The organism is Cryobacterium roopkundense (assembly GCF_014200405.1).
Classification (GTDB): Bacteria; Actinomycetota; Actinomycetes; order Actinomycetales; family Microbacteriaceae; genus Cryobacterium; species Cryobacterium roopkundense.
Genome location: NZ_JACHBQ010000001.1, coordinates 968,967 through 1,026,637 on the forward strand (window position 1 = coordinate 968,967; position 57,671 = coordinate 1,026,637).

A 57,671-nucleotide genomic window follows, 5' to 3' on the forward strand; every position below is an offset into this window, starting at 1 on the left:
CACCGACGGAGTACGTGATACGCCGCCCGGCTTTGTGGGCAATCGCCCAGTCGGCCCCGTGGACTCCCAGCTACGCGAGTGTGCCCGTGAGGACGGCGTTCGAGGCATCCGTTTCTTCGGAACTGTCGGTGCTGTCGGTGCAGTTGGTTGCCGGGGATCCCGCCGCCCGGATGAGCGGTCCGGAGCTTGTGGTGCGCCTCGAACTTGTCGTCGGGCTCACCCAGGTCGAGCTCGATGCCACGCTCGCTCGGCTGGCCTCTCGCTGGGCGGAGAATGATCTGATCGCGACGGGCGTGGATTCCCTGCGTGTACAGCTCGTCGCGTCCGCGTGACGGTGGGCGGAGCCAGAATAGAATCATGACGGTGCTGGATCGGTTTTCGCCCGCGACCCGGGCGTGGTTCGAAGAGGCTTTCGCGGCGCCCACCGCGGCGCAGCTGGGTGCCTGGCAGGCCATCTCCGGTGGGTCGCACGCGCTCGTGGTGGCGCCCACAGGCTCCGGTAAAACGCTCGCCGCCTTTCTGTGGGCCATCGACCGACTCGCGGCGCGCGGAACCACGCCGGCAGCATCGTCGACCGCGGCTCCGTCCACTCGAGTGCTGTACATCTCGCCGTTGAAGGCGCTCGGCGTCGACGTTGAGCGCAACCTCCGCGCCCCGCTGGTGGGAATCACACGGGCGGCTGAACGACTCGGGCTACCCGCCCCGCAGGTGACGGTGGGCGTTCGATCGGGCGACACCCCGGCATCGGAGCGCCGGAGCCTCGTGAAATCGCCGCCCGATATCCTCATCACCACCCCAGAGTCCCTGTTCCTGCTGCTCACCTCCGCGGCGCGGGAGTCCCTGCGCGGAGTCCACACCGTGATCATCGACGAGGTACACGCCGTGGCGGCGAGCAAGCGAGGCGCACACCTCGCCGTGTCACTCGAACGGCTTGACGCTCTGCTGGCTAAGCCGGCCCAGCGCATCGGCCTCTCCGCCACGGTGCGCCCGCACACCGAGGTGGCTCGATTCCTCGGCGGAAGCGCCCCCGTGCAGATCGTAGCGCCCACGTCGCCGAAGAGGTTCGACCTGCGCGTCGTCGTGCCGGTCGACGACATGAGCCAGTTGGGGCCGGTGGCCCCGCGCGAAGGATCGACTTCGGCAGCCGCGCCGCAGACCGGGTCGATCTGGCCGCATGTCGAGGAGGCCATCGTCGACGAGGTGCTCGCGCATTCCTCGTCGATAGTGTTCGCCAACTCCCGGCGCCTGACCGAGCGCCTCACCGCACGGTTCAACGAGATCTACACGGAGCGGCTGGCCGAAGCGGATGCCGCGGCGGGCGTCGCCGACGCGCCCGCGGCATCCGCTGCCCGCACGCGGCCACCCGCCGAACTGCTCGGGGCGAGCGGCCAGACCGTCGGCGCCGAGGCCGTGCTCGCGCGTGCGCATCACGGCTCGGTGAGCAAGGAGCAGCGGGCCCTCATCGAAGACGACCTGAAGTCCGGACGGCTGCGCTGCGTCGTGGCCACCTCCACCCTCGAGCTCGGCATCGACATGGGAGCCGTCGACCTCGTGGTGCAAGTGGAGTCGCCCCCGTCCGTCGCCAGCGCGCTGCAGCGCGTGGGGCGGGCCGGGCACCAGGTGGGGGAGGTGTCCCGAGGGGTGATCTACCCTAAGCACAGGGCCGACCTGATCCACGCCGCCGTCACGGCCGAGCGCATGCTCACGGGCCAGATCGAATCACTGCGGGTGCCCACCAACCCCCTCGACATCCTCGCCCAGCAGACCGTGGCGGCCGTGGCCCTCGACGAGATCGACGTGGAGGACTGGTTTGACACCGTGCGGCGCAGCGCGCCCTTCGCGAGCCTGCCGCGTTCCGCGTACGAAGCGACCCTCGATCTGCTCGCCGGGCGGTATCCCTCAGACCAGTTCGCCGAGCTGCGCCCGCGCATCATCTGGGACCGGGTCGCCGGCAACCTCACGGGTCGTCCCGGCGCGCAAAGGCTCGCCGTGACGAGCGGCGGCACCATCCCCGACCGCGGGCTCTTCGGGGTCTTCATGGTGGGCGGCGACGCCGTGGGCGGCAAGCGGGTGGGCGAACTCGACGAGGAGATGGTCTACGAATCCAGGGTCGGCGATGTCTTCGCCCTCGGCACCACGAGTTGGCGAATCCAAGAGATCACCCACGACCGCGTGCTCGTACTGCCGGCCTTCGGCGAACCGGGCCGCCTGCCGTTCTGGAAAGGCGACGGTCAGGGTCGGCCCGCCGAACTCGGCGAAGCCATCGGCCTGTTCGTGCGTGAGGTGTCGGCCCTCCCTGACGACGCCGCTCGCGTGCGGTGTGCCGCGGCAGGCCTCGGCGAGCGGGCGATCACGAACCTGCTGAACTTCCTGAGCGAGCAACGGGCCGCCACCCGTCACCTACCCACCGACCGTACTCTCGTCGTCGAGAGGTTCGTGGACGAGCTGGGGGATTGGCGCGTCATCCTGCATTCCCCATACGGCATGCAGGTGCATGCGCCGTGGGCTCTCGCGGTAGGCGCGCGGGTGCGTGAGCTCTTCGGCCTCGACGGCAATTGCGTGGCGAGCGATGACGGCATCGTCGTGCGTATCCCCGACACGGGCGCAGAGCCGCCCGGCGCGGAGTTGTTCGTCTTTGACCCCGACGAGCTCGAGCAGATCGTCACGGAGCAGGTGGGCGGTTCCGCCCTCTTCGCCTCCCGTTTTCGCGAGTGCGCCGCCCGGGCGCTGCTCCTGCCACGCTATCATCCGGGCTCGCGGTCGCCGCTCTGGCAGCAACGGCAGAAGGCCGCACAGCTGCTCGACGTGGCCCGCGAGTACCCCACGTTTCCGATCATCCTCGAGACCGTGCGCGAGTGCTTGCAAGACGTCTATGATCTGCCGGCGTTGGCCAATCTGGCGAAGCAGATCGAATCCAGGTCGATTCGCCTGATGGACGTGCAGACGGATGCCGCGAGCCCGTTCGCGAGCACCCTGCTGTTCGGCTACGTGGCGGCCTTCATGTACGAGGGCGACACGCCCCTCGCCGAGCGGCGCGCCACGGCCCTGTCGATCGACTCGAGCCTGCTCGCGGAGCTGCTCGGCAGGGTCGAGCTGCGCGAACTCCTCGACCCCGTAGTGATCGACGCGACCGACCAGGAGCTGCAACGCCTCGCCCCCGACAGGCGGGCGAGGGGCCTCGAGGGCGTGTTCGACCTGCTGCGGGGGCTCGGCCCGCTCACGCTCGAGGAATTCGGTCCCCGGCTGTCGGAGGGAGTCGAGGCCGACTGGACGGCGCACCTCGGGGCCCTCGTCGAGGCGAAACGCATCGTGCGCACGAGCTTCGCCGGCAGCGAATGGTGGGCGGTGATCGAAGACGCGAGTCGGTTGCGCGACGCGCTCGGCGTTCCCCTGCCGCTCGGCATCCCGAGGGTCTTCAGCGAGTCAGTCGCCGACCCGCTCGGCGACCTCGTGAGCCGCTACGCCCGAACCCACGGACCGTTCACGACCGAGGCCGCGGCTGAACGGTTCGGGCTGGGTACCGCCGTCATGCAGCAGGTGCTCCGGCGCCTCGCCGATTCTCGGCGCATCGTGGAGGGCGAATTCCGCCCGAACGGCACGGGCAGCGAGTGGTGCGACTCCGATGTGCTGCGGCGCCTGCGCCGCCGCTCGCTCGCGGCCCTGCGTCACGAGGTCGAGCCCGTCGACCAGGTCACTATGGCGCGCTTCCTGCCCGAATGGCAGCACGTGGGCGGCCGCCTGCGCGGCGTCGACGGCGTCGCCGCGGTGATCGAGCAGCTCGAGGGAGCCCGAATCCCCGCCTCGGCATGGGAATCGCTCGTGCTGCCGGCCCGGATCGACGGCTACCTGCCCGGCATGCTCGACGAGCTCACGAACGCCGGGGAGGTGCTCTGGGCGGGGGCCGGGTCCCTCGCTGGGAACGACGGCTGGATCAGCCTGCACCTCGCCGAAACGGCGCCGCTCACCCTTCCGCCGCCGCTCGACCGTGACCTCACCCCGTTGCAGCAGGAGGTGCTCGCGACCCTCGGGGGTGGCGGCGGCTATTTCTTCCGCCAGCTCTCCGACGCCGTGGGCAGCAGCGCGGTCGGCAACATCATCGACGCCGACCTGGTCGAGGCGCTGTGGGACCTGGTCTGGGCAGGGCTGATCAGCAACGACACCTTCGCTCCCATGCGGTCCCGCCTGAACGGCGGCCGAACCGCCCACAAACCCAGCCGTTCAGCGCCGCGCGCCCGCATGCACCGGGGCGGATCGGTGCCGCGCTCCGCCCTGCCCACCCGGGGCGGCCCGCCCACGGTGTCGGGACGATGGTCGATCCTGCCGCTCGCCGACACCGCGGCCACTCGCCGCGCACACGCCCTCGGCGAGACGCTGCTCGAACGCTACGGCGTCGTCACCCGCGGCGCCGTGCAGGCCGAGGGAGTGGTCGGCGGCTTTGCCCTGGTCTATCGCACGCTCAGCGGGTTCGAAGAGACCGGGCGGTGCCGGCGCGGCTACTTCGTCGACGGTTTGGGCGCCGCCCAGTTCGCCGGCGGGGGCACCATCGACAGACTGCGCTCCTTCGCGGCGGCGTCCGAGGGGGCCGGGCAGCGGCATCCGCTCGCCCTCACTCTCGCCGCCACCGACCCGGCCAACCCTTACGGGGCCGTGCTGCCCTGGCCGCCGCTCGCCGAGGGCACCGGGCACCGCCCGGGTCGAAAATCCGGCGCCGTGGTGGTGCTCGTGAACGGCGTGCTCGTGCTCTACATCGAGCGCGGCGGCAAAACTGTGCTGTCCTACTCAACGGATGACGTGCCGCTGGCGGCCGCGACGGCGAGCCTTGCGGCGGTGGTGAAGGCCGGACGGATCGACAAGGTCGCCGTGGAGACCGTCAACGGCGCCTTCGTGATCGGAACCGTCGTCGGCGATCAGCTGCAGGCCGCGGGATTCACCCTCACGCCCAAGGGACTTCGGCTCAGTGCCTGAGGGTGACACCGTCTACCGGGAGGCCCACGCCCTCGACGCCGCCTTGCGGGGCGGCCTGCTCACCCGCTGTGACATCCGGGTACCGGCGTTCGCCACGGTCGACCTCACGGGGGAGACCGTGCACGGGGTCGCCAGTCGAGGCAAGCATCTGCTGATCCGCACCGACGGCGTGAGCGTGCACTCGCACCTGAAGATGGAGGGCTCCTGGCACCTGTACCGGCACGGCACGCGGTGGCAGCGGCCTGAGTTTCAGGCCCGCATCGTGCTGGAAACTCTCGACTGGGTTGCCGTGGGGTTTGAGCTCGGCGTGCTCGAGCTGATGCCGCGCGCGGCCGAGGGCGCCGAGCTCGCCTATCTGGGCCCGGACCTGCTCGGCGCCGACTGGAATGCCGTCGAGGCGGGGCGTCGTTTGGAGTCCCGGCCCGACGTACCCGTCGCAGTTGCCCTCGCGGACCAGCGTAACCTCGCCGGCCTCGGCAACGTCTACGTGAACGAACTGTGCTTCCTGCGCGGTCTCCTCCCGACCAGGCCGATCGGCGAGGTCTCGGATGTGTCCGGGCTCGTGTCGCTGGCGCATCGGCTGATCACTGCGAACCGGGACCGGGCCGAACGCACGACGACGGGCAACACACGGCGGGGCGCCCGGCTCTGGGTCTACTCCCGCGCCGCCCAGCCGTGCCGCCGCTGCGGCACCCGCATCGCCCGGTCGACGATCGGCCGCAGCGAACTCGAGCTGCGCGACACCTACTGGTGTCCCCGCTGCCAGACCTGAGTTGGCAGAGCGCGGGGCGGCACCCACGGGCCTGGGCCGGGGGTGCCGCGAGGGAACTGCTAGCGACGGGTGTCGCCCGCGGCATCCGCTTTGGCCCAGTAGTTGCCGAGGATCGTGAGCGTCAGGAAGACGCCGACCAGTACGAACCAAACCCAGGGGCCCGGCAGGATCGTGAACGAGAGCACAAGGGCCACGAAATAGCCGATGAAGAGAACGTAGAAGATGCGTCGTCGCTCGGGTGTCGCCATCTGTGCGAGTTTCGCGTCGCGGCGAAAGGGGATGAGCAGGCGCAGGTCCACCGGTTAGTTGACCGGGCCGGTGTACTTCTCGCCCGGTCCCTGCCCGATGGCGTCGGGAATCGCGGAGGCTTCACGGAAGGCGAGCTGCACGGAGCGCAGGCCGTCGCGCAGGCTGCGGGCGTGCATGTCGGAGATCTCGGGTGCCGCCGCCGTCACGAGGCCGGCGAGGGCGGTGATCAGCTTGCGGGCTTCGTCCAGGTCGGTCTGGGTGCTCGGATCATCGGCCAGTCCCACCTTCACGGCCGCCGCGCTCAGCAGGTGTACGGCTGCCGTGGTGATGATCTCCACCGCTCCCACATCCGCGATGTCCCGGGTTGCCTGGGCGGTCTCTTCGTCGTAATTGGTACTCACTGCCATCCTCTGCTAGAGTTATGTCGGTTCCGAGGCATTAGCCTCGGTACGAAAGTGGAGAATCTCCCACCCGCGCTTGACCGCTTCATCAAGGTTACCGGGTAGTTTGCACTCCGTCGTCGTTCTTGGTCTCCAGTGACTACTGGTCTCCAACAAGCGAAGGCAGCCAGGGTGCCGTGTGAAGATGCGAACAAGAAAGTTCGTAGAAACGCTCGTGATTTTCCTCTCTTCGTCCCCAGGTGGCATCCGTCGCCCGGTTGTAACCACGAAGTTAACCAAGAGGAGAGACGCATCAGCGATCCCCGTACAAATGACCGTATACGCGTCCCCGAAGTTCGTCTCGTTGGTCCCAACGGCGAGCAGGTCGGGGTCGTGGCTATTGATGTTGCCCTGCGACTGGCTCAGGACGCCGACCTCGACCTCGTCGAGGTTGCACCGGAAGCCAAGCCTCCCGTGGCCAAGATCATGGACTACGGCAAGTTCAAGTACGAGGCTGCGCAGAAGGCCAAAGAGGCCCGGCGCAACCAGGCGAACACGATCCTGAAAGAGGTTCGTTTTCGTCTCAAGATTGACACGCACGACTACGAGACCAAGCGCAAACGCGCTGAAGGCTTCCTGAAGGCCGGCGACAAGGTCAAGGCCATGATTTTGTTCCGTGGTCGTGAACAGTCCCGCCCCGATCAGGGCGTGCGTCTGCTCAAAAAGTTTGCCGAGGATGTGTCCGAGTTTGGTTCCGTGGAATCAACTCCGACCATTGACGGACGAAACATGGTCATGGTCATCGGACCTCTGAAGAACAAGTCAGAGGCCAAGGCGGAGACTAACGCACATAAGGCTGCTGAAAAGGCAGACAAGGTAGCCGATAAGGCAGACAAGGTTGCCGATAAGGCAGCGAAACTGGAGGAAAAAGATGCCTAAGATGAAGACCCACTCTGGCACGAAGAAGCGTTTTAAGGTCACCGGAAGCGGCAAGATCATGAAGCAGCAGGCCGGCCTGCGCCACAACCTCGAGGTGAAGAGCACGAAGCGCAAGTCTCGCCTGAACCAGGACCAGGTTCTGGCCAAGTCAGACACCAAGGTCATCAAGAAGCTTCTCGGTCTGTAAATCAGGCTGCAGACCGTACACGTTAAGGAACCGAAAAAAATGGCAAGAGTAAAGAGGGCCGTCAACGCCCACAAGAAGCGTCGCGTTATTCTCGAACGCGCCAAGGGCTACCGCGGCCAGCGTTCGCGTCTGGTGCGCAAGGCCAAGGAGCAGGTCACTCACTCCTTCGTCTACAGCTACCGTGACCGCCGTGCACGCAAGGGTGACTTCCGTCGCCTGTGGATCCAGCGCATCAACGCTGCGTCGCGCGCCAACGGCCTCACCTACAACCGTCTGATCCAGGGCCTCGGCCTTGCAGGCATCGAGGTTGACCGTCGTATGCTCGCCGAGCTGGCCGTCAACGAGCCCGCCACCTTCGCGGCCCTCGTCGAGTCCGCCAAGTCCGCCCTTCCCGCCGACACGTCGGCACCGAAGGTCGCCGCAGCGTAGTTTTACCAGCATCATCTGAAAGGGAGCGGGTCGCATTGGCGGCCCGCTCCTTTTCTGCTTGTAGGCTTGAGACATGCTTGATAATCCACGTTCACCGCGCGTTAGAGCCGTCGCGAAACTTGCGAAGCGCGACGCGCGTACAGAGACGGGACTGTTCCTTCTCGAAGGCCCTCAGGCCGTCTCCGAAGCCCTCACGTTCCGTCCAGAATTGGTCGTAGAGCTCTACGCCACGCCCACCGCCCTCGACCGCTACACCGACATTGCTGCCTCGGCCGTGGCCGCCGGTGTCGAGGTGGAGTTCGTCTCCGAAGAGGTTCTCGACGCCATGGCCGACACGGTCACGCCCCAGGGCTTCGTGGCCGTCTGTCACCAATTCCCTACCTCGGTGAAGAAGATCTTCGCCGCCGAGCCCACGCTCGTCGTCATCCTCGAAGAGGTACGCGACCCGGGCAACGCCGGAACCATCATTCGGGCAGCGGATGCCGCCGGCGCCGACGCCGTGATCCTCTGTGGGCGCAGCGTCGACCTCTACAATCCCAAGGTCATCCGCTCGTCCACCGGCTCGATCTTCCACCTGCCAGTCGCCATCGCGGCGAGCCTCGAAGACGTGCGCGACCGCGTGCGCACCTCCGGGCTGCAGCTGCTTGCCGCCGACATCAAGGGCGACGACCTGCTCACCGCCCGTAACGAGGGCGTCCTCGCCGCGCCGACGGCCTGGTTGTTCGGCAACGAGGCTCGTGGCCTCACCGACGAAGATCTCGCCAAGGCCGACCGGGCGATCAGTGTGCCCATTTACGGTCACGCCGAATCCATGAATCTGGCCACCGCGGCATCCGTTTGCCTGTACGAAAGCGCGTTCGCCCAGCGCAGCTGATTTACCCGCTAAGTTGCCGCCCCTGCCGGTACCCACTGTTACGAATGGGTTACCGTCGGGGGTTTGGTAGGCCGGGGGGCATCGTTTGTTCTAAGTTGGGGGGTATGGAGCCTACAGACGCTACGCCGGCCACCTCGAACATCACGGTCCGTCGCGGCGAACCGTTGGTCGTCGTGAAGGACATCAACAAGCATTACGGGGAACTGCACGTTCTCAAGAACATCAACGCCGTGGTCAATCGCGGCGAGGTCGTCGTGGTGATCGGCCCGAGTGGTTCGGGCAAGTCGACGCTCTGCCGTGCAATCAACCGCCTCGAGACCATCGATGACGGAAGCATCACGATCGACGGCGTCGAGCTTCCCTCGGAGGGCAAGGCCCTCGCCCACCTGCGCGCCGACGTGGGCATGGTCTTCCAGGCCTTCAACCTCTTCGCGCACAAGACAGTGCTCGAGAACGTGACACTGGGCCCGATCAAGGTACGCGGCCTGTCGAAGTCCGCCGCCGAGAAGAAGGCGATGGCCCTTCTCGAACGCGTAGGCGTGGCCAACCAGGCGAAGAAGATGCCCGCGCAGCTCTCCGGAGGCCAGCAGCAGCGCGTCGCCATCGCACGGGCCCTCGCCATGGAACCCAAACTGATTCTGCTTGACGAGCCCACCAGCGCCCTCGATCCCGAAATGATCAACGAGGTGCTCGAGGTCATGGTCGACCTCGCGAACGATGGTATGACCATGATCGTGGTTACGCACGAGATGGGCTTCGCCCGCAAGGCGGCCGACCGCGTGATCTTCATGGCGGAGGGCGAGATCGTGGAGGAAACCACTCCCGAACAATTCTTCACCAACCCCCAGAGCCCGAGAGCGAAAGACTTCCTCTCCAAAATACTTGCTCACTAAAACGGTGAGCAGGAACACACAGCAGCAACACCCAGCAATCAGGAGAAAAAGCATGAGACTCAAAAAAGGTCTAGTGATTTCGGCCATTGCCCTCGCAAGCGCGCTCGTTCTCAGCGGCTGCACCGACTCAGGGGCCACGTCCTCGGACGCTCCCGTAGCGGACGCCCCCGAATTCGAAGCCGGCACCACGATGGCGAGACTGGCCGATGCCGGCACGATCAAGATCGGCACCAAGTTCGACCAGCCGCTCTTCGGACTGATGAGCCCGTCCGGCACGCCGGAAGGCTTCGACATCGAGATGGGCAAGCTCGTCGCCGCAAAGCTCGGCATCGCTGCCGACAAAATCGAGTGGAGCGAGGCGGTTTCGGCCAACCGCGAGCCCTTCATCCAGAACGGCACCGTGGACCTCGTGATCGCGACGTACACGATCAACGACACCCGCAAGGAAGTTGTCTCCTTCGCCGGACCGTACTACACGGCAGGCCAGGACCTGCTTGTTCTCGCGGGCAACCCCGACAACATCACTGGCCCCGAGGATCTCACCGACAAGCCCGTGTGCACGGTGAGCGGTTCCACGTCTGAGAAGAACATTCAGGCGTACACGACCAACGTGATCGCGGCCGACACCTACTCCGCGTGCCTCGAGCCGCTGCGCTCCGGCGCGGTCGTCGCCGTCACCACGGACAACGTCATTCTGGCCGGCCTCGCCGACCAGAACGCCGGCGAGTTCGAGGTTCTCGACAACCCCTTCACGGAAGAGCCTTACGGCATCGGCCTCGCCAAGGACGACACCGAGTTCCGCAACTTCATCAATGACACCCTCGAAGAGGCATATGACGACGGTTCCTGGGCAACTGCCTGGGAGAACACCGCCGGATCGGTTCTTGAGACCCCGGAGCCGCCGGCGGTCGTGCGTTACTAGTCACCAGTACCTGAGCTAAGCCGAGGTGGTCCGCTCGAACCGAGCGGGCCCCCTCGGTGACAACCCTGCCCCATCAGACATACCACTACAGACAATTTAGGAAGAGGAGGTGAGTTGTGGACGCAATCATCGAAAATTTCCCCCTGTTCCTGGAGGGCTTTGGCCGAACCCTGAGCCTTCTCGTGCTTTCCGGCACTGGCGCATTCATTCTGGGCATCATCATCGCAACGATGCGAATTTCCCCGGTCGGATCATTCCGCGCCTTTGCCACGGTTTACACCGAGCTCGTGCGCAACACCCCACTCACCCTCGTGCTGTTCTTCTGCGCGTATCTGTTGCCCTACCTGGAGTTCAATCCGGGCTACTACCCCCTCGCTGTTATCGGGCTCATGGTCTACACCTCGCCCTTCGTCGCCGAGGCGCTTCGCTCCGGAGTTAACGGTGTGCACGTGGGCCAGGCGGAGGCGGCTCGCAGCATCGGCCTGACGTTCGGCCAGTCGCTCTCCTTCATCATCATGCCGCAGGCAATTCGCATGGTGATCCCACCGCTGATCAACGTTTTCATCGCCCTCACCAAGAACACCTCGGTGGCTGGAGCGTTCTTCGTCTTCGAGCTCTTCGGTGCCGCACGCCAGGTCACCAATGACCGAGGAGACGCCGTGATCGCCATCCTGCTCGGCGTCATCTGCTTCTACCTGGTCATCACCATCCCGCTCGGCGTTATTGCCGGCCGGATCGAGAAGAGGGTGGCGGTTCTTCGATGAGCGCATCAGTCCTGTACGACGTACCCGGACCCAAGGCCCGGTTTCGGTCACGAATGTTGTCGATCGTGGGCGGCGTCGTCATCATCGGTGCACTCCTCTGGCTGGTTTTCACTCTCGGATCCCCGCGCACGACGGCCAACGGTGCCGTCGTCACAGGGCTCTGGGACGCGTCGCGCTGGGACATCTTCCTCGACGTCGAGGTGTGGCGCTCACTCGGCCGTGGTGCCCTCGCGACGCTCAGGATGGCCGGCGCCGCCGCGGTGCTCGCCATGATCATCGGCGTGCTGTTCTCGTTCGGCCGTACGTCGACCAACGCGTGGATTCGCAAACCTACGAGTGTGATCCTCGAATTCGTGCGCGGCATCCCCGTGCTGCTCATGATGCTCTTCATCCTCCTCGTGTTCTCCACCGGCTCGTACGTTGCCGGAGTTGCGGCGCTGGCGGTCTACAACGGTGCGATCATCGGAGAGGCCCTCCGGGCGGGAATCGCGGCACTCCCGAGTGGACAGCGCGAGGCGGGGCTCGCCATCGGGCTCACGCCCACGGCCACTCGCTTCCGTATCGAGTTTCCCCAGGCTTTTCGCCAGATGCTTCCCGTGATCATCGCCCAGCTCGTGGTGCTCCTCAAGGACACGTCGCTCGCGTATCTTGTGGGGTACTCGGAACTTCTTCGAGTGGGCCTGAATAACCTGACAAACTTTTTTGGTAACCAGTACTTCTTCTCGTTGTTCTTCGTTGTTCTGGCTATCTACCTTGCGATGAACCTGTCGCTCTCGTGGCTTGCTCGCGTGGTCGCGCGTCGAACCGCGTCCAAGAGCGGAGGCCTGAGCAAGAAGGACGACGATGACCCCATGCAGCGCGCCCCGAACCTCATCGGCCAGCAGATGGGCAACGCCGGACCGCTCTAGCAAAGGGCTGTAAACTCGGGACTTGTGTCCGAACTTACAGCTACCACCCCGCCCACTGAGATTTCCGAAATGGCGGTGAGCGCGGCCGTCGAGGCCGCCCTCGCCGCCATTTCAAGTGCCGAGACCTCTGCCGCCCTCAAGGCCGTGCGCTCCGAGCACGTGGGGGAGTCCTCCCCGCTCGCGAAGCTCAATGGCCTGATACGCACCGTGCCCGGCGACCAGAAGGCTGCCGCCGGCAAACTTCTGGGCCAGGCACGCGGGCGAGTGACTCAGGCGCTCACAGCGCGGGAGACCGAGATCGGCGAGGCAGAGGCGATCGCCCAGCTCGCTGCCGAAACTGTGGACGTGACCGCCGCGGCGTCAACCTGGAAGCCCGGAGCGCGGCATCCGATCTCCTTGCTCACCGAACGCGCGTCAGACGTGTTCGTGGCCATGGGTTGGGAAGTGGCCGAGGGGCCTGAGCTTGAAAGCGAATGGTTCAACTTCGACGGCCTCAACTTCGACGAGGACCACCCGGCGCGCGCCATGCAGGACACATTCTTCGTGGAGCCCACGGATGCGCACCTCGTTTTGCGCACACAGACCTCGCCCGTGCAGCTGCGCGCGCTGCTCTCCCGCGACCTGCCGGTGTACGTCGTCGCGCCGGGGCGGGTATTCCGTACCGACGAGCTCGACGCCACGCACACGCCCGTGTTCAACCAGATCGAGGGCATCGCCATCGACAAGGGCCTCACGATGGCCCACCTGCGCGGCACCCTCGACCACTTCGTGCAGGCACTGTTCGGCCCCGAGGCCAAGGTGCGGCTGCGCCCCAACTACTTCCCGTTCACCGAGCCGAGCGCCGAGCTCGACGTGTGGCACCCCACCTTCAAGGACGGCGCGCGCTGGATCGAGTGGGGCGGCTGCGGCATGGTGCACGCGAACGTGCTGCGTGCGGCCGGGATCGACCCCGAGGTGTACTCAGGGTTCGCGTTCGGCGTGGGCGTGGAACGAGCTCTGATGTTTCGAAACGATGTAAAGGACATGCACGACATGGTCGAGGGCGATATTCGGTTCAGCCAGGAGTATGGGATGAACGTCTGATGCGCGTACCACTGAGCTGGCTGGGCGAGTGTGTCGACCTGGCCCCCGGCACCACGCCGGAAGACGTGCACGCGGCGCTGGTGAGCGTCGGCCTCGAAGAGGAGGATATCCACCGCTTCGAGCTGTCCGGACCGATCGTGGTCGGCGAGGTACTCGAATTCGTCGGCGAGCCGCAGAAAAACGGCAAGACCATCAACTGGTGCCAGGTGCGCGTCGCGCCCGGCGATGAGCTGGCCGCCGATGGCGGACCCGCCATCCACGGCATCGTCTGCGGGGCGCACAACTTCGTTGTGGGCTCCAAAGTCGTCGTGACGCTGCCCGGTGCCGTGCTGCCTGGCCCCTTCCCGATCGCCCCCCGCACGACGTACGGCCACGTCTCCGACGGCATGATCGCCTCCGCGCGCGAGCTCGGCCTCGGCGACGAGCACGACGGCATTCTGCTGCTGTCCTCCCTCGGCCTCGACGACGCGGAGGTGGGGACGGATGCGATCGCCCTGCTCGGCCTCGATGACTCCGCCGTGGAGATCAACGTGACGCCCGACCGCGGCTACGCGTTCTCTATTCGCGGCGTCGCCCGCGAGTACGCCCACGCTACCGGGGCGGCGTTCCGCGACCCCGCCTTCGGCCAGGCCGGATTCTCGCCCTCCACGGTCTTCCCTGTGGTCGTCGATGACGAAGCTCCCATTCGGGGTCGCGTCGGTGCGAGCGTGTTCATCACCCGGGCCGTTCGCGGCGTGGAGGCGACCCGGCCCACGCCCGCCTGGATGGTGTCCCGGCTCGGGCTCGCCGGCATCCGCTCGATCTCGCTCGTGGTCGACGTGACCAACTACGTGATGATCGAGCTCGGCCAGCCGCTGCACGGCTACGACCTCGACAAGCTCACCGGCGGTATCACCGTGCGCCGGGCGCAGCCGGGCGAGAAGATCACCACCCTCGACGACGCCGTGCGCACGCTGACCGGCGAGGACCTGCTGATCACCGACGAATCCGGGCCTATTGGCTTGGCCGGCGTCATGGGCGGGGCGAACACCGAGATCGATTCGACGAGCGTGAACGTGCTCGTCGAGGCAGCGAACTTCGACCCGGTGTCGATTGCCCGTTCGGCTCGTCGGCACAAGTCGCCGAGCGAGGCGTCGCGCCGTTTCGAGCGTGGGGTCGACCCCGCCGTCGCGCCCGCAGCGGCCGCGCGCGTGGTGCAGCTGCTCGTTGAGCTCGCCGGGGGAGTGGCCGACGGCCTCGGTTCCGTCTACGACGAAAGCCCGGCACCGGTTGCGATCCACCTACCGACCGGCTTCATTTCGGGGCTCATTGGCCTCGAGTACACCGGCGACGAGGTGCGCGAGTCGCTCACCGAAATCGGCACCATGCTGGAGGAGAGCGACGGCGACCTGCTCGTCACACCGCCGACTTGGCGTCCAGACCTCACCGACAAATGGACCCTCGCCGAGGAGGTCGCGCGCATCGTGGGCTACGACCGCATCCCGTCGGTGCTGCCCGTCGCGCCTCCTGGCCGCGGCTTCACCCGCTCGCAGACTCTGCGTCGTGCGGTGTCGCAGACCCTCGCGGCAACCGGCCACACCGAGGTTCTCGCGTATCCCTTCGTATCTCCGACGGCGAATGCCGAGTTCGGTGGCGTCGCGCAGATCCGTCTGGCCAACCCGATGGATGGTGCTGCGCCCTTCCTGCGCACCACCTTGCTGCCCGGGCTGCTGCATCTGGCGCACCGCAACCGCTCTCGCGGCCTCGTCGACCTGTCGATCTACGAGCAGGGCCTCGTGTTCCAGCCAGAAGCCAGGGCCTCGTACGGTATTCCGGTGGTGCCCCCGGGCGCCCAGAAGCCGAGCGTGGAGGTGCAGACCGCGCTGAACGCAGGCATTCCGCCGCAGCCGCTGCACCTCGGGGTGGTTCTCGTGGGCAACACCCGGCGCCACCAGCCTGGCCACCCGGCCACGCCGGCCGGCTGGCAGGACGCCCTCGCCGCCGTGGCACAGGTGTCGCTCGCCACGGGCGTCGCCATCCAGGTGCGCCAAGGCTCACGCCCGGGCATGCACCCCGGCCGCACCGCTGAGCTCTTCGTGACGACACTGGATGCCGCGGAGCTGGTCGTCGGATTCGCCGGAGAAATCCTGCCGTCAATTGCCAAGGATTATGACCTGCCGTCGGTCGTGGCCGTTGCCGAGGTCAACCTTGACAGTGTCATCGCGCAGGCAAACTCGGTGGTGTCGGCCACGGAGATCCGCACGAAGCCGGCCGCCACGCAGGACCTCTCGCTCGTCGTCGGCGTGGAGGTGCCGGCCGGCGAGTTGCGCGCCGCCGTGATCGAGGGCGCGGGCGAGCTGCTCGAGCGCATCGACCTCGTGGACGACTACCGCGGCGCGGGAATTGAGCCGGGCCAGAAATCGCTCACGTTCGCACTGCGCTTCCGGGCACCGGACCGCACGCTCACCGCGGCCGAGGCGAGCGAGGCCCGTCTCGCCGGCGTCGCACTCGCATCCGCCCGCTTCGGCGCGACCCTGCGCGAGTAGCCCCGCCTACCCTCGCGGCACTCGTCTGGCACGCGGGCACTCTTCTCAACGAGTGCCGCCCGCCCAAGCGAGTGCCGCGACCGGTCTCCTCCCCGGCCGTCGGTGTCGGTGGGTGCCCGTAGCGTTTCCCGTACTTACTCACTGAATCTCGTGCCGAGAACATGGAGAAGAACGTGAAGGTTTTGGTGGCTACCCGGGCAACGCACGGGCTGCGTGGCACCGATCAGGCTGACTGCGTCGAGGGTGAGTTGGTCTGGATGAAAGATCCGTGTGAGATAGGCGCGTGCGATCCCGACGGGATGTGCGCATGTGGACGCACCTTTTTCGGGATGAGTTCCGATAAGGAAACCACGAGTGCGCTGGTCAGAGAACTCCCCGGGCTCACCCAACGATCGTACGAATCGGCGATGCGGGCAACGTTCGACGCGCACGGTTGGTGCTCGGCCTGCCCGAGTGTTCAGTTCCGTAAACATGTCGGTGATCTGGCGGCGCTGGCCGCGGCGCTACCCGCAGGAACGATCGTGGGTCGCCGCCTCGGCGCCCTCGTGGTGCGGCGCCGGTGAGCCCTAGGCCGTCGCGGGCGGGGACGGGTGGGGAATCGTCAGGGAGGTGCGGGGAACCGGCGGGGAAATGGCGAGCGGCGGGGGCGCGCTAAGTTTGAAGCATGGTTTTTTCGGTGGCAGTGGCGGGCGCAAGTGGCTATGCGGGCGGGGAATTGCTGCGGTTGTTGGCCGGGCACCCCGAATTCTCGGTGCGAACTGTCACCGCGAACAGCAACGCCGGTCAACGTCTCGTGGATGTGCAGCCGCATTTACGGTCGCTTTCGCACCTCACGCTGAGCGACACGACGTCCGAGTCGCTCAGCGGCCACGACGTGGTGTTCCTCGCGCTGCCGCACGGCAAATCAGGCGTACTGACCGCGCACCTGCCCGCCGATACGCTTGTCGTGGACTGTGGTGCGGACCACCGCCTCGAGAGCGAACGGGACTGGGCCGCCTTCTACGGGGGCGATTACTACGGCGCCTGGGCGTACGGGGTTCCCGAACTACCCACCGCGTCGGGCCGGCTGCGCGACCTGCTCGCGAGCGCCCGCCGTATTGCTGCCCCGGGCTGCAACGCGAGCACCGTTGCGCTCGCCCTCGCCCCGGGCATCCGCGCCGGGGTGATTGAGGAGGCAGACCTCGTGGCCGTGCTCGCAGTCGGTCCGTCCGGCGCCGGTAAGAGCCTCAAACTGCCCAACCTCGCCGCCGAGATCCTCGGGTCCGCCAACCCCTACGCCGTGGGCGGCACACACCGGCACATCCCCGAGATCCAGCAGAGCCTTCGCTGGGCGGGCGCGAGCCAGCCGACCATCTCCTTCACCCCGGTGATCGTGCCCATGTCGCGTGGAATCCTGTCGACCGCCACGGCACGCCTCGTTCCCGGAACGAGCGCCGCCGCGGTTCGTGCCGCCTGGGAGGAGACCTACGCCGACGAACACTTCGTGCATGTGCTGCCCGAGGGCCATTTTCCTCGCACCGCCGACGTACTCGGCGCGAACACCGCGCTCATCGGCCTCGCCGTGGATGAGGCCGCCGGCCGCGTCGTCACGATCACTGCGGTCGATAATCTTGTCAAGGGCACCGCCGGCGCTGCCATCCAATCGGCCAATATCGCCCTCGGCCTGCCTCAGGCCCTCGGGCTGACCATGAATGGAGTTGCCCCATGAGCGTCACCGCAGCAGCAGGATTCGCAGCAGCCGGCGTTACCGCCGGACTCAAGAAGTCGGGCGGGCTCGACCTCGCCATCGTGCAGAACCTCGGACCGCTCACGAGCTGCGCCACGGTGTTCACAGCCAACCGCTGCCAGGCCAACCCGGTGATCTGGAGCCAGCAGGTGATGAAGGATGGCGTCGTCAGCGCCATCGTGCTCAACTCCGGCGGGGCCAACTGCTACACCGGCACGATCGGTTTTCAGACGACGCACGCTACGGCCGAGGCCGTAGCGACCGGCCTTGGCATCTCCGCAGGCGACGTTCTCGTGTGCTCGACGGGCCTGATTGGCGAGCAGCTCAACCTCGATCTCGTCACGGCCGGAGTGGTCGATGCCGCCCTGGCCCTCAAAACGGATGCCGCCTCCACCCCCGACGCAGCCCTCCTGGCCGCCCGCGCCATCATGACCACCGACACCACGCCCAAGCAGTCCGTGTATGTGGCACCGGCCGGCTGGACCGTGGGCGGCATGGCCAAGGGGGCCGGAATGCTCGCGCCCGGCCTCGCCACGATGCTCGTGGTCATCACGACAGACGCTCGGCTCAGCTCGGCTCAGCTCGACGCCGCACTACGCCAGGCGACGCGTGTCACCTTCGACCGCCTCGACTCCGACGGCTGCATGTCCACCAACGACACCGTGAGCCTGCTCGCCTCCGGCGCGAGCGGGATCGAGGCCGACGAGGCCGAGTTCACTGCTGCGCTCGTGGCACTCTGTCAGGACCTCACCCTGCAGTTGCAGGCCGACGCCGAGGGCTCGGCCCACGACGTGGCCATCGAGGTGCGCAACGCCGCCTCCGAGCCCGACGCCGTCACGGTGGCTCGCGCCGTCTCCCGCAGCGCCCTGTTCAAGACGGCGATTTACGGCAACGATCCCAACTGGGGTCGGGTGCTCGCCGCGGTCGGCACAACGGATGCCGCCTTCGACCCCTATGGCATCGACGTCGCGATCAACGGGGTGCAGGTGTGTACCGCGGGAGAGCCGGACCAGCCCCGCGAGCTGGTGGACCTCACTCCACGCGCCGTCTCGGTGGTCATCGACCTGCATGAGGGTGACGAAACCGCGACCGTGTGGACAAACGATCTCACCCACGAATACGTCGAAGAGAACAGCGCGTACTCGAGCTGATGCCCGACACCGAACCCGAGAGCAGTCCGGCGGAGGCCGCCGTCAAGGCCGCGACCCTGATCGAGTCGCTGCCGTGGCTCAAGAAGTTCCATGACCAGATCGTGGTGGTGAAATTCGGGGGCAACGCCATGGTGAGCGAGGACCTGCAACGGGCCTTCGCCGAAGACATGGTCTATCTGCGTTATGCGGGCATCCGCCCGGTCGTCGTGCACGGCGGCGGCCCGCAAATTTCGGCGATGCTCGCACGCCTCGGCATCGAGAGTGAGTTCAGGGGCGGCTACCGGGTGACGACCCCCGAGGCAATGGACGTGGTGCGCATGGTGCTCACCGGCCAGATCAACCGCGACCTCGTGAGCCACATCAACCAGCACGGCCCCTTGGCCGCCGGATTGTCCGGTGAAGACGCCGGGCTGTTCCGCGGTCGCCGCCGTGGCATGGTGATCGACGGCGAACAGGTCGACCTCGGCCTCGTCGGCGACGTTGTGGGCGTCGACCCCGAGGCGGTTCACGCTCAGCTCTCCGCTGGACGAATCCCCGTGGTCTCCTCGATCGCGCCGGACTCCGACGTTCCTGGCCAGTCCCTCAACGTGAACGCCGACGCGGCGGCGGCAGCCCTGGCGATCGCGCTCGGCGCCGCCAAGCTCGTGATCCTCACCGACGTGGCGGGCCTCTACTCCGACTGGCCGAACCGCGAGTCGCTTGTTTCGATCATTGACGTGCCCACCCTGCGCGCGCTGCTGCCCGACCTTGAGTCGGGCATGATCCCCAAAATGACGGCCTGCCTTGACGCGGTCGAGGGCGGCGTGGCCAAGGCCGCGATCATCGACGGGCGGGTGCCGCACTCGATCCTGCTCGAAATTTTCACCGGCAGCGGTATCGGCACGGAGGTCGTCCCAGCATGAGTACGCCCAGCACCACGACAGCAACCTGGCCGGACCGTTACGCCGCCTCGATGATGGGCACGTTCGCGCCGCCCCTCGCCCTGCTCGTGCGCGGCGAGGGCTGCTACGCCTGGGACGACGAGGGCACCGAATACCTCGACTTCCTCGCCGGCATCGCCGTCAACTCCCTCGGCCACGCCCACCCCGACCTCGTCGCGACGGTCACGGAGCAGATGTCAACGCTTGCACACGTGTCCAACTACTTCGCCAGCGAGCCGCAGCTCGACCTGGCCGAACGCCTGCAGCGGCTCGCCGGCGCCGGCGCCGAGGGCCGCGTCTACTTCTGCAACTCGGGCACCGAGGCCAACGAGGCCGCCTTCAAGCTCGCCAGACTCAACGTGGTCGGCGGGACCCGTCCCCGCATCCTCACCCTGGTCGACTCCTTTCATGGCCGCACCATGGGCGCCCTCGCGCTCACCGGGAAGCCCGCGATGCAGGCCCCGTTCGACCCGATGCCCGGGGGAGTCGAGCACATCGACAGCACCATCGAGGCGCTCGAGGCAGCGGTCGACGACACGGTTTCCGCCTTCGTGCTCGAACCGATCAAGGGCGAAGCCGGCGTGCTGCCCCTCCCCGACGGTTACCTGCGCCGCGCCCGCGAGCTCTGCACCCAACACGGCGTGCTGCTCATCCTCGACGAGATCCAGACCGGAGTCGCCCGAACCGGGGAGTGGTTCGCCTTCCAGCATGAGGGAGTGCAACCGGATGCCGTCACTCTCGCCAAGGGGCTGGGTGGCGGCCTGCCGATCGGCGCGCTCGTGACCTTCGGGGCGGCATCCGCTCTGTTCCAGCGCGGCCAGCATGGGTCGACCTTCGGCGGTAACCCGCTCGTGACCGCCGCCGCCAACACAGTGTTGGCCGTGATCGAGCGCGACGACCTCGTCGCCAACGCCGCCCGCCGCGGTGAGCAGCTGCGCGAGATCATCGCCGGACTGGGCTCGCCGCTCATCGACGGGGTGCGCGGGCGGGGCCTGCTGCTCGGCGTGGCGCTGCACGAGCCGGTCGCGCGCGAGCTCGCGGCATCCGCTCTCGCGGCAGGCCTGATCGTGAACGCGCCCAACGATTCCACCATTCGCTTGGCTCCGCCGCTCATCGTGGGCGACGCCGAGATCGCCGAATTCGGGCGACGATTCGGGCAGGCACTGGCCACGCTCTAGAGTTGAGAGATTCCGTACCCGATCGAAAGTGACACCGTGACCCGCCATTTCCTGCGCGACGACGACCTCTCCCCGGCCGAACAGGCCGAAATCCTCGATCTGGCCCTGGAACTGAAGCGAGACCGATTTGCGGTGCGACCGCTCGCCGGACCGCAGACCGTCGCCGTGATCTTCGACAAGTCGTCAACCCGCACCCGGGTGTCCTTCGCGGTGGGAATCGCCGACCTCGGCGGCAGCCCGCTCATCATCAGCACCGCGAACAGCCAGCTCGGCGGCAAGGAAACTGCCTCCGACACGGCCCGCGTGCTCGAACGCCAGGTGGCGGCCATCGTGTGGCGCACCTATGGCCAGGCCGGGCTCGAAGAAATGGCGCACGGCACGACAGTGCCCGTGATCAACGCGCTCAGCGACGATTTCCACCCGTGCCAGCTGCTCGCCGACCTGCTCACCATCCGTGAGCACCGCGGCGACCTCGCTGGCCAAACCCTCGCGTTTCTCGGCGACGGCGCCTGCAACATGGGCCAGTCCTACCTGCTCGCCGGAGCGACGGCGGGCATGCACGTGCGCATCGCCTCGCCAGCCGGGTACACGCCCACGGACGCCGTTGTAGCGGATGCCACGGCTATCGCCCTGCGCACCGGCGGCTCGGTCGCGCTCTTCACCGACCCTCTCGAAGCGGTCGCCGGTGTCGACGTGGTCATCACCGACACCTGGGTGTCGATGGGCAAGGAAGAGGAGAAGGCGACGCGCCTCGGCGACCTCGGCCGCTACCGCGTGGATGCCGACATGATGGCCCTCGCAAAACCCGGAGCACACTTCATGCACTGCCTGCCGGCCGATCGCGGCTACGAGGTGACCGCCGACGTGATCGACGGCCCGCAGAGCATCATCTGGGACGAGGCGGAGAACCGCCTGCACGCCCAGAAGGCCCTGCTGGTCTGGCTCCTCGCCCACAACGCCTGACCGCCCCCGCTCGCCCCCTTCTTGTACGGGGCCCGGGCCCGGAACCGGGGCCCAGTTTATAGACTGGGCCCGCGTTCCGGGCCCGGGCCCGGAGCGCACGTGGGGGGCACGTAAACTTGCAAATGATCAACGATTTAGGGAGAACCATGGCTGAACGTGTTGTGCTCGCATATTCCGGTGGATTGGATACCTCTGTGGGTATCGGCTGGCTGAAAGACGCCACAGGCAAAGAGGTTGTGGCCCTCGCCGTCGACGTTGGACAAGAGGGCGAAGACATGGACGTCATCCGCCAGCGAGCCCTCGATTGCGGTGCCGTGGAGTCCATCGTCATTGATGCCAAGGACGAGTTCGCGAACGACTACATCGTTCCTACGCTCAAGGCCAATGCGCTCTACCAGAAGCGCTATCCGCTTGTCTCGGCCATCAGTCGTCCATTGATTGCCAAGTACCTCGCCTCCACCGCCATCGAGCTGGGTGCCGACAGCGTCGCCCACGGTTGCACAGGTAAGGGCAATGACCAGGTCCGCTTCGAGGCGGCCGTCGCCGCCCTCGCTCCAGAGCTCACCTCCTTGGCTCCCGTTCGCGATTTCGCGCTCACCCGCGACAAGGCCATCGAATACGCCGCCACGCACAACCTGCCGATCGCGCAGTCGAAGAAGAGCCCGTACTCCATTGACCAGAACGTGTGGGGCCGCGCCGTCGAGACGGGCTTCCTCGAGGACCCGTGGAACGCACCGATCGAAGACCTCTACACCTACTCGCAGGATCCTGCCATTACCCGCGCGCCCACCGAGGTCGTCATCTCCTTCGATCAGGGCGTGCCGGTCGCCATCGACGGCAAGAAGGTCACCCCGCTTCAGGTCGTTCAGCTGATGAACCGCCTCGCCGGCGACCAGGGTGTCGGCCGCATTGACATCGTCGAAGACCGCCTCGTGGGTATCAAGAGCCGCGAGATCTACGAAGCCCCCGCAGGCATGGCACTCATCGCAGCCCACGAAGAGCTCGAGAACATGACCCTCGAGCGCGACGTTGCCCGCTACAAGCGCGGTGTCGAGAGCAAGTGGGCAGAGCTCGTTTACGACGGCCTCTGGTTCTCCGGACTCAAGAAGAGCCTGGATGTGTTTATCGAGGACACACAGAAGTACGTCACCGGCGACATCCGTTTGAAGCTGCACGCAGGAAGCGCTGTTGTCACCGGGCGCTCCAGCACGACGAGCCTCTACGACTTCAACCTCGCCACCTACGATACCGGTGACTCCTTCGACCAGTCCATGGCGAAGGGCTTCATCGAACTGTGGTCGCTGCCGAGCAAGGTGGCCGCACGACGCGACGCCGCCGCCGGGAAGTAGGGCCCGCGTGTCGGGTGACAAGAACACGAACCGCGCCGGCAAGGCGGGTGCCCTGTGGGGTGGCCGTTTTGCCGGGGGACCGTCGCCGGAGTTGGCGAGACTGAGCAAGTCGACGCACTTCGACTGGCAGCTGGCCGAATACGACCTGAGAGGATCCCGGGCACATGCCCGGGCCCTCGCGGCCGCCGGCTACCTGAGCGCTGACGAGCTTGTCACCATGATCGCGGCCATCGATCTTCTCGCCTTCGATGTGGCAGAAGGCCGGTTCACGCCGGCCGAGAGCGACGAAGACGTACACTCCGCTCTTGAACGCGGCCTCATCGACCGGGTTGGCGTCGAGGTGGGCGGCAAGCTCCGCGCCGGACGCAGCCGGAACGACCAGGTGGCCACCCTCGTGCGCCTGATGCTGCGCGACCACGCTGCATCCATCTCCGGTTACGTGATCGAGCTCATCGACGCCCTCGCCGAGCAGGCCGAGACCAACTTCGATGCCATCATGCCCGGCCGCACGCACCTGCAGCACGCCCAGCCGGTGCTGCTCGCGCACCACCTGCTCGCGCACTGCTGGCCGCTCGTGCGCGACCTCGAACGCTTCGTCGACTGGGGTAAGCGCGCGGATTACTCGCCGTATGGCGCCGGGGCGCTTGCCGGCAACACACTCGGCCTTGACGCGAATCTCGTGGCGGCCGACCTCGGCTTCGGCGCCGTGGTGGAGAACTCCATCGACGGCACCGCCAGTCGTGACCTCGTGGCGGAGTTTGCATACATCACGGCCCAGATCGGCATCGACATGTCGCGTTTGGCCGAGGAAATCATTCTCTGGAACACCAAGGAGTTCGGTTTCGTCACCCTCGACGACGCCTACTCCACGGGCTCGTCAATCATGCCGCAGAAGAAGAACCCCGATATCGCCGAACTCGCGCGCGGCAAGTCCGGGCGCATGATCGGCAACCTCACCGGGCTGCTCACCACCCTCAAGGGCCTGCCACTCGCGTACAACCGCGACCTGCAGGAAGACAAAGAGCCGGTCTTCGATTCGATCGAAACCCTCGAGGTGCTGCTCCCGGCATTTGCCGGCATGATCGCGACCCTCACGTTCCACACCGAGCGCATGGCCGAACTCGCGCCGCAGGGCTTCTCCCTGGCAACGGATGTCGCGGAGTGGCTCGTGAAGCGACACGTCTCGTTCCGCGACGCCCACGAGATCACGGGTTCGCTCGTCAAGTTCGCCGAGACGAACGCGCTCGACCTGCACGAGGTGGACGACGAGGCGTTGCTCGCGATCTCACCGCACCTCGTACCCGCGGTGCGCGAGGTGCTCACCATCCGCGGGTCGGTGGAGAGCCGCGACGGCGTCGGGGGCACCGCTCCCGTGCGGGTCGCCGAGCAACGCGCCGCACTCGTGGAGCGCGTTCGTAAGCTGGCAGTCGCTCTCACCGAGTAACCCTGTCCGGATGCATAACTCCGGAAAATTCTCGGCGCCCGAGCGAGGTGCACCCGTGATTCCGGGGGTCCGGATCGGGCGCGGGAGAATTTGCAGGAGTTATGCTCACGTGGCGCGCTCACGTGGCGCGCTTCCGTCGGGTTGGGAGGGGCGCCGCGGTCAGGTCGTCGGCGCTGCGGTGGCCAGGACTGCGCGTTTTTCGTCGTCAAGGTGCGGAAGGCGACTGAGCACGCGGTGCAGATACGCAATGTACGGCACGAGTACGACGACCATCAGGGCCACGAGGACGGTGTCCCACAGCGGATCGTGGTTAGTGAGGCTTCCGCTGACGTTGAAGAGAATGTGAAAGAGAACACCGGGCAGGATGCTGCGGGTGATGGCGACGCAGTAGCCCAGCGTGACGCCTATCGCGATCGCTGCGACGAGTTGGATGAGCTGGTCGACCGGGGAATACCCGCGCAAGAGGTTGACGACATGACCGAAACGGAAAGTGAAGCCGCATAGGTAGATGGCCCGGATGACGGTCCCTCTGCTGATGATGGCTTGAAACAGGATGCCCCGAAAAATGAGCTCCTCCAGCAGCCCGACACAGATCATCACGGTGCACACGAGTATCACGGCCTGTGACGTCAGCTCGGGGTTGATGCCCTTGCTGTATTGCAGGAACGACAGCGCCACGAGCGGTAAGTAATACGCGGCGAGGCGGAGCATTCCAAGTTGGGGGCGACGCAGCCCTTAGGAGCGCGTTCGATGGCCGACCCGCAGGTAGCCGAGCAAGACGAGAGAACACGCGATGAGCAGCAGCGCGGTGCCCACATTGGTGATGCCAATCGCTTCCGAGACAGCGTCGCCAAGGTTCACCATCGGGATGTAGCCCGCTATCCAGAGCAGTGCATGCCGGATGGGTTTGGTCTCTTGCAGTCGCCTCATGGTGCTTTCTTTCAATCTGGGCTTGCCTCCGGCCGGCCGCACTCGCGCCGGGCATTTACTCGCACCCTCATGCAACTCTCGGCGTAAGTGAGCGGGTAGTGCCGAAAGTCATACATGGTGCGGCGTCCTTCCTTGCCGACCTATCGCCATGCGAGCGCGAAGCGAGACAATGAGACAGAAAGCGACGACCGCCGGCGCAAGGAGAGCAGTGAAACCGCGATGAGCTTCGACCGCAGCGTATTGACTCGGCCGTCCGTCGAGGTGGCCCCGCTTCTCTTGGGCGCGGTCCTCTCCCGCGATGGTGTCTCGGTGCGCATCACGGAGGTTGAGGCCTATCTCGGCGAAAGCGACCCCGGGTCGCATGCCTTTCGCGGCATAACCAAGCGCACTGCAACGATGTACGGCCCGCCCGGTCACGTCTACGCATATTTCAGTTACGGTATGCACGTGTGCGCCAACGTGGTCTGCTCGCCCGAAGGCGAGGCATCCGCCGTGCTTGTGCGCGGCGGAGAGATCGTTGCCGGGCTCATGGAGGCGCGGCTGCGTCGGCCGACCGCGGAGAACGACCGTGACCTCGCGCGGGGACCGGCCCGACTCACGAAGGCGCTGGGCATCGCCCTGTCCGACGATGGGGCGGACCTGAATACGGCCCCGTTCGATCTCGAGTTACCCGAACGACCGGCATCGTTTCTCGCCGGACCACGCACGGGCGTGGGTGGTGACGGCGGGGGAGTGGCCTTCCCGTGGCGGTTCTGGATGCCCGGGGAGGCATCCGTGTCGCCCTACCGTCGCCATCCGCCTAGCTGAGAGCGGATGCCGCGGCGCAGGCGTTGCAGGGGCGGGAACCGGCGCGGGCTCCTCGCGGCGTCGACAGCGCCGCTCGGGCCTAACGGATAGCGAAGTGTACGAGGGCGGCGCAGGCGCAGGCCCAGATGAGGCTCGCGAAGGTGCCGATGATGAATCGCTCGCGGGATTCGGGGGAGGACAGCTCGGTGAAACGCCCGACGCCCTTGATGGCCACGACGACGGCGATTGCCTCGGGGAATCCGGCCAGGATGGCCCCGGTCACGGCGAAGCGCTCGAGCATGCCAATGGCCAGGCCGCCGCGAAGCACCTCGTGCACCGCGTTGTCCACGGCGCCGGCGGTGTCGACCAGGATGCCTCCGTGCTCGCCGGAGGCGACGGTGCCTCGGGTGGCGAGGTTCAGGGCGAGCACGGCCATGGGAGCGCCGCCGATCACGGCCAGCGCGAGGGCGAGCATACCCAGAACGATCCCGAACGATGACGGGCCTTCGGGCGTGGGCACGGCTGCCAATACAAGCGCGCCCGCAAGGGCGGCGCCCGACGCGATCGCGAATGCCTGCCGGTGCAGCTTGAAAGCGAGTGCCGCGCAGACGAGCGATCCCAGGGTGATGAGCAGGAGCACCACGACCCAGTAGAGGAACGTGAGTACGGTGAAGGACTCTTCGATATTCATGCGCGGGTGTCCTTGTCACTGGATGAGCGGTCGAGATTCTCTAGCAGCCTAACGATCGCGGGGCGTGCCGTTTGCTCGACACGAAACTGGGTGGCTTTCACGCGCTGGCTGACCGCTGCGGTGGAGATGCCCAGCATTGCTGCGATGTCCACCTGGCTCAGGCCCTTCTCCAACAAGTCCACAGCCTCCCACCCTTCCTCGGACCGGCGTTGGCGCAGCAAGAGCAGCATAGCGAGGAGGGCTTCCACCTGGTTGGCGGTCAATACAGGCTGCGGGGCGGTCGGCATTTCGATGGCCACATGAGCATCCGCCTTCTTGGCACGGGTCACTGCGTTTCGGGCGGCGATGAAGGCCTCGCCGGAGGCCTGGCGGGTGGACGCTGGCAGGGGCATTCGCACCTGGCCGATACCGAGCCCAACGCTCCAGTACCCGGACCGATGCAGAATCAGGATGACGTTGAGGGCGATCTCAGGGTCCGTGATCAACATCTGGATCTCATCACCGGACGTCTGGTCGGGCGGCAGGGCAAATTCGTCGCCGTAGCGGGCTCCGAGTGCGGCCATCATATCGCCGGCGCGGTCGCGATCGTGTCGACTGTCGATCTGGTCTGCGGTGATGACGAACATGGATGTAAGTTTCTAGCATTGATTCATAAAAATCAAGTCTCAACACTGAATATATACAATATAGGTCATGGTACTTAATTCAGCCAGAGCTCGCGGCGCTGGTAATCTGGGCCTGTGTCAGACCCAACCATCCTCAGCAAGCAGACCAATGATTCCTCCTTCGATAACGTCTGGGAGGAGATCACGTGGCGCGGCCTCGTGCATGTCTCCACCGACGAGGCGGAGTTGCGCACACTGCTCGCCGGGGAACCCATCACCTATTACTGCGGGTTCGACCCCACCGCGGCAAGCCTGCACCTCGGCAACCTCGTGCAGCTGCTGCTCATGCGCCGGCTGCAGCTCGCCGGCCACCGCCCGCTCGGTCTCGTGGGAGGGTCGACCGGCCTGATCGGCGACCCGCGGCCGACCGCCGAACGCACGCTCACCCCGGTAGAAACTGTCACCGAATGGGTCGGCTACCTTCAGGCCCAGGTGTCGCGATTCCTCAGCTCCGAGGGTGAGAACGCAGTCACCCTGGTGAACAACCTCGATTGGACCGCCCCGTTGTCCGCCATCGATTTCCTGCGTGAAATCGGCAAGTACTTCCGTGTGGGCACCATGCTCAAGAAGGACGCCGTCAGCGCGCGCCTCAACTCGGATGCCGGGATCAGCTACACGGAGTTCAGCTACCAAATTCTGCAGGGCCTCGACTTTCTCGAGCTTTTCCGGAGTTACGGGTGCGTCTTGCAGACCGGGGGAAGTGACCAGTGGGGCAACCTCACAAGCGGCACCGACCTGATTCGCCGGGCAGAAGGCACCAGCGTGCACGCGATCGGCACTCCGCTGATTACCAACAGCGACGGTACGAAGTTCGGCAAGAGCGAGGGCAACGCCATCTGGCTCGACCCCAAGCTCACGAGCCCGTACGCCTTCTACCAATTCTGGCTGAACACCGACGACGCCGACGTGGTTTTTCGCCTCAAGATTTTCACGTTCCTGAGCAAGATCGAGATCGAGCGGCTCGCGCTGGCCGTCGACACTGAACCCTTCAAGCGGGAGGCCCAGCGCACGCTCGCCTTCGAGGTGACGAGCCTCGTACACGGCGTGGCCGCGACGGATGCCGCGATCAATGCCGCGCAGGCCCTCTTCGGTCAGGGAGACCTGAGCGATCTGGACCCGGACACCCTTGAAGCCGCACTGCGCGAACTGCCGAATACGACCACAGCGCCACACGCATCCGTTGTGCAGCTACTCCTCGACACCGGTCTTACGAAGAGCCTCGGTGAGGCCCGTCGCGCAGTGGCCCAGGGCGGCGTGTACCTGAACAACGTCAAGGTTGCCAGCGACGAGGAAACCATCGAAGGTAACGTACTCCCCGGGGGAGTGGCGGTACTCCGCCGCGGCAAGAAGACCCTCGCCGGCGTCTTCGTTCAGTAGGGCAAGAGGGTGTTTCCGGCTTGTTTTCGGCGAGTTGCGAACGCGACACGCCCGGGATGAGATCGCGAGTTGCGGCCCCCGGGGATTCACCGTAATGTCATCTAAGTCACCCCACAGGTTCGGAAAGCGGAAGTGCTTACCGGCCTCATGCGGGACAAATCCCAAGTCAAGATAAAGCGAGTTTCTCGCGTTTCTGGCCTGGTTAGTGAAGTGCTTCAGTGCAATGGTCTGTGTGGCCGGCGGCTGGGTGCGTCCGATCCTTGAGAACTCAACAGCGTGCACAATGTCAAATGCCAAAAACCTCGTGGTTGTGGTCCCGTTTCTAGCGGGTAGCAGCCAATGAGATTCCTTTGGAATAACAATTGAAAGTCGTGGTTTCGATCACGCAAACAAACAAAGCAAGTCAGTAATGATTTGTTCTGTCAGTTTCAAACTTGCAGTTTCTTGGCCTATTCCGGCTGGTTATTGCACTAGATGGGCACCGTGTTTGTATTTATATGGATTCGGGAGCTATTCAAACATTTACGGAGAGTTTGATCCTGGCTCAGGACGAACGCTGGCGGCGTGCTTAACACATGCAAGTCGAACGGTGATGAGGAGCTTGCTTCTTTGATCAGTGGCGAACGGGTGAGTAACACGTGAGCAATCTGCCCTTGACTCTGGGATAACTGCGGGAAACTGTAGCTAATACCGGATACGACCTTTGGAGGCATCTCTGGGGGTGGAAAGAATTTTGGTCAAGGATGAGCTCGCGGCCTATCAGCTAGTTGGTGAGGTAATGGCTCACCAAGGCGACGACGGGTAGCCGGCCTGAGAGGGTGACCGGCCACACTGGGACTGAGACACGGCCCAGACTCCTACGGGAGGCAGCAGTGGGGAATATTGCACAATGGGCGCAAGCCTGATGCAGCAACGCCGCGTGAGGGACGAAGGCCTTCGGGTTGTAAACCTCTTTTAGTAGGGAAGAAGCGACTGGGTTTTCCTGGGAGTGACGGTACCTGCAGAAAAAGCACCGGCTAACTACGTGCCAGCAGCCGCGGTAATACGTAGGGTGCAAGCGTTGTCCGGAATTATTGGGCGTAAAGAGCTCGTAGGCGGTTTGTCGCGTCTGCTGTGAAAACCCGAGGCTCAACCTCGGGCCTGCAGTGGGTACGGGCAGACTAGAGTGCGGTAGGGGAGATTGGAATTCCTGGTGTAGCGGTGGAATGCGCAGATATCAGGAGGAACACCAATGGCGAAGGCAGATCTCTGGGCCGTAACTGACGCTGAGGAGCGAAAGCATGGGGAGCGAACAGGATTAGATACCCTGGTAGTCCATGCCGTAAACGTTGGGAACTAGATGTGGGGACCATTCCACGGTCTCCGTGTCGCAGCTAACGCATTAAGTTCCCCGCCTGGGGAGTACGGCCGCAAGGCTAAAACTCAAAGGAATTGACGGGGGCCCGCACAAGCGGCGGAGCATGCGGATTAATTCGATGCAACGCGAAGAACCTTACCAAGGCTTGACATATACCGGAAACGGCTGGAAACAGTCGCCCCGCAAGGTCGGTATACAGGTGGTGCATGGTTGTCGTCAGCTCGTGTCGTGAGATGTTGGGTTAAGTCCCGCAACGAGCGCAACCCTCGTCCTATGTTGCCAGCACGTAATGGTGGGAACTCATGGGATACTGCCGGGGTCAACTCGGAGGAAGGTGGGGATGACGTCAAATCATCATGCCCCTTATGTCTTGGGCTTCACGCATGCTACAATGGCCGGTACAAAGGGCTGCGATACCGCAAGGTGGAGCGAATCCCAAAAAGCCGGTCTCAGTTCGGATTGAGGTCTGCAACTCGACCTCATGAAGTCGGAGTCGCTAGTAATCGCAGATCAGCAACGCTGCGGTGAATACGTTCCCGGGCCTTGTACACACCGCCCGTCAAGTCATGAAAGTCGGTAACACCCGAAGCCGGTGGCCTAACCCCTTGGGGAAGGAGCTGTCGAAGGTGGGATCGGTGATTAGGACTAAGTCGTAACAAGGTAGCCGTACCGGAAGGTGCGGCTGGATCACCTCCTTTCTAAGGAGCACGTGCAGTCCCGTCTGTATACAGCGGAATACGATTGCCAGTCATACCAGGCCGAACGGTTTGGATGGCGCTCATGGGTGGAACATTGACATTGATGCGAAGACGACTGGTCTTCACTCGGTACGCTCCTTCGGGGGTTGGAAAAGTGGGGGTCAGGGAGAATCGCATATGCACGCTGTTGGGTCCTGAGGGACCGGAACATCACGCACTTTGGTGTGTGTTGGACTTTTCCTCTGGACCTTTTTTCGTTGGCAGTCGTGCTGTAGAAATACAGCCGCCGGCGTGAAGGGGTACCGCCCGTACTTTGAGAACTACACAGTGGACGCGAGCATCTTAAATTTGATCGTATTTATACGACAAATTACAAAGATCTAAGCACTCTTTATTGAGTGCGTGATCATTGGTCAATTTCGACTCTGAATTTATTCAGGGTACTTAATCGATTCAAACTCATGTGATTTCAAATTTTTAAGAGCAAACGGTGAATGCCTTGGCATGTAGAGCCGAAGAAGGACGTAGTAATCTGCGATAAGCCTCGGGGAGTTGATAAACGAACTGTGATCCGAGGATGTCCGAATGGGGAAACCCCGCCAGGCCCGTGAGGTGACCTGGTGACTCCCGCCTGAATATATAGGGCGGGTAGAGGGAACGTGGGGAAGTGAAACATCTCAGTACCCACAGGAAGAGAAAACAATAGTGATTCCGTTAGTAGTGGCGAGCGAACCCGGATGAGGCTAAACCGATCATGTGTGATAGCCGGTAGGCGTTGCATGGTCGGGGTTGCGGGACTTTTCTGCTGTCTCTACCGAGGCGGTGAGGGTTAGAACGTTGTATAGACGAACAGGATTGAAAGCCTGGTCATAGAGGGTGCGAACCCCGTAGTCGAAATGCAGCAATCACTCGAGAAGTATCCCAAGTAGCACGGGGCCCGAGAAATCCCGTGTGAATCTGTCAGGACCACCTGATAAGCCTAAATACTCCTACATGACCGATAGTGAACAAGTACCGTGAGGGAAAGGTGAAAAGTACCCCGGGAGGGGAGTGAAATAGTACCTGAAACCGTTTGCTTACAAACCGTTGGAGCAGCCTTGTTGCTGTGACAGCGTGCCTTTTGAAGAATGAGCCTGCGAGTTAGTGATATGTGGCGAGCTTAACCCGAGAGGGGAATGCGTAGCGAAAGCGAGTCTGAATAGGGCGATTCAGTCGCATGTCCTAGACCCGAAGCGAAGTGATCTATCCATGGCCAGGTTGAAGCGACGGTAAGACGTCGTGGAGGACCGAACCCACTTCAGTTGAAAATGGAGGGGATGAGCTGTGGATAGGGGTGAAAGGCCAATCAAACTTCGTGATAGCTGGTTCTCTCCGAAATGCATTTAGGTGCAGCGTTGCGTGTTTCTTGCCGGAGGTAGAGCTACTGGATGGCCGATGGGGCCCAAAAGCTTACTGACGTCAGCCAAACTCCGAATGCCGGTAAGTGAGAGCGCAGCAGTGAGACGGTGGGGGATAAGCTTCATCGTCGAGAGGGAAACAACCCAGACCACCAACTAAGGTCCCAAAGCGCGTGCTAAGTGGGAAAGGATGTGGAGTTGCACAGACAACCAGGAGGTTGGCTTAGAAGCAGCCACCCTTGAAAGAGTGCGTAATAGCTCACTGGTCAAGTGATTCCGCGCCGACAATGTAACGGGGCTCAAGCACGCCACCGAAGTTGTGGCATTGATATTTTTGGTAAGCCGCCACCTTGTGTGGTTGGTTCAGCCGTGTTGATGGGTAGGAGAGCGTCGTGTGGCCAGCGAAGCGGCGGTGTAAACCAGCCGTGGAGGCTACACGAGTGAGAATGCAGGCATGAGTAGCGAAAGACGGGTGAGAAACCCGTCCTCCGAAAGATCAAGGGTTCCAGGGCCAGGCTAATCCGCCCTGGGTAAGTCGGGACCTAAGGCGAGGCCGACAGGCGTAGTCGATGGACAACGGGTTGATATTCCCGTACTGACGAAAAACCGCCCAAGCTAATCCAGTAATGCTAAGCATCTGAATCCCCTAGATGGATCCCTTCGGGGTGAAGCGTGGGGCCTAGCGTGCGACCCTATGCTGGTGCGGTTAGCGTATTAACAGGTGTGACGCAGGAAGGTAGCTGAGCCGGGCGATGGTTGACCCGGTCTAAGGATGTAGGGCGAACGATAGGCAAATCCGTCGTTCATGATGCCTGAGACCCGATGGGTAGCCCGTAAGGGTGAAATCAGTGATCCTATGCTGCCAAGAAAAGCATCGACGCGAGGTTTTAGTCACCCGTACCCCAAACCGACTCAGGTGATCAGGTAGAGAATACTAAGGAGATCGAGAGAATCGTGGTTAAGGAACTCGGCAAAATGCCCCCGTAACTTCGGGAGAAGGGGGGCCTGAGGCGTGAACGGACTAGCTCCGGGAGCGTTCGAAGGCCGCAGAGACCAGTGGGAAGCGACTGTTTACTAAAAACACAGGTCCGTGCTAAGTCGCAAGACGATGTATACGGACTGACGCCTGCCCGGTGCTGGAAGGTTAAGAGGAACGGTTAGCCGCAAGGCGAAGCTGAGAATTTAAGCCCCAGTAAACGGCGGTGGTAACTATAACCATCCTAAGGTAGCGAAATTCCTTGTCGGGTAAGTTCCGACCTGCACGAATGGCGTAACGACTTCCCAGCTGTCTCAACCGCGAACTCGGCGAAATTGCATTACGAGTAAAGATGCTCGTTACGCGCAGCAGGACGGAAAGACCCCGTGACCTTTACTACAGCTTGGTATTGGTGTTCGGTGTGGCTTGTGTAGGATAGGTGGGAGACTGTGAAGCTTGGACGCTAGTTCAGGTGGAGTCATCGTTGAAATACCACTCTGGTCATATTGGATACCTAACTTCGAACCGTGATCCGGTTCAGGGACAGTGCCTGGTGGGTAGTTTAACTGGGGCGGTTGCCTCCTAAAAAGTAACGGAGGCGCCCAAAGGTTCCCTCAACCTGGTTGGTAATCAGGTGTCGAGTGTAAGTGCACAAGGGAGCTTGACTGTGAGACTGACAAGTCGAGCAGGGACGAAAGTCGGGACTAGTGATCCGGCAGTGGCTTGTGGAAGCGCTGTCGCTCAACGGATAAAAGGTACCTCGGGGATAACAGGCTGATCTTGCCCAAGAGTCCATATCGACGGCATGGTTTGGCACCTCGATGTCGGCTCGTCGCATCCTGGGGCTGGAGTAGGTCCCAAGGGTTGGGCTGTTCGCCCATTAAAGCGGTACGCGAGCTGGGTTTAGAACGTCGTGAGACAGTTCGGTCCCTATCCGCTGCGCGCGCAGGAAATTTGAGAAGATCTATCCCTAGTACGAGAGGACCGGGATGGACGAACCTCTGGTGTGTCAGTTGTTCCGCCAGGAGCACCGCTGATTAGCTACGTTCGGAACGGATAACCGCTGAAAGCATCTAAGCGGGAAGCCGGCTTCGAGATGAGATTTCCATCCCTTAGGGGGAGAGGCTCGCAGCTAGACTACTGCGTTGATAGGCCGGATGTGGAAGTGGGGACTAAAGACCCATGAAGCTGACCGGTACTAATAAGCCGATAATTTGATAACACTCAGTTTGAAGAAGCTGCTATGCGTCCACTATGTGGTTCTCGATGTACGGTCGAGAACAACAACTAAATACTATTTGTATGAGTTTGTTCGAACCATCGAAAGATGTTTCGGCGGCTATAGCAAGAGGGAAACGCCCGGTCACATTCCGAACCCGGAAGCTAAGACTCTTTGCGCCGATGGTACTGCAGGGGGGACCCTGTGGGAGAGTAGGACACCGCCGGACTTAACTTAGAAACAAGCAAAATGGCCACCCGATGGGTGGCCATTTTGCGTTAAGGCTTAGGCTATTGAAGGCGTCGACAAGACGTTACTAATTACACAGGAGACACAGTGAGCCCTTCAGGAACGCACGGCGACGACGCACGCAACGGCCGGGACGACCGCCGCGCAAGCGGAAACCAGAGCGGACGCCCCCAGGGGGCCCGCGACGGTGCCACCGGCGCGCCTCGTTCCGGAGGCTACGAGGGCCGTTCGCAGCGCCCGCCGCAGGGTGGCGACCGTGCTCCCTACCGTGGCAACAGCGAGCGCCCGTCCGGTGGAAACGACCGCGCTCCGTACCGCGGAAACTCGGATCGCCCGCAGCAGGGCGGTGACCGTGCTCCTTACCGTGGCAACAGCGAGCGTCCGTCCGGCGGCAACGACCGCGCTCCGTACCGCGGAAATTCCGACCGTCCGTCGTATGGCGACCGTCCCCAGCGTGACGGTGACCGTCCGTCGTACCGCGGCAGCAACGACCGTCCGTCCAGCGGTGGCGACCGTGCTCCCTACCGTGGCAACAGCGAGCGCCCGTCCGGCGGCAACGACCGCGCCCCGTACCGTGGCAACAACGACCGCCCGCAGCAGGGCGGCGACCGTGCTCCCTACCGTGGCAACAGCGAGCGTCCGTCCGGCGGCAACGACCGCGCTCCGTACCGCGGAAACTCCGACCGTCCGTCGTATGGCGACCGTCCCCAGCGTGACGGTGACCGTCCGTCGTACCGCGGCAACAACGACCGTCCGTCCAGCGGTGGCGACCGTGCTCCCTACCGTGGCAACAGCGAGCGTCCCTCCGGTGGAAACGACCGTGCTCCGTACCGCGGCAACTCGGATCGCCCGCAGCAGGGCGGCGACCGTGCTCCCTACCGTGGCAACAACGAGCGTCCGTCGTACGGCGACCGTCCCCAGCGCGACGGCGACCGTCCCGCGTACCGCGGCAACTCCGACCGACCCCAGCAGGGTGGCGAGCGTCCTCCGTACCGTGGCAACGGCGATCGTCCCGCCTACAAGGGCAATTCCGACCGTCCTTCGACGGGGGACCGCCCGGCGTACCGCGGAAACTTTGATCGACCGGCGACCGGTGACCACCGCCCCGCGTACAAGGGCAACTCCGATCGTCCGTCCGGTTCCGGTGAGCGCAAGCCCTGGGCCAAAGACGGCGAACGCTCCGAGCGTCCGCGCCAGGATGGCGACCGTCGTCCAGGCGGCATGGCCACCCAGCGCGGCGGAAATCCGAACCGCGCCGGTGCCCCCCGCGATGCCGGCAAGAAGCTCTGGACCAAAGACGGCGCTCCCGCCCGCAACGACCGCGATGCCCGGGTCGTTGAAGAGGAAATGACCGAAGAGCAGCGGATGCAGCGCGAGCTGCGTGCCGTTCGCCCTCGTCACGATGACCCGGAACTGCCCGACGATATCTCGGCGCAGGATCTCGATCGCATCGCCCGCAACGAACTCAAGACCCTGACCAAGGAGAACGCCGAGACAGTCGGGCGTCACCTGGCCATGGCGGCCCGCGTCATCGACGAGAACCCGGCGCTGGCTCACCAGCACGTGATGAGCGCGGCTCGCCGCGCCGGCCGCATCGGCGTCGTTCGCGAGAGTCTGGCCATTACGGCCTACGCCACGGGCGATTTTGCCCTCGCGCTGCGTGAGCTGCGCACCTACCGCCGTATCTCAGGCTCCAACGACCAGCTGGCCCTCATGGTCGACAGCGAGCGTGGCGTCGGCCGGCCCGACCGCGCCCTCGAGCTCGGCCGTTCCGTCGACCGCAGCACGCTGCCAGCCGGCGTGCAGGTCTCACTGGCGATCGCAATGTCCGGCGCGCGCCTCGACCTCGGCGAAACGGATGCCGCGCTCGGCGAGCTTGAGATTCCGCAGCTGGACCCGAACACGGCGTTCTCCTACAGCCCCGAACTGTTCGTGGCCTATGCAGAGGTGCTGAACGAGCTCGGGCGCGAAGCGGAAGCCGAGACCTGGCTCGAACGCGCCGAGCGCGCGGACGCCGCCCTCGGGTCGACCGGTGACGTGGACGAGACCATCGAGATCCTCGAGATCGAAGAAGACGACGACGACGCACTCGCAGAAGACGCCTCCGACGCCGGCGACGACGAGGGTGACGAGGACGCAGAATCTGAGACTGTGCACGCCGACGCCGACGCCGACGCCGTGTCTGACGACGAGCGCGACCAGTAACGCCGTGGGGAGTATCTTCCGGAAGAGAAGGGTCTCGACAGAGGTCTCGACAAGCCACCGGGTCGAGCCTGCGGGGGCCTCGACCCAGGCCACCAGCGCCGGGGCGGAGGCGACGCCGCTCGCGGGCATCGACGTGCTGCTCGCGGACCTCGACGGCGTCGTGTACGCCGGGCCTGCGGCGATCCCATTCGCGGTGGACAGCCTCAACCGCGCTGCGGAAACCGTGCGGGTGGGCTACATCACGAACAACGCCTCGCGAACCGACCAGTCCGTGGCGGACCACCTCACGGACCTCGGCCTCACGGTGGGGGCGACGGATGTCGTCACATCGCCCCAGGCTGCCGTGCGGTTGCTCGCGGCGGAGGTGCCTGCCGGCGCCCGCATTCTCGTGGTCGGCGGCGAAGGCCTCGTCTCTGAGGTTGAAAAGGGCGGGTTCGTGGTGACTCGATCGGCCGATGACAACCCGGCAGCCGTCATTCAGGGCTTCGCGCCCGACGTGGGTTGGGCACACCTCGCCGAGGCCTCTTTTGCTCTGAGCCCGGACGGCCCGACCGCAGGCATTCCGTGGATCGCCACGAACACGGATTGGACCATTCCGGTGGCCCGGGGCATAGCGCCCGGCAACGGCACGCTCGTCTCGGCCGTGCACACCGCCGTCGGCCGCTTGCCGATCGTGGCGGGCAAGCCGGAGGCGGCGATTTTCGTGGAGGCCGTCAACCGCTTTGGCGCGAGCACGGCGTTGTTCATCGGCGACCGGCTGGACACCGACATCCTCGGCGCAAACCGCGCCGGAATTCCGGCCGTCTTGGTGCTGACCGGCATCGACCGAGCCAAGCAGGCTCTCGCGGCCGACGCCGACTCCCGCCCCGCCTTCCTGCTCACTGACCTGCGGCAACTGCACGAGCCGTACCCCGAAACCGTGTTCTCGAAAGACGGCTCCTCGGCGACCGTGGCGGGCGCGAGCGTCAGCATCCGTGGCAACAACGTGGAGATCACGAAAGACGGCGATGGCGGCATCAACCTGCTGCGCGCGGCCTGTGCCGTGATCTGGAACTCGGGGCGCCCAATTTATGGCCTCAACGTTCCCGAGCGACTGTATGTGGCGCAGTAGCCTAGATACGTGACTTCTCAGCAAAACAATCCCGACGTGGCCGTACTCGGTTCTCGACTGACCGTGATCGACGAGCAACCCCTCGAGCAGCGGGCTGCCGCCTTCGTGCAACTGCACGACGAGCTGCAGGCCCGCCTTGAGGGCGCCGACCTGCCTGCCGGAGACGTCGCGTGAGCGGCAACGGTGTGAGCGGCTATCGCTCCAACGAAGAGCGGATGGTGAACATGGGCCAGTCCGCCGCCGACGATGCTCCCCTCACCGAGGACGAGCTCGCCGAGGCGGCGGAGCACGCGCTCGCGCCACCCGAACTCCTGCGTCTCGACGCCGCCCTCACCGAGCGCGGCCTCGTGCGTTCGCGCACGGTCGCGGCCAAGCTCATTGCCGGGGGACTCGTGACCGTCGACGGGCAGCCCGTCGTGAAGGCCTCCCATCGGGTGAGCGAGGCCGCCGTGCTGGCCGTGGCCGCGACCGACCACTACGTGAGTCGGGGCGCCCACAAGCTCATCGCCGCTCTGGACGCCTTTGAGATCCCCGTCGACGGGCGCACCGTGCTCGACGCCGGCGCCTCCACCGGCGGATTCAGTCAGGTCGTGCTCGAGCGTGGAGCCGCCCAGGTGATCGCCGTCGACGTAGGCCACGGCCAGCTCGCCCCCTCGCTCGCGAAGGAGCCGCGCCTCACGCTTGTGGAGGGCTTCAACCTGCGCTACTCCACGGCTGCCAAGCTCGAGGCGGAGAGCGGCATCAGCGCACGGGCCGACCTCGTGGTGGCCGACCTCTCGTTCATCTCGCTCACCACCGTGCTGCCGGCGCTGCTGGCCACCGCCGCGGAGGGCGCCGACTTCGTGCTGCTCATCAAACCCCAATTCGAAGTGGGTCGCGGCGGAATCCGCGAAGGCATCGTGCACAACGCCGGACTGCGCTCCGACGCCGTCTCTGGGGTGCTCTGGGCCGGTTGGGACCTCGGGCTGCGCACGAACGGCCTCGTGGCCTCGCCCATCGCCGGGGCCGCCGGCAACCATGAGTATCTGGTCTGGCTGAGCGCTCGAGTGGGCTCGAGCCCCACCGAATGGAGCGACCGGATCGAAGCACTCGTGGGAGCCTGATGACCCAGGTGCCACGCCACATCCTCATCGTCGCCCACACGGGGCGCGCCGACTCGCTCGAGGCGGCCGTCACCGTGGCCGGGCAGCTCATTGCGGCGGGAGCCGCCCCGGTACTCGCACCCGCCGAACGGGACGACGTGCTCGCCGCGTCACCGGATCTCGCGGGCCACCTGGAGATACTCGGCGACACCGTGCAGCCCGCCGAGCTCGAGCTCGTCATCGTGCTCGGTGGCGACGGCACCATCCTGCGTGCCGCGGAACTCGTGCGCGGATGCTCCGCCCCCCTTCTCGGTATCAATCTCGGCCACGTGGGGTTCCTCGCCGAAAGTGAACGCGACGACCTGGGAGCGGCCGTGCGCCGCGCCCTGCACCGCGACTACGTCGTGGAAGAGCGCATGACCCTCAATGTGCGGGTCAAGGTGTACGACGAGGTCGTCTATGAAACCTGGGCGCTCAACGAAGCCACGGTAGAAAAGGCCAGCCGCGAACGCATGATCGAGGTCGTGATCGAGGTCGACGGCCGCCCACTCTCCAGCTTCGGCTGCGACGGTGTGGTCATGTCGACCCCCACGGGATCCACCGCCTACGCCTTCTCGGCCGGCGGACCCATCGTGTGGCCCACCCTCGACGCCCTGATGCTTGTGCCGTTGAGTGCCCACGCGCTCTTCGCCCGACCGCTGGTCGTCGCGCCGGACAGCTCACTCGCGGTGGAGGTGCTGGCCCGCACCGGAGTCTCCGCGGTGCTGTGCGCCGACGGACGACGTACCTTCAACCTGCCGTCCGGAGCGCGCGTTATCGTGCGACGCTCCGACGTGCCCGTGCGCCTCGCCCGCTTGCACACCGGCTTGTTCACCGACCGTCTGGTCAACAAATTCAACCTGCCCGTGACGGGGTGGCGCGGCCCCGGCGGTCGTGAGTGAGGCCCCCGCATGATTGAAGAACTTGTTATCCGCGACCTCGGCGTTATTGCCGAAGCGACGCTGCCGTTGGGCCCCGGCTTCACCGCCGTCACCGGCGAAACCGGCGCGGGTAAAACCATGGTCGTCACCGCCCTCGGCCTGCTGCTTGGCGATCGAGCGGATGCCGGCACTGTGCGCCTGGGCCAGCCGCAAAGTTCCGTGGAGGGCCGCTGGGTGATCGACCCGAACGGCCTGGTAGCCGAGCGTGTGCGGGAGGCTGGGGGAGACCTTGACGGCCCCGAACTCATCCTCGGCCGAACCGTGTCGTCGGAGGGCCGGAGCCGTGCCGTCGTAGGAGGGCGCAGCGCCCCCGCTGGGGTGCTGAGCGACCTTCGCAGCGCCCTCGTGGTCGTGCACGGGCAATCCGACCAGGTTCGGCTGCGATCCGCTGTCGCCCAGCGAGACGCCCTCGACCGTTTCGCCGGCCCAGAGCTCACGGAGGTTCTCGGCCTGTACCAGCACGCTTTCCATCGTTGGCAGGCCAACCAGCTCGAACTCGACCGGCTCGCCGCCGAACGCGACCTGCGCGAGCGCGAGGCCGACGAGCTGCGCGTTGCGCTCGCTCTGATCGAAACCGTGGCCCCGCAGCCCGGCGAAGAGACCGAGCTCACCGAACGCGCCGAACGGCTCGGTAACCTCGAAGAACTTCGCCTCGGCGCCGCCCAGGCCAGGGAACTGCTCTCTGCCGAGGAGAACCCCGACGATGCGCCCGACGTGATCGCACTGCTCGAGGGCGCCCGCCGTGCCCTCGACCGCGTGGCCCTGCACGACCCGGCGCTCCCGCCGCTCACCGAAGCCATCGCCAACGCCGGCTTCGTCGTATCCGACATCGCGGCACAACTCTCCACCTACCTGGCCGGCGTCGACGTGGACGGTGCCCGAGAACTCGAGATCGTGCAGGAACGCCGCGCCGAGCTCGCCGCCCTCGCCCGAAAATACCCGGGCGGCATCGACGAGGCCATCGAGTTTCTCGACACCGGCAGCATCCGCTTGCTGGAGCTCGACGGCGACTCTGAGCGTATTGACACGCTTGGAGCGGATGCCGCAGCCGACTACGTGCTCGTCACGACGCTCGCCGAGCAGCTCACCGCGCTGCGTGAGTCTGCCGCGACGTCCCTGGGCGCTCTCGTGACCGCCGAACTCGCCGCCCTAGCAATGCCTGATGCCTCGCTCGTCGTCGAGATCGAAGGTAGGGACGACGTCACGTCTACCGGGAACGACCTCGTGAAGATTCTGCTGCAGCCGCACGCCGGAGCCGAACCGCGCCCCCTCGGGCGAGGTGCCTCGGGCGGTGAGCTGTCGCGGGTGATGCTCGCGATCGAGGTCGTCATCAACGCGACCGACCCTGTTCCCACCTTCGTGTTCGACGAGGTGGATGCCGGAGTGGGAGGCGCGGCCGCGATCGAGATCGGGCGACGCCTCGCGCGCCTCGCCGAAACCGCGCAGGTGATCGTGGTGACCCACCTCGCCCAGGTGGCAGCGTTCGCGGGCAACCACCTCAGCGTCGTGAAAGACAGCGACGGCTCGGTGACAGCATCGAGCGTGCGACAACTGATTGGCGACGATCGAGCGGCCGAGATGGCTCGGCTGCTCTCCGGTTTGCCGGACTCGAAGAGCGGACTCGAGCACGCCCGTGAGCTGATGGCCCTCGCGCAGCGCGTCGAAATCTGCTGATAGCATTGAAGCCCGTGGTGGATAATATGAACGCGGACATTTCAAACGACACGAAACCCGACAAGACTGTGAAGCAGATCTTCGTCACCGGTGGTGTCGTTTCTTCATTGGGCAAGGGCCTGACGGCGGCAAGCCTCGGCAACCTGCTCACGGCTCGCGGACTGCGCGTCGTCATGCAAAAACTCGACCCGTACCTCAATGTGGACCCGGGCACGATGAACCCCTTCCAGCACGGCGAGGTCTTCGTGACCGACGACGGCGCGGAGACCGACCTCGATATCGGGCACTACGAACGCTTCCTCGACATCAACCTCGGCCAGTCGGCGAACGTCACCACCGGCCAGATCTACTCGCAGGTGATCGCCAAGGAGCGTCGCGGCGAGTACCTCGGTGACACCGTGCAGGTGATCCCGCACATCACCGACGAGATCAAGCGCCGCATGCGCCTGCAGGCCGACGATGCGCTGCGCCCCGACGTCATCATCACCGAGATCGGCGGCACCGTCGGCGACATCGAATCGCAGCCGTTCATTGAGGCGGCCCGCCAGGTGCGCCACGAACTCGGCCGCAACAACGTGTTCTTCGTGCACGTCTCCCTGGTGCCGTTCCTCGGCGCGGCAGGCGAGCAGAAGACCAAGCCCACCCAACACTCCGTCGCCACCCTCCGGTCGATCGGCATCCAGCCCGACGCCCTCGTTCTGCGCAGCGACCGTCCGGTCTCCGAGTCGAACAAGCGCAAGATCGCGCTCATGTGCGACGTCGACGAAGCCGCGGTCGTCAACGCCATCGACGTGCCGTCCATCTACGAGATCCCCACCATGCTGCACGACCAGGGACTCGACCTGTACATCATCAAGGCCCTCGGCCTCACGGCTTCGACCGTGGACTGGTCCGGCTGGGAGAACCTGCTGCAGGCCGTGCACCACCCCAAGCACGAGGTTACGATCGGCCTGGTCGGCAAGTACATCGACCTGCCCGACGCCTACCTGTCCGTGACCGAGGCGCTGCGCGCTGGCGGTTTCGCGAATCAGGCCAAGGTGAAGGTCGTCTGGATCGGCTCAGACGACTGCGAAACCGAGGAGGGCGCATCTCGGCTGCTCGGCGAACTCGACGGTATCTGCGTGCCCGGCGGCTTCGGCATCCGGGGCATTGAGGGCAAGCTTGGCGCCCTGCGCTTCGCCCGCGAGAATGGCATACCGGTGCTCGGCCTGTGCCTCGGCCTGCAGTGCATGGTGATCGAGTACGCCCGCAACAAGGCCGACCTGCCCGACGCATCCTCGTCGGAGTTCGACCCCGAGACCGCCTTCCCGGTGATCGCCACCATGGAAGAGCAGGTTGAGATCATCGCCGGCGGCGACCTCGGAGGCACCATGCGCCTCGGCCTGTACCCTGCAGTGCTCGCCGCAGGATCGATCGTCGCCGAGCTCTATGGAGCGACCGAGGCGTCGGAACGTCACCGTCACCGCTACGAGGTCAACAACGTGTACCGCGACCAGATCGCCCTCGCCGGTCTCTCGTTCTCCGGCCTCTCGCCCGACCACAAGCTCGTGGAATACGTTGAACTTCCACGCGAGGTGCACCCGTTCTACGTGGGCACCCAAGCACACCCCGAGCTGCGTTCGCGTCCGAACAACGCGCATCCGCTGTTCCGTGGCCTCATCGCCGCCGCCCTCGACCGCCAGCAGGCCAGTCGTTTGTTCGAGGTAGAGGTGAAAGAGGCAGCGGATGTCTGACCTCTCGGCCAGCCTCCTCGCCATCCCGCACTTCAGTTCAGTGCCGGACTATTCGCGCCACGACACGGCGCGCCAGGCGGGCGCGGCTGCTGCGGCAGCCGCGCGGGCGGAAGCCCGCCAGAATGCGGCCCTGTCGGCCGTGCCCGCGTCAGACCCGACCAGGGGGGCTCAGTCGTGACCGGTGCCGAGCCGCTGAAGGACGACACCGCTCTCGTGAACGTGACGAGGTCCGAGGTCGTCTTCGCGGGCTCGGTGTGGAGCATCCGCCGGGACGAGTTCGAGTACAACGGCTCGACCATCGCGCGTGAGCTGATGGACCACACCGGCGCCGTCGTGGTGCTTGCCCTTGACGAACAAGACCGCGTACTGCTCATCAAGCAGTACCGGCACCCCGTACGCATGCGCGAGTGGGAGCTGCCTGCAGGCCTGCTCGACATCAGCGGGGAAGACGCGCTCGTGGGGGCCCAGCGCGAGCTCGCCGAAGAGGCCGATGTAGTGGCCACCGAGTGGAATGTACTCAGCGACTTCTACACGTCGCCCGGCGGCAGCAGCGAGGCGATTCGCATCTACCTCGCCCGCGGTATCTCGGCCAGCGCCGAAGTCTTCGCGCGAACGGAGGAGGAAGCCGACATCGAGATTCGCTGGGTTGTCCTTGACGAGATCGTCGACGCCGTGCTCGCACGACGGGTGCAGAACCCCTCGCTCATCGTCGGCGTGCTTGCCGCGCAGGTGTCTCGCTCCCGTGGGTGGAGCACACTGGCGCCCGCTGATTCGCCGTGGCCCGGGCATCCGCTTAACTGGACTCACACCGAATGAGCGCGCCGATCGAGGCTGCCCTGGATTCGTACCTTCGGCATGTCTCGATCGAACGCGGCCTTGCCGCGAACACGGTGGCCGCGTACCGCCGCGACCTCACGCTCTACGCCGGGTGGTTGCAGGGTGCGCCGCCGCCCGCCGAGCCGGTGGCCGGGCTGCGTCAGATCACCGCGGCACACATTTCGGCTTTTGTGCGCTACCTCTCTTGCCGGGAGGAGTCGCCGCTGACTGCGGCTTCGATCGCACGCGTGCTCTCGACCGTGCGCGGATTTCACCGCTTTCTGCTCGAGGAGGCCCTCGTCGATGTCGACGTTGCCCGCGAGACTAAGCCCCCCAAGTTGGCCATGCGGTTGCCCAAGGCAATCTCGATCGAACAGGTCGCGGCGCTGCTGGCGGCAACGGATGGCGACGACCTGCTGCAGCTGCGCGACAAGGCGCTCCTCGAGCTGCTCTACGCGACCGGTGCGCGCGTCTCGGAGGTCGTCAGTCTCAACGTCGACGACGTTCTCGCCGAGGTGCTCGACGAGGAGGTCGTGCGGCTCACCGGCAAGGGCGACAAGCAACGCATCGTTCCGGTGGGCAGCTACGCCCGGTCCGCGATCAATGCATACCTCGTGCGGGCGCGCCCGCTGCTCTCGGCGCGCGGCGCGGCCACGCCAGCGCTGTTCCTCGGGGTGCGCGGTCAGCGGGTGAGCCGGCAGAACGCCTGGCTCATCATTCGCGCGGCGGCCGAACGCGCGGGCCTTTCCGTGGCGGTCTCGCCGCACACTCTGCGGCATTCCTTTGCCACGCACCTGCTCGCCGGGGGAGCAGACGTGCGCGTGGTTCAGGAGCTGCTCGGGCACTCGTCTGTCGCCACCACGCAGATCTACACCCTCGTCACCGTTGACACTCTCCGGGACATGTACACCACCGCCCATCCCCGCGCGCGCTGAGCGGCATCCTCTTTCGTTTCGTTCCGACTCGCGTCGCGGGGCAGCTCGTGGGGCGCTCTTGCAGCGTGACCCGATACCGTTAGAGTCATGGCTTCCGAGAAACCGACCCGCGACAACCGTAAGACCTTCGCCCTCATGTGGCTGATCGGAGCTGTCGCGCTTGCCCTCTCGAGCGTTGTGCTGTTCCTCGGCGCCTTCGATCTGTACACGGTTGTCACCGCCAGTGCTGCCGCATTTGCGGGCGTGCTGTGCCTGACCCGTGCGTTCTCCAACATGCGTGCACCCGAAAAAGCCGAGAAGACCTCGGAGTAGTATTCGGCAGCGGATGGTGCGCAATCGGCACGGCGAGCAACAGCGGGACGATCCAATCGCTACACTCGACAAGGTGACAAAGGACGAAATCGAGGACATCAGTGGCGCGTAGGCAGGGTGACCGGACACCTCTACCCGGTTTTGAAGAGAATCCAGTTGGTCCCACCGGACGTGAGAAGCAGGATTTTGCCGACCCCGAGCCACTGAAGAGCCACGGTCCGGCGCGCATCATCTCCCTCTGCAACCAGAAGGGCGGCGTTGGCAAGACCACGACGACCATCAACCTGGGTGCAGCCCTCGCAAGCTACGGCCGCCGCGTTCTTGCCATCGACTTCGACCCGCAGGGCGCCTTGTCGGCCGGCCTCGGCGTACCCACACACGACGTCACCACCATCTATGACCTGCTGCTCAGCGGCAAGGTCGACCCCAGAGACGCGATCCAGCAGACATCCGTGCCGGGCCTCGACGTGATCCCGGCGAATATCGACCTTTCCGCCGCGGAGGTTCACCTCGTGAACGAGGTCGCCCGGGAGCAGATCCTCAGCCGGGTGCTGCGTAAGATCGCGCCCGACTACGACGTCATCCTCATCGACTGCCAGCCCTCCCTCGGCATCCTCACCGTGAACGCACTCACCGCGAGCCACGGCGTGCTTATCCCGCTTGAGTGCGAGTTCTTTGCTCTCCGCGGCGTCGCCCTGCTGATCGAAACCATCGACAAGGTGCGCGATCGGCTCAACCCGGCCATCGAACTCGACGGCATCCTCGCCACCATGTACGACTCACGCACGCTGCATTCCCGCGAGGTACTCGAGCGGGTCGTCGACGCTTTCGGTGACCGCGTGCTTGACACAGTCGTGGGCCGCACCGTCAAATTCCCCGACGCGAGTGTCGCCGGAATCCCCATCACCGAGTTCGCCCCAGAGCACGCGGCCGCCAAGGCTTACCTCTCGGTGGCCCGGGAACTGATCCAGCGTGGCGCAGTCGCCTAGCGCGGCCGAGAAGCCCGCATTTTCGGTCGCCCTCGGCAACTACGAGGGCCCGTTTGATCTGCTGCTCAACCTGATCTCGCGCCACGAACTCGACATCACCGAGATCTCGCTGAGCCAGGTCACCGACGAATTCATCGGGTACCTGCGGGGCCTCGACGGCCCCGACGAGCTCGACCAGGCTACCGAGTTTCTCGTCGTGGCCGCAACGCTGCTCGACCTCAAGGTGGCCGGGCTGCTGCCGCAGGGCGAACTCGTCGATGCCGAAGACGTGGCCCTGCTTGAGGCCCGTGACCTGTTGTTCGCGCGTCTCCTGCAGTACCGCGCCTTCAAAGAGGCGTCGCGTTGGTTCGGAGACCATTTGGAGACCGAGTCCGCCCGACACGTGCGGTCGGTGCGGCTCGAAGAGAAGTACCGCCAGCAGACTCCCGAGCTCGTGTGGACGCTGTCCCTGCAGGACTTCGGCGCCCTCGCTGCCTTGGCCCTCGTGCCTCGGGAGATCCCCACAGTGGGCCTGGACCACCTGCACGCGCCGCTCGTGAGCATCCGTGAACAGGCCGCCTACATCGTGGCGATGCTGAAGCCGGGGGAGCCGCTCTCCTTTCGCCAGCTCATCGTGGGCGCCAACGAGAAGGGCGTCGTGATCGCCCGCTTCCTCGCCGTGCTCGAGCTCTACCGCTATGGGGCCCTCTCGTTCGACCAGCTTGAACCGCTCGGCGAGCTCACACTGCGCTGGAGCGCCGAAACGTGGACCGAAGAGAACCTCGCCAATCTGGGAGCCGACTATGACAATTGAGACGCAGACCGACACTCGCACGGCGGATGCAGCGGTGCCCGCCGATGAGAGGCTCGCAGCCCACGAACTCACCCCTCCCGACGCCGTCGCGTTCGCCCTCGACCGGGAACTCGAGGCTATCTTCATGGTCGCCGACGAACCGCAGAGCATCGTGCACCTCGCCACGGCGGTGAGCCAGCCGATCCCGAACGTGAGCGCATCCGTTGCCCGTCTCGTGGCCGACTTCGACGGCCTCGCCGGCACGATACGCCGCGGCTTCGAACTGCGCGAGGTGGCTGGCGGCTGGCGCATATACGTGCGCGCCTCCCACGACACTCTCGTGAGTGAGTTCGTGCTCACGCAGAACCCGAGCCGCCTGTCGCAGGCCGCTCTCGAAACTCTCGCCGTGATCGCGTACAAGCAGCCCATCGGCCGCGGCGCGGTCGCGAGCATTCGTGCGGTCAACGTCGACTCCGTCGTGCGTACCCTGCTCGGTCGCGGCCTCATCACCGAGGCCTTCACCGACTCCGAAACCGGCGCCATCAATTACGCCACCACAGACTTGCTGCTGACGCAGCTCGGAATCAACTCGCTCGACGAGTTACCCCACATATCGCCGTTGCTCGACGACGGCTCCGACGGATTCGAGGATCTGCGATGACCGACAACCACTTTGAGTTCACGAACAATCCCGACGCGGGCACGAACCCCGAGGCTGCGGCCGACGGCGTGCGCCTGCAGAAGGTTCTCGCGGCCGCGGGCGTGGCGAGCCGCCGCGTCTCCGAAGACCTGATCACCTCCGGCCGCGTGCGAGTGAACGGCAAGGTCGTCACCGAGCTCGGCCGGCGTGTGCACCCCGACACCGACCAGGTGGCCGTGGACAACGTGGCCGTGCAGCTCGACACCACGCGCCGTTACATCATGCTGAACAAGCCCGTAGGCGTGGTCTCGTCCATGATGGACGAGAACGGCCGCCCCGACCTGCGCGAGTTCACCGACCAGTTCGAGGAACGCCTCTTCAACGTGGGCCGCCTGGACGCCCAGACCAGCGGGCTGCTCATCCTCACCAACGACGGAGACATGGCGCACGTGCTCGCGCACCCGTCGTTCGGCGTGATGAAGACCTACATCGCCAAGGTGGAGGGCCGCGTCTCCCCGCAGACCATCGGCCAGCTGCAGTCCGGTATCGAGCTCGAAGACGGTGCGATCAAGGCCGACAAGGCGCGTATCCTCACGAGCCCTCCCGGTGACGGCTTCAGTATGGTGGAGGTCACGCTGCACTCCGGGCGCAACCGCATCGTGCGACGGATGCTCGAGGCCGTCGGCCACCCCGTCGTGGACCTGGTGCGTCGCCAGTTCGGCCCGCTGCACCTCGGCACGCTCCGCCAGGGCGCCCTGCGCGAACTCACCCGCGAGGAGCTCGGCCAGCTGCTCACCGTCTCGCGCCAGGCACCGAGCAAGCGCCCGCAGGCCGACGCGCCCGCCGACGAGCGGGACGAGCGTCATGACGACCGCGACGACCGCGACCGGCGCTAATGGGTACTCCCACCACGGTTGAACCCGGCGCTCCGCAGGAGAGCCGCCTTGTGGGCCCCGTGCGCATCGTGGGCGTGGGCCTGCTCGGCACGAGCGTGGGCCTCGGCCTGCGCAACCGCGGCATCGAGGTGATCCTCGCCGACGCGTCACCGACCAACCTCAGCATCGCGATCGACTACGGAGCCGGCCGTGCCGCCGCCGCAAACGACGAACCGCAGCTCATCGTGGTGTGCGTTCCCCCCGACGTTACGGCGGAGATCGTCGCACGCGAGCTCGAGGCCTTCCCGCGCGCGATCGTCACCGATGTGGCGAGCGTCAAGCTCGCGCCCCTGGCCGAGCTGCGAGCCCGGGGAGCGGATACGAGTCGCTACATCGGGTCGCATCCGCTCGCCGGCCGCGAAAAGGGCGGGCCTCTCTCGGGACGCGCCGACCTGTTCATCGGCCGCCCCTGGGTCGTGGCCGCCCACGATGCGATCAGCTACCAGCAGGCCGGCGCGATCGATGACCTGATTCTGGACCTTGGCGCCATTCTCGTGGAGATGACACCCGAAGAGCACGACCGCGGGGTGGCGCTCGTCTCCCACGTGCCTCAGGTTATTTCTACGCTCATGGCTCGTCGCCTGACGGATGCCGCGAACTCGTCGCTTAACCTCGCCGGCCAGGGCCTGCGCGACGTGACCCGCGTTGCGGCGAGCGACCCGGATCTCTGGGTGCAGATTCTCGGCGCGAACGCAGCCCCGGTGCGCGAGGTACTGCTCGCCTACCGCGAAGACCTCGACCGCTTCATCGAGGCCCTCGCCGACCCCGTCGCGCCGGGGGCCCAGCGGCGGGTGGCCGAAGAGCTCGCCGGCGGTAATGCCGGCGTGGCGCGCCTGCCGGGCAAACATGGCCAGGACCGCCGGTTCTCGTCGATGATTGTGATGGTCGACGACCGTCCCGGCCAGATAGCGCAGCTGCTCAACGACATCGGCGACCTCGGTGTGAACCTTGAAGATCTCCGCCTCGAGCACTCGCCGGGCGCACAACTTGGACTTGCTGAAATTTCCGTTCTCCCCGAGGCCGTCTCCCGCCTCACCGATGAGCTGGCCGCCCGCGGCTGGCGGATTGCTGGTTAAACGAATGGCCCGTCACACCCTCCCCACCGTCGTCGCCATCGACGGACCGGCCGGCAGCGGAAAGTCGAGTGTCAGCCGCGCCGCGGCCCGCCGCCTCGGCTTCGCCTACCTCGACACAGGAGCCGCGTACCGCGCGCTTGCCTGGACCGTGCTCGACCGCCAGGTCGACACTGAGAATGCGGATGCCGTGGCGGCCGTTCTCAAGGACTTCGACTACTCGATCGGTACAGACCCCGATGAATACTTCGTGCTCGTCGGGGAGACCGACGTGACCGAGGCCATCCGCTCGCCCGAGGTATCGGCCGCGGTGAGCGCCGTCGCCCGGGTTCCCGAGGTGCGTACGCACCTCACCGAACTGTTCCAGAGCCTCGCGGCTAACGTGGATCGGCCCGGCGTTGTCGTGGAAGGACGCGACATCACCACGGTCGTCGCGCCCGATGCCGAGGTGCGCATACTGCTCACCGCATCCGAAGAGGCTAGAATGACTAGGCGCTCTGCGGAAATAACAACCCAATCGGCCGAAACCGTGGCAGATCAGCTGCGATCGAGAGATCGTGCAGACTCACAGGTCGTCGATTTTATGAGCGCCGCAGACGGTGTCACCACCGTTGACTCCACCCATCTTGACTTAGAACAGACCATCACCGCGGTCATCGACGTCATCAATACACGTACGGCTAGGGCATCGCATGACTGAGGAATACGACGACACGGGCTCCGCGCTCGATAACGAGCTGGCGGAGCGACTCGCCAACCTCGATGAGGAACTGGCCGCCAAGCGCGCGGAAGCGCTGCGCACCGGCCTGAACGACTACGATCTCGACGAGGAAGACTTCGACGTACTGTCGACGGTCACCGACAACCCCGACGAGATCCAGTATCTCCCGGCCGTTCCGGTGATCGCCATCGTGGGTCGCCCGAACGTGGGCAAGTCTGCTCTCGTGAACCGGATCCTCGGCCGCCGCGAGGCTGTCGTGGAAGACACCCCCGGTGTCACGCGCGACCGTGTGGCGTACAAGGGCGAATGGCACGAACGTAAGTTCAGCCTCGTCGACACCGGAGGCTGGGAGCCCGACGCCAAGGGTATTGATGCGTCCGTCGCCGCGCAGGCCGAGATCGCCATTGATCTCTCCGACCTCGTCATGTTCGTCGTGGACTCCAACGTGGGTCCCACCTCGACCGACGAGGCCGTTGTGCGCATGCTGCGCAAGAGCGGCAAGCCCGTCTTCCTGGTGGCCAACAAGGTGGACGACGTTCGCCAAGAGCCCGAATCGGCCAGCCTGTGGTCGCTCGGACTCGGCCAGCCGTGGCCGGTTTCCGCGCTGCACGGCCGCGGCGTTGCCGACCTGCTCGACGAGATCCTCACGGTTCTGCCCGAAATTTCTGCCGTCGCCAAGCGCGAGGTGGGCGGACCCCGCCGCGTTGCCATCCTCGGTCGCCCGAACGTCGGCAAGTCCAGCCTCCTCAACAAGGTCGTGGGCGAAGAGCGCGTGGTTGTGAACGACCTCGCCGGAACCACCCGTGACCCGGTCGACGAGCAGGTCGAGCTCGGTGGCAAGGTATGGCGTTTCGTCGACACCGCCGGCATCCGTCGTCGCGTGCACCTGCAGCAGGGCGCAGATTTCTACGCCTCGCTGCGCACGAGCGCCGCCCTCGAGAAGGCCGAGGTTGCCGTTGTTCTCCTCGATGTGACCGAGGTCATCAGCGAGCAGGACATCCGCGTGATCGACCTCGTGATCGAGTCCGGTCGCGCGCTGGTTCTTGCCTTCAACAAGTGGGACCAGATCGACGACGACCGTCGCCGGTACCTCGAGCGTGAGATCGAGCAGGACTTGGCTCACGTGTCGTGGGCCCCGCGCGTGAACATCTCGGCGCTCACCGGTCGCCACATGGAGAAGCTGGTTCCGGCCCTTGAGCTTGCGCTCGAGTCGTGGGACACCCGCATCGCCACCGGCAAGTTCAACGCCTTCCTGGCCGAGCTCGCCGCGGCGCACCCGCACCCCGTTCGAAGCGGCAAGCAGCCTCGCATCCTCTTCGGCACGCAGGCCTCGAGCCGGCCGCCGACGTTCGTGGTGTTCACCACGGGCTTCCTCGACCCGGGCTACCGTCGCTACATCCAGCGTCGCCTGCGCGAAATCTACGGCTTCGAAGGAAGCCCGATCAACCTCTCCATGCGAGTGCGCGAAAAGCGCAAGCGCTAGAGCGGCCTCGCTGGTCGAGCCTGTCGAGTCCCCCGCGTGCCTACCTACCCAGGCACGCGGGGCTTTTTCGGTTAACGGCAAAGATTACGACCTCATGGGCATTGCTGGCAGGGCTACCAAACCTCCGGTCCCTGATTTACCCTTGATCATCGGGCGCAGCGTGATCGAGCGGTTCCCCCTGAACGAGCAAGGAACCACATGGCGCCCACTTCGCCGTCCGCAAACCGCGATGCCTCCCGCCGCCATCTGTCTATTCCTCGGTTGATCATCGCCGTCGTTGTGGTGGGTGCCCTGGGCGTGGGGGGATTTATGACCGTCAGCTCGTGGGGAGCGGCGCGCGCCGCGGCATCCGTTGACCCGTGGTTTGCCGGGTACGCGGATGTGACAGCCACTCCCTCGCTCGCGTTTGAATCGCCCGCCAACACTGCTGGGCGGGACGTGGTGCTCTCGTTCATCGTGGCCGGCACCGATACGCCGTGCACGCCCAGCTGGGGCACGTTCTACTCGCTCCAGGAGGCCGCAGAGGCCCTCGACCTCGACCGCCGCGTAGCGCGGGTGAAGCAGCTCGGAGGCGAGGTGGTCGTGTCTTTCGGCGGGGCCATCAACGATGAACTCTCGACAAGCTGCACCGAGCCTAAGAAGCTCGTTTCTGCGTACACGGACGTGCTCGACTACTACGACGTGTCGACGATCGACCTCGACGTGGAGGCCGCTAACCTCACGGATGCCGCGGCAGGGGAGCGCCGGGCCGCGGCCATCGCCACGTTGCAGGCGAACCGCCGCGACGACGAGAAGCCCCTTGCGGTCTGGCTCACCCTGCCTGTGGCTCCCAGCGGGCTCACCGAAGACGGCACCACGGCCGTGGCGCAGATGCTCGAGGCGGGCGTCGACCTCGCCGGCGTGAACGTGATGACAATGGATTACGGCGATCGCGATGACAGCGAAACCATGGCAGAGACGTCTATCAGCGCCCTCACCGCCACCCACCAGCAGCTGCTGACCCTGTACCAGCGCGCAGACATGCCCCTCACCGATGCGACGGTGTGGACGAAGATGGGCGCCACGCCCATGATCGGCCAAAATGATGTGCGCGCCGAGGTGTTCACCCTGGAGGATGCCGCTGACCTGCAGGCCTTCGCCACACAGAAGAAGCTCGCCCGGCTCTCGATGTGGTCGCTCAACCGCGACCGCACGTGCAGCGCCAATTACGCCGACCTCACCCGGGTGTCAGACTCCTGCAGTGGGATCGAACAGAACGGTGCGTCGTTTGCCACTATTCTCGGCGACGGGTTGACCGGCCGCCCGCAGGCCGGAGGCCTCAAGACGACGACGCCGGAGCCCATCGCCGAGGTGGCCGTCGACGACCCGGCCACGAGCCCGTACCCGATTTGGGCCACCGAGGGCACCTATGTGAAGGACACCAAGATCGTCTGGCACGGAAACGTGTACCAGGCCAAGTACTGGACGCAGGGCGACCTGCCCGACGACCCGGTGCTGCAGAGCACCGAAACCCCGTGGACGCTGATCGGCCCCGTGCTGCCTGGTGATGCACCGTACGTGCAGCCCAGCCTGCCCGTGGGCACCTACCCCGCATGGGACGGCGCCACGGTGTACCGGGACGGTGATCGCGTGCTGCTTGGCACGGTGCCATTCGAGGCCAAATACTACTCTCAGGGCGATAGTCCAGAGGCCGCAGCCCTCAGCCCCGACTCGTCGCCGTGGCGCGCGCTCACGGCCGCGGAGATTGCCGCGGTTGAGTCCAGCACGGTGGACGGCGGCGCTGAGGGTGGCACCGCCGTGGCGACCGAGTAGGGCCTACAGCGTGAGCTGCACGACCGCCCGGTGGTCTGTGGGGTGCGACACGACATCGAAGCTGGCCTTCACGAACTGGCTGAGCGCGCCGTGATACAGATCGGCGGCGGCAGCGTCGGGGCGTGCGGACACGTCGACCGGGTACGCTTCCACAATCCGTGCGCCGTGCAGTCGGGCGTGGTCCACGGCCCCGGCGAGTAGGGCGTTCGCCACTCTGCGGCGCCGAAACCCGATGCGCACCACAAAACACGTGACGGCCCAGACGGATGCGTCGTCAGGGTCTTCCCGACTGCCCTGCGTCACCACTTTGGTGCGTCGGAGTCGGCTGTAGTTCGGCCGCGGTTCGATGGCACACCAGCCTGCCGGTTCGTCGCCGACGTAGGCGATGAGCCCGGGGGCATGGGCGTTGGCGACGACCTGCTGCCTGAGCAGTGCACTGCACTCCTCGGGCGTGCCCTGCTTCCATCCTGAGGTCGGCGGCTTGAAGTACTGGCACCAGCAGCGAGACGGGTAGCCCCGGGTGCCGAACACCGTACGCACGTCGGGCCAGGGGACATCTGCTACAGAGGTGACCGTGATCTGCTCCGTATTCTCCATGCGGGACACGGTACTCCGGCCCTGAGAATCGTGGGGGCTCGCCGTTGCGGCTGTATGTGCACACGGGAAGGTCTGAGAGGCGGTAAGCTAATCAAGTTGTCTCCCGCGGGGCTTTGATTCTGAAGCTGTTACGCAGGGGCATCGGGCTGTAGCGCAGCTTGGTAGCGCACCTGACTGGGGGTCAGGGGGTCGCAGGTTCAAATCCTGTCAGCCCGACAAAAGGGCCGTTCGCGAAACTGTTCACGAAACGGTCCGGTCGGAACAAAAAGAAATCGCTCCTGAGGATTCTCAGGAGCGATTTCTTGTTTAAGCGGTGAGTGCGTGGGGTTATGTCGGCGATTTGTCGCCCGGGACTGCGTCGCCGCTGGTTTTTCGCGTTTTGGGGCGCGTCGGATTGTTCGGAATGCGGGGAGGTTTGCCCTCTCGGGCGGTAGTCGGCGGCCTATGTGGCCGTTTAGGTTCTTCGCGGTGGTCCGCCGGTTTCGTCGGAGAATGGTGGGGCGGTGACTTTGGTCGGTGGGGTGGATCCGGGCGGGTAGGTATTTGTGTACGGATTGTGGAATTCGCGGTCGCGGCGTCGATTGGGCGCGACACGAGGTTCGCCGCCGATCAGCTTCTTGGCGTCGTCTTTGATCTTGTCGCTGATGAAGGCGGCGATTTTGCGTAGGTTGAAGTTGGTGAGCAGCATGGTGACGATGATTTGGGCGGCGCCGAAGCCGCGGACGCGGCGGCGGCTGGCTGATTCGATGTCTTCGGTGCCGCCGCTTTTCACCTGGTTGTTGAGGGATTCGATGCTGTTTCTGGCGTGGACGTGGAATCCACGCCATTCCTTGGTGCCGTATTCAAACGCTTGGGCGGTGCGGCGATTGCGTGCCGTGTCGAAGGACACGGAGTGTTGGGCGCAGATCTTGTCGGCGAAGTCCGGGAGGTCCTCACCGTCGACGGACGGCAGCACCTTCCTGGTCTTGAGCATCTCGCGAAGCGGGCAGGTGACTGTGGGGCTTGGGCCGAGGGCGGGGCAGCGCAGCACGACGCGACCCTTGCTGTCGGGCTTTTCCTTCTGGTGCAGTCGAAATGCCCGGCGCTCCTCAATTCGTGCTTCGTAGGTTTCGTCGTCGATGCTTCCGCTCACGAGATCGATGGTGGCGTTTTTTATAGGCTCAGGAGTGGCGGGGCAGTAGGTGCCGCCCTCGATGTAGAGAGCGCCGTGATCGCCGCCTTGATGGCCCATACGGTCCGTGCGGTAATCAGTGGAGGGCAGGAATCCCTCCTTATGGGCGGGGTCGTGCAGGCGTTCTACAAGGGCGTTGGCCCAGTATTGCTTGTCGGCGTCAGCGACTCCGGGGTCTAGGCCGACGGCTTTGGCCGCGCGCATGAGTGAGACGGCTTCCTCGGCGACGCGGATATTGGGCAGGCTCATCGTCGCGGCGACGGCGAGGCCAGGGAACCTCTTTTGTCCGGGGGCTTCGGAATCGACTCGTACGGCGATGTTGATTTCCCAACCCCACCGATATTCTGCTGAATCGGCTTTCCTGCCAGGGGCGGTAAGGTCTGTCTCGCCCTTGCCGACGTCTGTGCGAGGGCCGGTGCTGACGTGCCAACCCGCGTAGGCATCGACGGGCCCCGGCTTCAAGGTCTTCATATCTTCAACGGTGGCTTCGTCTGCGACACGTTTCGCGAGGTTCTTCTTGGAGTACCCCTTCACCGTCGGGGTTCCGATATAGGTCTGGTCGAAGGAAATGTCCATCTGCTTGGAGGCCCGTCGAATGTTGCGGGGCTGTTCGTTATAGGTCATCACGAGGAAGAGTTTGGTGAACTCATCAAGGCGGGCTTTGCGCTTCTCCTCCAATTCAACGTCGTGGGCACGGAGGATTGCCTGGATTTCTGTATAGGTTTTTGAGGTGCGTCGTTCCTGGGGGAACGGGTCCATGAGGTCGTTCATTCGGTGGAACGCGCGGCTGGTGTTGGCGTACCAACGGCTCTTTTCACCGACGTGGCCGACGAAGGCTTCGATGGATCTTTCCAGCCCGAGGAGTTCGCGGGAAGCGTCACTGAGGCGAAACATGAAGACGTCGCGCACGTTTGTCAGGAACAGAGCTGATCCTTCCTTCGCGAGCAGCAACAGAGCGGTCATAACCGCGCGTTCGGAGATGAGTGACGGGCGGCCACCGATGCTGAACGCGGGAGCATCTTCGTCATGCCATGCCTGTAGTCGTTCCAGAACACCGGTTCTGCGCACGCGGCCCTCCATCAGCGCCACGGTCTGGTGGTCGATGACGTCGTGGATGCGCCCACGGCCCATGATCTCTGCTTCTGTCATCCCGCCGAGGTCGGGGCTATAGCCGGTGAAGCCGTAGTCGATGTCGCCGGCGCTCATGCGGACACCTCTTCGCCGATGACGAGGCCGACGTAGTTGGCGATATCCAGTGGTCGGGCGTGAACGAGGTGCTTGTCGAGGCAGCCGGTCGTGGAGAACCCGGCCAGGGCCATGAGTATGGGGAGGGGGAGTCCGTTATCGATCTGTGCGACGATCCATGTTGCACGCAGGCGAGTGAGGGTAGCGCGGACGCGGCCGGGGTGGTCGGTGAGGAACGTTTGGATGGCACGCGGACGGTATTCCTCGAAGCGGTAGCCCCGAAAGACGTACTCCATTGGGTCGCTGCGGCCGGCGAGGCTGCGGAGCAGGGTGCGGTTCCACGGGTGGCGCACGGGAACTCGGCGGGGGTTCTTGCCGGGCACGGTGACGAAGAGGCGCCCGTCGACGATGTCGATGTCGCCGAGGCGGAGGTCGATGATTTCGTTGGCGCGGAGGCCGGCGCCGCCGGCGAGTCCGAG

The 57,671-nt window shown here is 65.1% G+C and carries 51 protein-coding genes, 1 tRNA gene and 3 rRNA genes (2 of these 55 cut by a window edge); 46 read left to right on the forward strand and 9 right to left on the reverse strand.

The annotated features are described in order from the left end of the window. The 3 genes in view from BJ997_RS04560 to BJ997_RS04570 are tightly spaced (at most 25 nt apart) and all read left to right on the forward strand, a layout consistent with a single transcriptional unit that may run on beyond the window. On the forward strand, nt 1-332 hold the 3' end of the coding sequence (locus BJ997_RS04560; protein WP_084141113.1) for an SseB family protein. The gene continues 487 nt to the left of window position 1, outside the view; only the last 332 of its 819 coding nucleotides appear in the window; the start codon falls outside the window, past its left edge; it ends in the stop codon at nt 330-332. A 25-nt stretch (nt 333-357) separates the two neighbouring features. Beyond that, nucleotides 358-4,965 carry an ATP-dependent helicase gene (locus BJ997_RS04565; protein WP_221243925.1) on the forward strand — a complete coding sequence of 1,536 codons (4,608 nt, stop codon included), beginning with the start codon at nt 358-360 and terminating at the stop codon, nt 4,963-4,965. Next, complete coding sequence (locus BJ997_RS04570) at nt 4,958-5,737, forward strand: DNA-formamidopyrimidine glycosylase family protein (protein ID WP_035835889.1); 780 nt, start codon at nt 4,958-4,960, stop codon at nt 5,735-5,737. The genes BJ997_RS04565 and BJ997_RS04570 overlap by 8 nt, the downstream gene beginning before the upstream one ends. 59 nt (nt 5,738-5,796) lie before the next feature. Here the strand turns inward: BJ997_RS04570 and BJ997_RS04575 are convergent, their stop codons facing one another. Beyond that, the gene (locus BJ997_RS04575; protein WP_152602113.1) at nt 5,797-5,985 is read right to left on the reverse strand and encodes a hypothetical protein; all 189 of its coding nucleotides are present in this window, start codon (nt 5,983-5,985) and stop codon (nt 5,797-5,799) included. A gap of 54 nt (nt 5,986-6,039) precedes the next feature. Next, nucleotides 6,040-6,387, reverse strand: a complete 348-nt coding sequence (locus tag BJ997_RS04580) for a DUF1844 domain-containing protein (RefSeq protein ID WP_236628864.1) — start codon at nt 6,385-6,387, stop codon at nt 6,040-6,042. 291 nt (nt 6,388-6,678) lie between these two features. Here BJ997_RS04580 and infC point away from each other — a divergent pair, with 291 nt between their 5' ends. The 18 genes from infC (at nt 6,679) to argH (ending at nt 24,621) form a co-directional block, all read left to right on the forward strand. After that, on the forward strand, nt 6,679-7,305 hold the full coding sequence (infC, locus tag BJ997_RS04585) for a translation initiation factor IF-3 (RefSeq protein WP_084141118.1): 627 nt from the start codon (nt 6,679-6,681) through the stop codon (nt 7,303-7,305). Further along, nucleotides 7,298-7,492: a 50S ribosomal protein L35 gene (gene rpmI, locus BJ997_RS04590; RefSeq protein WP_035835886.1), complete on the forward strand. Its 195-nt coding sequence runs from the start codon at nt 7,298-7,300 to the stop codon at nt 7,490-7,492. Before infC ends, rpmI begins: the two co-directional genes overlap by 8 nt. 39 nt (nt 7,493-7,531) lie before the next feature. Beyond that, a complete protein-coding gene (gene rplT, locus BJ997_RS04595) occupies nt 7,532-7,921 on the forward strand; it encodes a 50S ribosomal protein L20 (RefSeq protein WP_035835885.1) in 390 nt (129 codons plus the stop codon). 73 nt (nt 7,922-7,994) lie between these two features. Beyond that, nucleotides 7,995-8,795, forward strand: coding sequence for a TrmH family RNA methyltransferase (locus BJ997_RS04600; RefSeq protein WP_035835884.1), 801 nt, complete (start codon nt 7,995-7,997; stop codon nt 8,793-8,795). A 104-nt stretch (nt 8,796-8,899) separates the two neighbouring features. Further along, nucleotides 8,900-9,688 carry an amino acid ABC transporter ATP-binding protein gene (locus BJ997_RS04605; RefSeq protein ID WP_052542069.1) on the forward strand — a complete coding sequence of 263 codons (789 nt, stop codon included), beginning with the start codon at nt 8,900-8,902 and terminating at the stop codon, nt 9,686-9,688. Between the two features lie 52 nt (nt 9,689-9,740). Further along, nucleotides 9,741-10,610 (forward strand): glutamate ABC transporter substrate-binding protein, encoded by an 870-nt coding sequence (locus tag BJ997_RS04610; RefSeq protein ID WP_035835883.1) that lies wholly within the window; start codon nt 9,741-9,743, stop codon nt 10,608-10,610. A gap of 116 nt (nt 10,611-10,726) precedes the next feature. Further along, nucleotides 10,727-11,374 (forward strand): amino acid ABC transporter permease, encoded by a 648-nt coding sequence (locus BJ997_RS04615; RefSeq protein WP_035835882.1) that lies wholly within the window; start codon nt 10,727-10,729, stop codon nt 11,372-11,374. Next, nucleotides 11,371-12,282 carry an amino acid ABC transporter permease gene (locus BJ997_RS04620; protein WP_084141112.1) on the forward strand — a complete coding sequence of 304 codons (912 nt, stop codon included), beginning with the start codon at nt 11,371-11,373 and terminating at the stop codon, nt 12,280-12,282. The genes BJ997_RS04615 and BJ997_RS04620 overlap by 4 nt, the downstream gene beginning before the upstream one ends. Nucleotides 12,283-12,351: 69 nt before the next feature. Beyond that, on the forward strand, nt 12,352-13,365 hold the full coding sequence (gene pheS, locus BJ997_RS04625; protein WP_035835881.1) for a phenylalanine--tRNA ligase subunit alpha: 1,014 nt from the start codon (nt 12,352-12,354) through the stop codon (nt 13,363-13,365). Continuing rightward, nucleotides 13,365-15,890 (forward strand): phenylalanine--tRNA ligase subunit beta, encoded by a 2,526-nt coding sequence (gene pheT, locus BJ997_RS04630; RefSeq protein WP_035835880.1) that lies wholly within the window; start codon nt 13,365-13,367, stop codon nt 15,888-15,890. The genes pheS and pheT overlap by 1 nt, the downstream gene beginning before the upstream one ends. Before the next feature lie 161 nt (nt 15,891-16,051). Continuing rightward, complete coding sequence (locus BJ997_RS04635; protein ID WP_035835879.1) at nt 16,052-16,453, forward strand: DUF7715 family protein; 402 nt, start codon at nt 16,052-16,054, stop codon at nt 16,451-16,453. Between the two features lie 101 nt (nt 16,454-16,554). Next, a complete protein-coding gene (gene argC / locus BJ997_RS04640) occupies nt 16,555-17,598 on the forward strand; it encodes an N-acetyl-gamma-glutamyl-phosphate reductase (protein ID WP_035835878.1) in 1,044 nt (347 codons plus the stop codon). After that, nucleotides 17,595-18,767: a bifunctional glutamate N-acetyltransferase/amino-acid acetyltransferase ArgJ gene (argJ, locus tag BJ997_RS04645; protein WP_035835877.1), complete on the forward strand. Its 1,173-nt coding sequence runs from the start codon at nt 17,595-17,597 to the stop codon at nt 18,765-18,767. The genes argC and argJ overlap by 4 nt, the downstream gene beginning before the upstream one ends. Next, nucleotides 18,767-19,669, forward strand: coding sequence for an acetylglutamate kinase (argB, locus tag BJ997_RS04650; RefSeq protein ID WP_035835876.1), 903 nt, complete (start codon nt 18,767-18,769; stop codon nt 19,667-19,669). The genes argJ and argB overlap by 1 nt, the downstream gene beginning before the upstream one ends. Further along, nucleotides 19,666-20,865: an acetylornithine transaminase gene (locus tag BJ997_RS04655; RefSeq protein ID WP_035835875.1), complete on the forward strand. Its 1,200-nt coding sequence runs from the start codon at nt 19,666-19,668 to the stop codon at nt 20,863-20,865. The genes argB and BJ997_RS04655 overlap by 4 nt, the downstream gene beginning before the upstream one ends. A 36-nt stretch (nt 20,866-20,901) precedes the next feature. Next, complete coding sequence (gene argF / locus BJ997_RS04660; protein ID WP_035835874.1) at nt 20,902-21,828, forward strand: ornithine carbamoyltransferase; 927 nt, start codon at nt 20,902-20,904, stop codon at nt 21,826-21,828. 146 nt (nt 21,829-21,974) lie between these two features. Further along, the gene (locus BJ997_RS04665; protein ID WP_035835873.1) at nt 21,975-23,177 is read left to right on the forward strand and encodes an argininosuccinate synthase; all 1,203 of its coding nucleotides are present in this window, start codon (nt 21,975-21,977) and stop codon (nt 23,175-23,177) included. A gap of 7 nt (nt 23,178-23,184) precedes the next feature. After that, entirely contained in the window at nt 23,185-24,621 is a 1,437-nt protein-coding gene (gene argH / locus BJ997_RS04670) for an argininosuccinate lyase (protein WP_035835872.1), read from the forward strand. 159 nt (nt 24,622-24,780) lie between these two features. Here the strand turns inward: argH and BJ997_RS04675 are convergent, their stop codons facing one another. Together BJ997_RS04675 and BJ997_RS04680 are read right to left on the reverse strand one after the other, a co-directional pair. Further along, on the reverse strand, nt 24,781-25,332 hold the full coding sequence (locus tag BJ997_RS04675; protein WP_084141111.1) for a CPBP family intramembrane glutamic endopeptidase: 552 nt from the start codon (nt 25,330-25,332) through the stop codon (nt 24,781-24,783). A 24-nt stretch (nt 25,333-25,356) separates the two neighbouring features. Continuing rightward, nucleotides 25,357-25,551 (reverse strand): hypothetical protein, encoded by a 195-nt coding sequence (locus tag BJ997_RS04680; RefSeq protein WP_035835870.1) that lies wholly within the window; start codon nt 25,549-25,551, stop codon nt 25,357-25,359. 219 nt (nt 25,552-25,770) lie between these two features. Here BJ997_RS04680 and BJ997_RS04685 point away from each other — a divergent pair, with 219 nt between their 5' ends. After that, complete coding sequence (locus BJ997_RS04685) at nt 25,771-26,358, forward strand: DNA-3-methyladenine glycosylase (protein WP_035835906.1); 588 nt, start codon at nt 25,771-25,773, stop codon at nt 26,356-26,358. Between the two features lie 79 nt (nt 26,359-26,437). On the opposite strand, the gene BJ997_RS04690 is transcribed toward BJ997_RS04685, so the two are convergent. Both BJ997_RS04690 and BJ997_RS04695 read right to left on the reverse strand, forming a co-directional pair. After that, nucleotides 26,438-27,028 carry a hypothetical protein gene (locus BJ997_RS04690; protein ID WP_052542068.1) on the reverse strand — a complete coding sequence of 197 codons (591 nt, stop codon included), beginning with the start codon at nt 27,026-27,028 and terminating at the stop codon, nt 26,438-26,440. Then, nucleotides 27,025-27,654, reverse strand: a complete 630-nt coding sequence (locus tag BJ997_RS04695; protein ID WP_035835869.1) for a hypothetical protein — start codon at nt 27,652-27,654, stop codon at nt 27,025-27,027. Before BJ997_RS04695 ends, BJ997_RS04690 begins: the two co-directional genes overlap by 4 nt. Nucleotides 27,655-27,768: 114 nt before the next feature. Between BJ997_RS04695 and tyrS the strand changes: the two genes are divergently transcribed. The 23 genes from tyrS to BJ997_RS04810 all read left to right on the forward strand — a co-directional run bounded on the left by tyrS (nt 27,769) and on the right by BJ997_RS04810 (nt 54,239). Further along, a complete protein-coding gene (gene tyrS / locus BJ997_RS04700; protein WP_035835868.1) occupies nt 27,769-29,070 on the forward strand; it encodes a tyrosine--tRNA ligase in 1,302 nt (433 codons plus the stop codon). Between the two features lie 521 nt (nt 29,071-29,591). Then, nucleotides 29,592-31,125: ribosomal RNA gene (locus BJ997_RS04705) — 16S ribosomal RNA — on the forward strand. Nucleotides 31,126-31,592: 467 nt separating this feature from the next. After that, nucleotides 31,593-34,720: ribosomal RNA gene (locus tag BJ997_RS04710) — 23S ribosomal RNA — on the forward strand. A 109-nt stretch (nt 34,721-34,829) separates the two neighbouring features. Further along, nucleotides 34,830-34,946, forward strand: a 5S ribosomal RNA gene (gene rrf / locus BJ997_RS04715). Together the 16S, 23S and 5S rRNA genes form the textbook arrangement of a ribosomal RNA operon. Before the next feature lie 107 nt (nt 34,947-35,053). Further along, nucleotides 35,054-37,171 carry a primosomal protein gene (locus BJ997_RS04720; RefSeq protein WP_183323265.1) on the forward strand — a complete coding sequence of 706 codons (2,118 nt, stop codon included), beginning with the start codon at nt 35,054-35,056 and terminating at the stop codon, nt 37,169-37,171. A gap of 127 nt (nt 37,172-37,298) precedes the next feature. Beyond that, a complete protein-coding gene (locus BJ997_RS04725; RefSeq protein WP_035840568.1) occupies nt 37,299-38,282 on the forward strand; it encodes an HAD-IIA family hydrolase in 984 nt (327 codons plus the stop codon). A gap of 9 nt (nt 38,283-38,291) precedes the next feature. Continuing rightward, complete coding sequence (locus tag BJ997_RS04730) at nt 38,292-38,456, forward strand: hypothetical protein (RefSeq protein ID WP_169743185.1); 165 nt, start codon at nt 38,292-38,294, stop codon at nt 38,454-38,456. Then, complete coding sequence (locus tag BJ997_RS04735) at nt 38,453-39,385, forward strand: TlyA family RNA methyltransferase (protein WP_236629172.1); 933 nt, start codon at nt 38,453-38,455, stop codon at nt 39,383-39,385. The genes BJ997_RS04730 and BJ997_RS04735 overlap by 4 nt, the downstream gene beginning before the upstream one ends. Continuing rightward, a complete protein-coding gene (locus BJ997_RS04740) occupies nt 39,385-40,305 on the forward strand; it encodes an NAD kinase (RefSeq protein ID WP_035840562.1) in 921 nt (306 codons plus the stop codon). The genes BJ997_RS04735 and BJ997_RS04740 overlap by 1 nt, the downstream gene beginning before the upstream one ends. Nucleotides 40,306-40,314: 9 nt before the next feature. Beyond that, nucleotides 40,315-42,018, forward strand: a complete 1,704-nt coding sequence (gene recN, locus BJ997_RS04745) for a DNA repair protein RecN (protein ID WP_183323267.1) — start codon at nt 40,315-40,317, stop codon at nt 42,016-42,018. A 26-nt stretch (nt 42,019-42,044) separates the two neighbouring features. Beyond that, a complete protein-coding gene (locus BJ997_RS04750; protein ID WP_084141458.1) occupies nt 42,045-43,751 on the forward strand; it encodes a CTP synthase in 1,707 nt (568 codons plus the stop codon). Beyond that, the gene (locus tag BJ997_RS04755) at nt 43,744-43,929 is read left to right on the forward strand and encodes a hypothetical protein (RefSeq protein ID WP_035838148.1); all 186 of its coding nucleotides are present in this window, start codon (nt 43,744-43,746) and stop codon (nt 43,927-43,929) included. Before BJ997_RS04750 ends, BJ997_RS04755 begins: the two co-directional genes overlap by 8 nt. Next, on the forward strand, nt 43,926-44,567 hold the full coding sequence (locus tag BJ997_RS04760) for an NUDIX domain-containing protein (protein WP_035838146.1): 642 nt from the start codon (nt 43,926-43,928) through the stop codon (nt 44,565-44,567). Before BJ997_RS04755 ends, BJ997_RS04760 begins: the two co-directional genes overlap by 4 nt. Further along, nucleotides 44,564-45,502: a site-specific tyrosine recombinase XerD gene (gene xerD / locus BJ997_RS04765; RefSeq protein WP_035838144.1), complete on the forward strand. Its 939-nt coding sequence runs from the start codon at nt 44,564-44,566 to the stop codon at nt 45,500-45,502. Before BJ997_RS04760 ends, xerD begins: the two co-directional genes overlap by 4 nt. Nucleotides 45,503-45,589: 87 nt before the next feature. Continuing rightward, on the forward strand, nt 45,590-45,814 hold the full coding sequence (locus BJ997_RS04770) for a hypothetical protein (protein ID WP_035838142.1): 225 nt from the start codon (nt 45,590-45,592) through the stop codon (nt 45,812-45,814). A gap of 101 nt (nt 45,815-45,915) precedes the next feature. Continuing rightward, nucleotides 45,916-46,803 (forward strand): ParA family protein, encoded by an 888-nt coding sequence (locus tag BJ997_RS04775; RefSeq protein WP_035838140.1) that lies wholly within the window; start codon nt 45,916-45,918, stop codon nt 46,801-46,803. Next, nucleotides 46,787-47,596, forward strand: coding sequence for a segregation and condensation protein A (locus tag BJ997_RS04780; RefSeq protein ID WP_035838135.1), 810 nt, complete (start codon nt 46,787-46,789; stop codon nt 47,594-47,596). Before BJ997_RS04775 ends, BJ997_RS04780 begins: the two co-directional genes overlap by 17 nt. Continuing rightward, nucleotides 47,586-48,236 carry an SMC-Scp complex subunit ScpB gene (gene scpB / locus BJ997_RS04785; RefSeq protein ID WP_035838131.1) on the forward strand — a complete coding sequence of 217 codons (651 nt, stop codon included), beginning with the start codon at nt 47,586-47,588 and terminating at the stop codon, nt 48,234-48,236. The genes BJ997_RS04780 and scpB overlap by 11 nt, the downstream gene beginning before the upstream one ends. Then, nucleotides 48,233-49,111 carry a pseudouridine synthase gene (locus BJ997_RS04790; protein ID WP_052542496.1) on the forward strand — a complete coding sequence of 293 codons (879 nt, stop codon included), beginning with the start codon at nt 48,233-48,235 and terminating at the stop codon, nt 49,109-49,111. The genes scpB and BJ997_RS04790 overlap by 4 nt, the downstream gene beginning before the upstream one ends. Further along, nucleotides 49,111-50,226: a prephenate dehydrogenase gene (locus BJ997_RS04795; protein ID WP_052542494.1), complete on the forward strand. Its 1,116-nt coding sequence runs from the start codon at nt 49,111-49,113 to the stop codon at nt 50,224-50,226. The genes BJ997_RS04790 and BJ997_RS04795 overlap by 1 nt, the downstream gene beginning before the upstream one ends. A gap of 4 nt (nt 50,227-50,230) precedes the next feature. Further along, nucleotides 50,231-50,923 (forward strand): (d)CMP kinase, encoded by a 693-nt coding sequence (gene cmk / locus BJ997_RS04800; RefSeq protein ID WP_035838130.1) that lies wholly within the window; start codon nt 50,231-50,233, stop codon nt 50,921-50,923. Next, a complete protein-coding gene (gene der / locus BJ997_RS04805; RefSeq protein ID WP_035838129.1) occupies nt 50,916-52,427 on the forward strand; it encodes a ribosome biogenesis GTPase Der in 1,512 nt (503 codons plus the stop codon). Before cmk ends, der begins: the two co-directional genes overlap by 8 nt. Before the next feature lie 198 nt (nt 52,428-52,625). Then, nucleotides 52,626-54,239, forward strand: coding sequence for a chitinase (locus BJ997_RS04810; protein WP_052542493.1), 1,614 nt, complete (start codon nt 52,626-52,628; stop codon nt 54,237-54,239). 3 nt (nt 54,240-54,242) lie between these two features. Here BJ997_RS04810 and BJ997_RS04815 read toward each other — a convergent pair whose 3' ends face one another. Continuing rightward, nucleotides 54,243-54,836: a GNAT family N-acetyltransferase gene (locus BJ997_RS04815; protein ID WP_035838128.1), complete on the reverse strand. Its 594-nt coding sequence runs from the start codon at nt 54,834-54,836 to the stop codon at nt 54,243-54,245. Between the two features lie 142 nt (nt 54,837-54,978). Here BJ997_RS04815 and BJ997_RS04820 point away from each other — a divergent pair. Continuing rightward, nucleotides 54,979-55,052 (forward strand) — tRNA-Pro (locus BJ997_RS04820). A gap of 238 nt (nt 55,053-55,290) precedes the next feature. Here the strand turns inward: BJ997_RS04820 and BJ997_RS04825 are convergent. Both BJ997_RS04825 and BJ997_RS04830 read right to left on the reverse strand, forming a co-directional pair. Further along, entirely contained in the window at nt 55,291-57,213 is a 1,923-nt protein-coding gene (locus tag BJ997_RS04825) for a hypothetical protein (protein WP_035838127.1), read from the reverse strand. Beyond that, a protein-coding gene (locus BJ997_RS04830) for a tyrosine-type recombinase/integrase (RefSeq protein ID WP_035838125.1) crosses the window boundary here: on the reverse strand, nt 57,210-57,671 show its end. 537 nt of this gene lie beyond the right edge of the window; 462 of the gene's 999 nt are visible here — the last part of the coding sequence; the start codon falls outside the window, past its right edge; its stop codon occupies nt 57,210-57,212. The genes BJ997_RS04825 and BJ997_RS04830 overlap by 4 nt, the downstream gene beginning before the upstream one ends.

Excerpts from the sequence above, each read along its gene's own strand:
- BJ997_RS04685 (WP_035835906.1), top strand. The coding sequence starts at position 25,771 with ATGAGCTTCGACCGCAGCGTATTGACTCGGCCGTCCGTCGAGGTGGCC.
- BJ997_RS04755 (WP_035838148.1), top strand. The coding sequence starts at position 43,744 with ATGTCTGACCTCTCGGCCAGCCTCCTCGCCATCCCGCACTTCAGTTCA.
- BJ997_RS04675 (WP_084141111.1), bottom strand. The coding sequence starts at position 25,332 with ATGCTCCGCCTCGCCGCGTATTACTTACCGCTCGTGGCGCTGTCGTTC.
- recN (WP_183323267.1), top strand. The coding sequence starts at position 40,315 with ATGATTGAAGAACTTGTTATCCGCGACCTCGGCGTTATTGCCGAAGCG.
- BJ997_RS04655 (WP_035835875.1), top strand. The coding sequence starts at position 19,666 with ATGAGTACGCCCAGCACCACGACAGCAACCTGGCCGGACCGTTACGCC.
- BJ997_RS04665 (WP_035835873.1), top strand. The coding sequence starts at position 21,975 with ATGGCTGAACGTGTTGTGCTCGCATATTCCGGTGGATTGGATACCTCT.
- der (WP_035838129.1), top strand. The coding sequence starts at position 50,916 with ATGACTGAGGAATACGACGACACGGGCTCCGCGCTCGATAACGAGCTG.
- BJ997_RS04635 (WP_035835879.1), top strand. The coding sequence starts at position 16,052 with ATGGAGAAGAACGTGAAGGTTTTGGTGGCTACCCGGGCAACGCACGGG.
- argJ (WP_035835877.1), top strand. The coding sequence starts at position 17,595 with ATGAGCGTCACCGCAGCAGCAGGATTCGCAGCAGCCGGCGTTACCGCC.
- BJ997_RS04610 (WP_035835883.1), top strand. The coding sequence starts at position 9,741 with ATGAGACTCAAAAAAGGTCTAGTGATTTCGGCCATTGCCCTCGCAAGC.
- BJ997_RS04620 (WP_084141112.1), top strand. The coding sequence starts at position 11,371 with ATGAGCGCATCAGTCCTGTACGACGTACCCGGACCCAAGGCCCGGTTT.
- BJ997_RS04810 (WP_052542493.1), top strand. The coding sequence starts at position 52,626 with ATGGCGCCCACTTCGCCGTCCGCAAACCGCGATGCCTCCCGCCGCCAT.
- BJ997_RS04750 (WP_084141458.1), top strand. The coding sequence starts at position 42,045 with ATGAACGCGGACATTTCAAACGACACGAAACCCGACAAGACTGTGAAG.
- BJ997_RS04605 (WP_052542069.1), top strand. The coding sequence starts at position 8,900 with ATGGAGCCTACAGACGCTACGCCGGCCACCTCGAACATCACGGTCCGT.
- argB (WP_035835876.1), top strand. The coding sequence starts at position 18,767 with ATGCCCGACACCGAACCCGAGAGCAGTCCGGCGGAGGCCGCCGTCAAG.
- cmk (WP_035838130.1), top strand. The coding sequence starts at position 50,231 with ATGGCCCGTCACACCCTCCCCACCGTCGTCGCCATCGACGGACCGGCC.
- BJ997_RS04695 (WP_035835869.1), bottom strand. The coding sequence starts at position 27,654 with ATGTTCGTCATCACCGCAGACCAGATCGACAGTCGACACGATCGCGAC.
- scpB (WP_035838131.1), top strand. The coding sequence starts at position 47,586 with ATGACAATTGAGACGCAGACCGACACTCGCACGGCGGATGCAGCGGTG.
- BJ997_RS04770 (WP_035838142.1), top strand. The coding sequence starts at position 45,590 with ATGGCTTCCGAGAAACCGACCCGCGACAACCGTAAGACCTTCGCCCTC.
- BJ997_RS04575 (WP_152602113.1), bottom strand. The coding sequence starts at position 5,985 with ATGGCGACACCCGAGCGACGACGCATCTTCTACGTTCTCTTCATCGGC.
- BJ997_RS04790 (WP_052542496.1), top strand. The coding sequence starts at position 48,233 with ATGACCGACAACCACTTTGAGTTCACGAACAATCCCGACGCGGGCACG.
- BJ997_RS04690 (WP_052542068.1), bottom strand. The coding sequence starts at position 27,028 with ATGAATATCGAAGAGTCCTTCACCGTACTCACGTTCCTCTACTGGGTC.
- BJ997_RS04680 (WP_035835870.1), bottom strand. The coding sequence starts at position 25,551 with ATGAGGCGACTGCAAGAGACCAAACCCATCCGGCATGCACTGCTCTGG.
- pheT (WP_035835880.1), top strand. The coding sequence starts at position 13,365 with ATGCGCGTACCACTGAGCTGGCTGGGCGAGTGTGTCGACCTGGCCCCC.
- BJ997_RS04565 (WP_221243925.1), top strand. The coding sequence starts at position 358 with ATGACGGTGCTGGATCGGTTTTCGCCCGCGACCCGGGCGTGGTTCGAA.
- BJ997_RS04740 (WP_035840562.1), top strand. The coding sequence starts at position 39,385 with ATGACCCAGGTGCCACGCCACATCCTCATCGTCGCCCACACGGGGCGC.
- argC (WP_035835878.1), top strand. The coding sequence starts at position 16,555 with ATGGTTTTTTCGGTGGCAGTGGCGGGCGCAAGTGGCTATGCGGGCGGG.
- rplT (WP_035835885.1), top strand. The coding sequence starts at position 7,532 with ATGGCAAGAGTAAAGAGGGCCGTCAACGCCCACAAGAAGCGTCGCGTT.
- pheS (WP_035835881.1), top strand. The coding sequence starts at position 12,352 with ATGGCGGTGAGCGCGGCCGTCGAGGCCGCCCTCGCCGCCATTTCAAGT.
- BJ997_RS04815 (WP_035838128.1), bottom strand. The coding sequence starts at position 54,836 with ATGGAGAATACGGAGCAGATCACGGTCACCTCTGTAGCAGATGTCCCC.
- BJ997_RS04825 (WP_035838127.1), bottom strand. The coding sequence starts at position 57,213 with ATGAGCGCCGGCGACATCGACTACGGCTTCACCGGCTATAGCCCCGAC.
- BJ997_RS04600 (WP_035835884.1), top strand. The coding sequence starts at position 7,995 with ATGCTTGATAATCCACGTTCACCGCGCGTTAGAGCCGTCGCGAAACTT.
- rpmI (WP_035835886.1), top strand. The coding sequence starts at position 7,298 with ATGCCTAAGATGAAGACCCACTCTGGCACGAAGAAGCGTTTTAAGGTC.
- xerD (WP_035838144.1), top strand. The coding sequence starts at position 44,564 with ATGAGCGCGCCGATCGAGGCTGCCCTGGATTCGTACCTTCGGCATGTC.
- BJ997_RS04795 (WP_052542494.1), top strand. The coding sequence starts at position 49,111 with ATGGGTACTCCCACCACGGTTGAACCCGGCGCTCCGCAGGAGAGCCGC.